This is a genomic window from Carnobacterium sp. 17-4 (genome assembly GCF_000195575.1).
GTDB lineage: Bacteria > Bacillota > Bacilli > Lactobacillales > Carnobacteriaceae > Carnobacterium_B.
Genome location: NC_015391.1, coordinates 2,457,986 through 2,515,656, shown reverse-complemented (window position 1 = coordinate 2,515,656; position 57,671 = coordinate 2,457,986). Strand labels below are relative to the sequence as shown.

The 57,671-nt window shown below is 37.3% G+C and carries 51 protein-coding genes and 1 pseudogene (2 of these 52 running past the window's edge); 38 read left to right on the top strand and 14 right to left on the bottom strand.

Annotated features, from left to right (window positions below; translation table 11 throughout):
• The 4 genes and pseudogenes from rhuM to CAR_RS11900 form a co-directional block, all read left to right on the top strand.
• Nucleotides 1-75 (top strand): annotated as a pseudogene (rhuM, locus tag CAR_RS13480) (RhuM family protein); it begins 580 nt to the left of the window's first position.
• A gap of 683 nt (nucleotides 76-758) precedes the next feature.
• The gene (locus tag CAR_RS11910) at nucleotides 759-1,943 is read left to right on the top strand and encodes a glycosyltransferase (RefSeq protein WP_013711987.1); all 1,185 of its coding nucleotides are present in this window, start codon (nucleotides 759-761) and stop codon (nucleotides 1,941-1,943) included.
• A gap of 36 nt (nucleotides 1,944-1,979) precedes the next feature.
• Entirely contained in the window at nucleotides 1,980-2,633 is a 654-nt protein-coding gene (locus tag CAR_RS11905; RefSeq protein ID WP_238526700.1) for a TVP38/TMEM64 family protein, read from the top strand.
• Between the two features lie 14 nt (nucleotides 2,634-2,647).
• Nucleotides 2,648-3,661 (top strand): glycosyltransferase family 4 protein, encoded by a 1,014-nt coding sequence (locus CAR_RS11900; protein ID WP_013711985.1) that lies wholly within the window; start codon nucleotides 2,648-2,650, stop codon nucleotides 3,659-3,661.
• A gap of 496 nt (nucleotides 3,662-4,157) precedes the next feature.
• Here CAR_RS11900 and CAR_RS11895 read toward each other — a convergent pair whose 3' ends face one another.
• The 4 genes from CAR_RS11895 to CAR_RS11885 form a co-directional block, all read right to left on the bottom strand.
• Nucleotides 4,158-4,748, bottom strand: coding sequence for a TMEM175 family protein (locus tag CAR_RS11895; RefSeq protein ID WP_013711984.1), 591 nt, complete (start codon nucleotides 4,746-4,748; stop codon nucleotides 4,158-4,160).
• Nucleotides 4,749-4,921: 173 nt separating this feature from the next.
• On the bottom strand, nucleotides 4,922-5,077 hold the full coding sequence (locus tag CAR_RS13060) for a hypothetical protein (RefSeq protein WP_193352079.1): 156 nt from the start codon (nucleotides 5,075-5,077) through the stop codon (nucleotides 4,922-4,924).
• A 173-nt stretch (nucleotides 5,078-5,250) separates the two neighbouring features.
• Nucleotides 5,251-6,726, bottom strand: a complete 1,476-nt coding sequence (locus tag CAR_RS11890; RefSeq protein ID WP_013711983.1) for a flotillin family protein — start codon at nucleotides 6,724-6,726, stop codon at nucleotides 5,251-5,253.
• A 42-nt stretch (nucleotides 6,727-6,768) separates the two neighbouring features.
• Complete coding sequence (locus tag CAR_RS11885) at nucleotides 6,769-7,347, bottom strand: membrane integrity integral inner membrane protein (protein WP_013711982.1); 579 nt, start codon at nucleotides 7,345-7,347, stop codon at nucleotides 6,769-6,771.
• Between the two features lie 567 nt (nucleotides 7,348-7,914).
• Here CAR_RS11885 and purE point away from each other — a divergent pair.
• The 11 genes from purE (at nucleotide 7,915) to purD (ending at nucleotide 19,667) form a co-directional block, all read left to right on the top strand.
• Entirely contained in the window at nucleotides 7,915-8,403 is a 489-nt protein-coding gene (gene purE, locus CAR_RS11880; RefSeq protein ID WP_013711981.1) for a 5-(carboxyamino)imidazole ribonucleotide mutase, read from the top strand.
• Nucleotides 8,396-9,532: a 5-(carboxyamino)imidazole ribonucleotide synthase gene (purK, locus tag CAR_RS11875; RefSeq protein ID WP_013711980.1), complete on the top strand. Its 1,137-nt coding sequence runs from the start codon at nucleotides 8,396-8,398 to the stop codon at nucleotides 9,530-9,532. The genes purE and purK overlap by 8 nt, the downstream gene beginning before the upstream one ends.
• A gap of 191 nt (nucleotides 9,533-9,723) precedes the next feature.
• The gene (purC, locus tag CAR_RS11870) at nucleotides 9,724-10,470 is read left to right on the top strand and encodes a phosphoribosylaminoimidazolesuccinocarboxamide synthase (RefSeq protein ID WP_013711979.1); all 747 of its coding nucleotides are present in this window, start codon (nucleotides 9,724-9,726) and stop codon (nucleotides 10,468-10,470) included.
• A gap of 50 nt (nucleotides 10,471-10,520) precedes the next feature.
• Complete coding sequence (gene purS / locus CAR_RS11865) at nucleotides 10,521-10,772, top strand: phosphoribosylformylglycinamidine synthase subunit PurS (RefSeq protein WP_013711978.1); 252 nt, start codon at nucleotides 10,521-10,523, stop codon at nucleotides 10,770-10,772.
• Entirely contained in the window at nucleotides 10,772-11,452 is a 681-nt protein-coding gene (purQ, locus tag CAR_RS11860; protein ID WP_013711977.1) for a phosphoribosylformylglycinamidine synthase subunit PurQ, read from the top strand. The genes purS and purQ overlap by 1 nt, the downstream gene beginning before the upstream one ends.
• Nucleotides 11,452-13,680 (top strand): phosphoribosylformylglycinamidine synthase subunit PurL, encoded by a 2,229-nt coding sequence (gene purL / locus CAR_RS11855; RefSeq protein WP_013711976.1) that lies wholly within the window; start codon nucleotides 11,452-11,454, stop codon nucleotides 13,678-13,680. Before purQ ends, purL begins: the two co-directional genes overlap by 1 nt.
• Nucleotides 13,656-15,110 (top strand): amidophosphoribosyltransferase, encoded by a 1,455-nt coding sequence (gene purF, locus CAR_RS11850; protein WP_013711975.1) that lies wholly within the window; start codon nucleotides 13,656-13,658, stop codon nucleotides 15,108-15,110. Before purL ends, purF begins: the two co-directional genes overlap by 25 nt.
• 2 nt (nucleotides 15,111-15,112) lie before the next feature.
• Complete coding sequence (gene purM / locus CAR_RS11845) at nucleotides 15,113-16,162, top strand: phosphoribosylformylglycinamidine cyclo-ligase (protein ID WP_041556697.1); 1,050 nt, start codon at nucleotides 15,113-15,115, stop codon at nucleotides 16,160-16,162.
• Nucleotides 16,159-16,743 (top strand): phosphoribosylglycinamide formyltransferase, encoded by a 585-nt coding sequence (gene purN / locus CAR_RS11840; protein ID WP_013711973.1) that lies wholly within the window; start codon nucleotides 16,159-16,161, stop codon nucleotides 16,741-16,743. The genes purM and purN overlap by 4 nt, the downstream gene beginning before the upstream one ends.
• Before the next feature lie 20 nt (nucleotides 16,744-16,763).
• Nucleotides 16,764-18,305, top strand: a complete 1,542-nt coding sequence (gene purH / locus CAR_RS11835) for a bifunctional phosphoribosylaminoimidazolecarboxamide formyltransferase/IMP cyclohydrolase (protein WP_013711972.1) — start codon at nucleotides 16,764-16,766, stop codon at nucleotides 18,303-18,305.
• 90 nt (nucleotides 18,306-18,395) lie between these two features.
• Complete coding sequence (purD, locus tag CAR_RS11830; protein WP_013711971.1) at nucleotides 18,396-19,667, top strand: phosphoribosylamine--glycine ligase; 1,272 nt, start codon at nucleotides 18,396-18,398, stop codon at nucleotides 19,665-19,667.
• Nucleotides 19,668-19,853: 186 nt separating this feature from the next.
• Here purD and CAR_RS11825 read toward each other — a convergent pair whose 3' ends face one another.
• Nucleotides 19,854-20,759 (bottom strand): FAD:protein FMN transferase, encoded by a 906-nt coding sequence (locus CAR_RS11825; RefSeq protein ID WP_041557017.1) that lies wholly within the window; start codon nucleotides 20,757-20,759, stop codon nucleotides 19,854-19,856.
• A 225-nt stretch (nucleotides 20,760-20,984) separates the two neighbouring features.
• Here CAR_RS11825 and CAR_RS11820 point away from each other — a divergent pair, with 225 nt between their 5' ends.
• From CAR_RS11820 to CAR_RS11800, 5 genes are all read left to right on the top strand, one after another.
• Nucleotides 20,985-22,070: an FMN-binding protein gene (locus CAR_RS11820; RefSeq protein WP_013711969.1), complete on the top strand. Its 1,086-nt coding sequence runs from the start codon at nucleotides 20,985-20,987 to the stop codon at nucleotides 22,068-22,070.
• Between the two features lie 54 nt (nucleotides 22,071-22,124).
• A complete protein-coding gene (locus CAR_RS11815; protein ID WP_041556695.1) occupies nucleotides 22,125-22,529 on the top strand; it encodes a YbaN family protein in 405 nt (134 codons plus the stop codon).
• A gap of 22 nt (nucleotides 22,530-22,551) precedes the next feature.
• Complete coding sequence (locus CAR_RS11810) at nucleotides 22,552-24,045, top strand: oxidoreductase (protein ID WP_013711968.1); 1,494 nt, start codon at nucleotides 22,552-22,554, stop codon at nucleotides 24,043-24,045.
• Between the two features lie 644 nt (nucleotides 24,046-24,689).
• Complete coding sequence (locus CAR_RS11805; protein ID WP_041556693.1) at nucleotides 24,690-26,225, top strand: flavocytochrome c; 1,536 nt, start codon at nucleotides 24,690-24,692, stop codon at nucleotides 26,223-26,225.
• Between the two features lie 433 nt (nucleotides 26,226-26,658).
• The gene (locus tag CAR_RS11800) at nucleotides 26,659-27,207 is read left to right on the top strand and encodes a YtxH domain-containing protein (protein WP_148229430.1); all 549 of its coding nucleotides are present in this window, start codon (nucleotides 26,659-26,661) and stop codon (nucleotides 27,205-27,207) included.
• A gap of 197 nt (nucleotides 27,208-27,404) precedes the next feature.
• Here the strand turns inward: CAR_RS11800 and CAR_RS11795 are convergent, their stop codons facing one another.
• Entirely contained in the window at nucleotides 27,405-27,743 is a 339-nt protein-coding gene (locus tag CAR_RS11795) for a winged helix-turn-helix transcriptional regulator (protein ID WP_013711965.1), read from the bottom strand.
• Nucleotides 27,744-27,866: 123 nt separating this feature from the next.
• Here CAR_RS11795 and CAR_RS11790 point away from each other — a divergent pair, with 123 nt between their 5' ends.
• From CAR_RS11790 to gfa, 3 genes are all read left to right on the top strand, one after another.
• Nucleotides 27,867-28,976: an S-(hydroxymethyl)glutathione dehydrogenase/class III alcohol dehydrogenase gene (locus CAR_RS11790; protein WP_013711964.1), complete on the top strand. Its 1,110-nt coding sequence runs from the start codon at nucleotides 27,867-27,869 to the stop codon at nucleotides 28,974-28,976.
• Nucleotides 28,977-29,039: 63 nt separating this feature from the next.
• Nucleotides 29,040-29,888 carry an S-formylglutathione hydrolase gene (gene fghA / locus CAR_RS11785; RefSeq protein WP_041557015.1) on the top strand — a complete coding sequence of 283 codons (849 nt, stop codon included), beginning with the start codon at nucleotides 29,040-29,042 and terminating at the stop codon, nucleotides 29,886-29,888.
• 5 nt (nucleotides 29,889-29,893) lie between these two features.
• Nucleotides 29,894-30,475 carry an S-(hydroxymethyl)glutathione synthase gene (gene gfa / locus CAR_RS11780; protein ID WP_013711962.1) on the top strand — a complete coding sequence of 194 codons (582 nt, stop codon included), beginning with the start codon at nucleotides 29,894-29,896 and terminating at the stop codon, nucleotides 30,473-30,475.
• Nucleotides 30,476-31,198: 723 nt separating this feature from the next.
• Here the strand turns inward: gfa and CAR_RS11770 are convergent.
• The 3 genes from CAR_RS11770 to CAR_RS11760 all read right to left on the bottom strand — a co-directional run bounded on the left by CAR_RS11770 (nucleotide 31,199) and on the right by CAR_RS11760 (nucleotide 34,333).
• A complete protein-coding gene (locus CAR_RS11770; RefSeq protein ID WP_041556689.1) occupies nucleotides 31,199-32,140 on the bottom strand; it encodes a 2-keto-3-deoxygluconate permease in 942 nt (313 codons plus the stop codon).
• 660 nt (nucleotides 32,141-32,800) lie between these two features.
• A complete protein-coding gene (locus tag CAR_RS11765) occupies nucleotides 32,801-33,118 on the bottom strand; it encodes an oxidoreductase (RefSeq protein ID WP_013711960.1) in 318 nt (105 codons plus the stop codon).
• Between the two features lie 228 nt (nucleotides 33,119-33,346).
• Nucleotides 33,347-34,333 (bottom strand): AraC family transcriptional regulator, encoded by a 987-nt coding sequence (locus CAR_RS11760; RefSeq protein ID WP_148229429.1) that lies wholly within the window; start codon nucleotides 34,331-34,333, stop codon nucleotides 33,347-33,349.
• A gap of 463 nt (nucleotides 34,334-34,796) precedes the next feature.
• Between CAR_RS11760 and rhaB the strand changes: the two genes are divergently transcribed.
• From rhaB to CAR_RS11725, 7 genes are all read left to right on the top strand, one after another.
• Nucleotides 34,797-36,260, top strand: a complete 1,464-nt coding sequence (gene rhaB / locus CAR_RS11755) for a rhamnulokinase (protein ID WP_013711958.1) — start codon at nucleotides 34,797-34,799, stop codon at nucleotides 36,258-36,260.
• A 12-nt stretch (nucleotides 36,261-36,272) separates the two neighbouring features.
• Complete coding sequence (gene rhaA / locus CAR_RS11750; RefSeq protein ID WP_238526699.1) at nucleotides 36,273-37,532, top strand: L-rhamnose isomerase; 1,260 nt, start codon at nucleotides 36,273-36,275, stop codon at nucleotides 37,530-37,532.
• Nucleotides 37,533-37,590: 58 nt separating this feature from the next.
• Nucleotides 37,591-38,430, top strand: a complete 840-nt coding sequence (gene rhaD / locus CAR_RS11745; protein ID WP_013711956.1) for a rhamnulose-1-phosphate aldolase — start codon at nucleotides 37,591-37,593, stop codon at nucleotides 38,428-38,430.
• A gap of 118 nt (nucleotides 38,431-38,548) precedes the next feature.
• Nucleotides 38,549-40,273: a cytosine permease gene (locus tag CAR_RS11740; protein ID WP_013711955.1), complete on the top strand. Its 1,725-nt coding sequence runs from the start codon at nucleotides 38,549-38,551 to the stop codon at nucleotides 40,271-40,273.
• 94 nt (nucleotides 40,274-40,367) lie between these two features.
• The gene (rhaM, locus tag CAR_RS11735) at nucleotides 40,368-40,679 is read left to right on the top strand and encodes an L-rhamnose mutarotase (protein ID WP_013711954.1); all 312 of its coding nucleotides are present in this window, start codon (nucleotides 40,368-40,370) and stop codon (nucleotides 40,677-40,679) included.
• Nucleotides 40,680-40,745: 66 nt separating this feature from the next.
• A complete protein-coding gene (gene fucO / locus CAR_RS11730) occupies nucleotides 40,746-41,900 on the top strand; it encodes a lactaldehyde reductase (protein WP_013711953.1) in 1,155 nt (384 codons plus the stop codon).
• A gap of 313 nt (nucleotides 41,901-42,213) precedes the next feature.
• Nucleotides 42,214-42,966 carry an IclR family transcriptional regulator gene (locus CAR_RS11725; RefSeq protein WP_013711952.1) on the top strand — a complete coding sequence of 251 codons (753 nt, stop codon included), beginning with the start codon at nucleotides 42,214-42,216 and terminating at the stop codon, nucleotides 42,964-42,966.
• Nucleotides 42,967-43,128: 162 nt separating this feature from the next.
• On the opposite strand, the gene CAR_RS11720 is transcribed toward CAR_RS11725, so the two are convergent.
• The 4 genes from CAR_RS11720 to CAR_RS11705 form a co-directional block, all read right to left on the bottom strand.
• Nucleotides 43,129-44,127 carry a sugar kinase gene (locus tag CAR_RS11720; protein WP_013711951.1) on the bottom strand — a complete coding sequence of 333 codons (999 nt, stop codon included), beginning with the start codon at nucleotides 44,125-44,127 and terminating at the stop codon, nucleotides 43,129-43,131.
• Nucleotides 44,127-44,774, bottom strand: a complete 648-nt coding sequence (locus tag CAR_RS11715) for a bifunctional 2-keto-4-hydroxyglutarate aldolase/2-keto-3-deoxy-6-phosphogluconate aldolase (RefSeq protein ID WP_013711950.1) — start codon at nucleotides 44,772-44,774, stop codon at nucleotides 44,127-44,129. Before CAR_RS11715 ends, CAR_RS11720 begins: the two co-directional genes overlap by 1 nt.
• Nucleotides 44,749-46,137 (bottom strand): PTS galactitol transporter subunit IIC, encoded by a 1,389-nt coding sequence (locus CAR_RS11710; RefSeq protein WP_013711949.1) that lies wholly within the window; start codon nucleotides 46,135-46,137, stop codon nucleotides 44,749-44,751. Before CAR_RS11710 ends, CAR_RS11715 begins: the two co-directional genes overlap by 26 nt.
• A 312-nt stretch (nucleotides 46,138-46,449) precedes the next feature.
• Nucleotides 46,450-47,253, bottom strand: a complete 804-nt coding sequence (locus tag CAR_RS11705) for a gluconate 5-dehydrogenase (protein ID WP_202944998.1) — start codon at nucleotides 47,251-47,253, stop codon at nucleotides 46,450-46,452.
• A gap of 557 nt (nucleotides 47,254-47,810) precedes the next feature.
• Between CAR_RS11705 and CAR_RS11700 the strand changes: the two genes are divergently transcribed.
• Both CAR_RS11700 and CAR_RS11695 read left to right on the top strand, forming a co-directional pair.
• Nucleotides 47,811-48,020, top strand: coding sequence for a hypothetical protein (locus CAR_RS11700; RefSeq protein WP_041556688.1), 210 nt, complete (start codon nucleotides 47,811-47,813; stop codon nucleotides 48,018-48,020).
• A gap of 239 nt (nucleotides 48,021-48,259) precedes the next feature.
• Complete coding sequence (locus CAR_RS11695; protein ID WP_013711946.1) at nucleotides 48,260-49,303, top strand: alpha/beta hydrolase; 1,044 nt, start codon at nucleotides 48,260-48,262, stop codon at nucleotides 49,301-49,303.
• A 163-nt stretch (nucleotides 49,304-49,466) separates the two neighbouring features.
• On the opposite strand, the gene CAR_RS11690 is transcribed toward CAR_RS11695, so the two are convergent.
• Nucleotides 49,467-50,036 (bottom strand): YdeI/OmpD-associated family protein, encoded by a 570-nt coding sequence (locus CAR_RS11690; protein ID WP_041557008.1) that lies wholly within the window; start codon nucleotides 50,034-50,036, stop codon nucleotides 49,467-49,469.
• Between the two features lie 731 nt (nucleotides 50,037-50,767).
• Between CAR_RS11690 and CAR_RS11685 the strand changes: the two genes are divergently transcribed.
• The 6 genes in view from CAR_RS11685 to CAR_RS11660 are tightly spaced (at most 28 nt apart) and all read left to right on the top strand, a layout consistent with a single transcriptional unit that may run on beyond the window.
• Nucleotides 50,768-51,724, top strand: a complete 957-nt coding sequence (locus CAR_RS11685) for an ABC transporter permease (protein WP_041556687.1) — start codon at nucleotides 50,768-50,770, stop codon at nucleotides 51,722-51,724.
• Nucleotides 51,725-51,738: 14 nt separating this feature from the next.
• Nucleotides 51,739-52,668, top strand: coding sequence for an oligopeptide ABC transporter permease (gene opp4C / locus CAR_RS11680; protein ID WP_013711943.1), 930 nt, complete (start codon nucleotides 51,739-51,741; stop codon nucleotides 52,666-52,668).
• Nucleotides 52,669-52,686: 18 nt separating this feature from the next.
• Entirely contained in the window at nucleotides 52,687-54,297 is a 1,611-nt protein-coding gene (locus tag CAR_RS11675; RefSeq protein WP_041556685.1) for an ABC transporter substrate-binding protein, read from the top strand.
• Between the two features lie 28 nt (nucleotides 54,298-54,325).
• The gene (locus CAR_RS11670) at nucleotides 54,326-55,708 is read left to right on the top strand and encodes a M20/M25/M40 family metallo-hydrolase (RefSeq protein WP_013711941.1); all 1,383 of its coding nucleotides are present in this window, start codon (nucleotides 54,326-54,328) and stop codon (nucleotides 55,706-55,708) included.
• 23 nt (nucleotides 55,709-55,731) lie between these two features.
• On the top strand, nucleotides 55,732-56,787 hold the full coding sequence (locus tag CAR_RS11665; RefSeq protein ID WP_013711940.1) for an ABC transporter ATP-binding protein: 1,056 nt from the start codon (nucleotides 55,732-55,734) through the stop codon (nucleotides 56,785-56,787).
• A protein-coding gene (locus CAR_RS11660; protein ID WP_013711939.1) for an ABC transporter ATP-binding protein crosses the window boundary here: on the top strand, nucleotides 56,784-57,671 show its 5' portion. 84 nt of this gene lie beyond the right edge of the window; only the first 888 of its 972 coding nucleotides appear in the window; its start codon is at nucleotides 56,784-56,786; its stop codon lies off the right edge, out of view. The genes CAR_RS11665 and CAR_RS11660 overlap by 4 nt, the downstream gene beginning before the upstream one ends.

Here is a 57,671-nt window from a genome sequence, read left to right as displayed (position 1 = left end):
GAATTCAATAAAGATCAGAGAATCATTTCAGACTTTGATAAAGAAATCGAAAAAGTCCAACGGAAACCAGACTGAGGTTCAATTTTATTGAAGAAGCATACAAGGATAGAGTATCTAACAACTATCAAAAATAAGTATAGACCTGAATGATACAGTATTAAGAAAAGAGCTTAACTTTTATAGACGTCATTGCTATACTTAGAGCGTTAAGAAATCTATCAAATTCAAAAATGATTCTGACGTAACTTGGGTACCAGGAGAGCATGGTATCTTTACTTTGCTAAGTAAAAAAAACGAAGGCAGAAAATACCGTTTGTTTTCAATAGCTTCTATACCAGATACCGGATTCTCTTTAAGAGGATCCGGTATCTTTTTGATGGAAATTTGCGCTGTTTATTAATAGTTATCTGCTATAGTTTAGTTTATATTGTAATTAACAACTTAACATAAAATTCATTTTCACTAACGAATATTGACTTTCTTTCTATATTTTTTGAGTAAAGTGTTTTAATGATATGATACAAATTTTGGCAATTTTGAAAATACACCTTCATAAGCGAGACTTTAGTAGGATGACAATAATAAGACTTATGTTTATTATGATTGTAATAGAAGATAGCCTTTGTTCTATTTTATTAATTACATAGTGTTTCCATACACAGTCTTTACCTATTTTTAAAGAAACTAAAGCAGAACATAAGGTATAATTACATAGACTAAGATGACTAGATTAAATACACGTAGAAAGGAGTATGAAGATGAGAATTCTACTTGCAACGGATTTGTACACTCCAGCGATTAACGGAGTTGTTACGTCAACCGTTTCATTGAAAAATTCCTTAGAGCAAATTGGACACGATGTACGTGTATTAACACTTTCTGAAGACGAGTATATTGATATCGAAGAAGATATCTATAGCGTTTCTTCCTTTAACATCAATAAAATTTATCCAGGTGCTCGCATTAAATTTTTTAAAGATCGAGCTGTTTTAAGAGGAATTATAGACTGGAGTCCGGAAATTATTCACACACAAAGTGAATTTAGTACGTTTCGCATGGCAAAATATATTGCCCAATATCTTTCGATTCCGATTGTACATACATATCACACAATATACGAAGACTACACACACTATTTTTCTCCCAACAAAACAACGGGTCGAAAAGTAGTCTCGCTTTTATCTAAAAAGTTGCTAAGCGATGTTGAATACGTAATTGCGCCAACAAACAAAGTTAAACGCATGCTGGATGGCTATGCAGTTAGGCAACCGATTAAAGTTATTCCCACTGGGATTCAGTTAGATCGATTTACCAAAAGATTAGAGTCAAAAAAAAGGAGCCAAATGCGAGAGCATCTAAATATTCCAGAAGATGCCTTCTTACTCATTTCATTAGGTCGTTTAGGAAAAGAAAAAAATGTAGAAGAATTACTTCTCTTCTTCTCGTTATTGAAAATTGATGCCCATTTATTAATTGTTGGTGACGGGCCAAACCGATATCGGTTGAAGGAATATGCAAAAGAATTAGAAGTGGATCATAAAGTTACCTTTACCGGGATGATAGATCCACTTGAAGTACCGCTATATTATCAGACTGCAGATTTGTTTGTTAGCGCGTCAACAAGTGAAACACAAGGTCTGACATATATTGAAGCATTCGCGAGTGGAATCCCAGCTTTATGTCGTGCAGATGAATCCATTGAGAATGTTATTATTGATGGAAAAATGGGTTATCAATATCACTCGTTTAAAGAATTTGAATCTTGTCTGTACGTTTTAATTCATAGTAAAGAACTGTATCATACAATGGTGGGTGAAGCAGAAGAATTCGCTTTTAAACATTATTCTTCTGAATCTTTCGGAGAGCACGTGAATGAAATTTATAAAAAAGCGATCAACTCCTACCAGTTAAAACATGTCATTCGTTACAAGCATTCAAAGTAAATGTCGAACAAAATAACCATTGAGGAGGTACAATCAATGAAAAAAGAGCATTTTGATGGTTCTCTGAAATCAATGGTTAACTCATTCTTAATTAAATATAAAAAAAAATTTCGGTTTGGGTTGCACATTTTAAACATTGTGGGTATTCTTGGAACGATTTATGGATTTTATTGGTGCTACCAACAGCAAATTTTCACTTCTGAAATCGCTCTACGAAATCTTTTGAATTCTATGGGTCCGATGGCTCCGTATGGATTTATGGGGATTCAAATTATTCAGACCGTTGTCCCTGTTGTGCCCGGTGCTTTGACCATTCCCATGGGGACGATGATTTTTGGTGTAGGTTATGGATTCTTTTTAAATTTCGTAAGCATTATGATCGGGTCAGTACTTAATTTTGCGATTGCTCGAAAAATTGGTCGTCCATTCGTGGAGTTGTTGGCTGGAGATAAAAAAGTTGATAAATATATCCGTTGGTTAGATGATCCTCATCGATTTGATCGGTTATTTACTTTTGGGATGTTCTTTCCATTATCACCTGCTGACTTCTTATGTTACTTAGCCGGACTTTCGAGTCTATCGTTTCGGAAATATTTCGTTATCTTAGCTCTTGGAAAACCGATTACCTTGCTTATTTATTCGTACGGTATGACCGAAGTGTTAAATGTTGTCTTTCAAGTATTAGGATAGTAAAGGGGAATGAAATGCAGATCTATTTATGCAGTGATTTACAAGAATACATTAAACAAAGTGGTGTTGGTCGTGCGATTGAACACCAACAAATGGCGTTAACTGAGGAGAATATTTCCTATACATTAACAGGTGAAGAGCCCTACGATATTATCCATATCAACACTATTTTTCCACAGTCTTATCTGAAAGCAAAGAAAGCAAAAAGAGCTGGAAAACCTGTTGTTTTTCATGCGCATTCGACTATTGAAGATTTTCGAAATTCCTATTTTTTTGCGAATGCTCTTGCATCACTATTCGGATGGTGGATTAAGAAATGTTATGCATCAGCAGATTTATTGCTAACTCCATCTGCTTACTCAAAATCTTTAATCGAAGGTTACGGGATAGAAGTACCGATTGAAGTCATTTCAAACGGTATTGATCTGTCGTATTGGAGTAGTACCAATGAAGAAATACTCCTTTTTAAAAAGAAGTATGGGGTCGCTCCAGATGAAAAATTAATTCTGTCAGTTGGTTTACAAATCAAGCGCAAAGGAATTTTAGATTTTGTTGAAATGGCAAAACGATTACCTGACTATCAATTCATTTGGTTCGGTCATACGGACAAAAAATTATTGCCCAAAGAAGTTGTTGATGCCATTGAAACAGAGTTGCCCAATCTTCAATTTCCTGGTTATATTGAACGCGATGAACTTCGTGTAGCTTACCAAGCCTGTGATTTATATGTATTCCTGACCCATGAAGAAACAGAGGGAATCGTCTTATTGGAAGCCTTAGCAAGTAAAACAAATACGCTCGTGCGGGATATTCCTGTATTCACCCCCTTTTACACACATGAGGAAACTATTTATAAAGGACGTTCAATTGATCAATTTATTGCGCTTGGTCAAGCAATCATCGAAGGTGAAGTTCCTTCATTAGTGGACGCAGGTTATGGTAAAGTATCTGAAAAAAGTATTCAAAATGTGGGCAAGCAGCTCAAAAATTTCTATCAGCAATTAATGCCTGTAAACTTGCTTCCATAGAGTAGAAGCGTCGCTAGTCTATAGATAAAATAATTTATTAGATCTCTCCTATTGTTGATTTTAAATGATAGAAGAGATTTTTGTATGGATTATAAATGTCTACTAAGTGTGTTTAAAAAAGCGTGAAAAAATGGAAATAGGCTATGTACGTATATCCAATCCACCGACCAAAAATTAATCCACGGATTGAAAAATTAGACAGAGTAGGGGAGCTTCCGGATAAAATACCTGGAAAAGTATGACTCATTTAAGAAGAAATTTTGTGAATTATCAAATATGTATTTTAACATGATAATATTAATTATTACTTTTAAACAAGCATTTATAGTAAGGGCGCAATCCTTTGTTACAATTATATTTGGAAATATAAATAAGGTTACTTACAAAGGGAGGCAAGTAACCTTTATTTAGTATTATTAAAATGGGCATTATATTTTTCTTATTTATTTTTGTTAATACTATTGTATAACTGATTGATAAAAAAGATATCGTGTCACTAATCAAAATTTTTTTTACGATAGCGGATATAAATGCGGCTTGGCAATATTAGAGCAAACGCTGCGATAAGGATGCTGTACATCACAGCTGGAGGAAAAAACAGTGCAGAGATAACCATACCCAAAATTTTAATGCAGATATCGATATATAGAAAGTGAATATACGTTAATAATTCTTTTTTTAGTAACAGATTAGTTCTATCTGCTTGAATAAGTGTATAATAATTCCACGTTACACAAATTGTAACCATAATTGCAATAAAACCATACATCATTTGTGCAAAACTATTATAATGATCAATAGCAACGATACTGGTCGTATACGGAATAAAAGAGGAGAAAAACAATAGAAACATGATCGAAATGACTGTTTGATTGGATATAGTTTTAACATCTTGCCAAGTATTATGGATACCTATCCACATAAAGCTTAACCAGGCAAACGAGAGTGTGTAGGCAAAAAAGTTAGGTGTTAAATCAATTAAACCATGTAAATTAAGTTCTTTTGGTTTTTCTAACTCCAAAACTAAAATAGTTAAAATAATGGCTAGGACTGCATCAAAAAAAGAAGATAATCTTTCTTTATTCATAATATGATTCTCCTAAACTTTAATATTTATTCTATAATTATACCCTAGTATGTTATTTATTGGTAATCTACAAGCCGGTTAGAATAAGAAAAAAGTGCATTAAGTTATTTTAATTCAGTAGTTTCTATTAGGACACTTAAAATTTGTTTTGAATCCCGCTCTTTGATTTTCCTTTATAAATACCATTGAGAGGTACCAGTGATTCTTATAATATCTTTAACCAAATAATGACCTGAATCATGTAAGCGTAAAGCATCTTTCACCTTTGGATTATACATTATCTGCCGACCAAACTTTACTCCACGTGCTTTAGCATAAGCGATCCGCATAATTCGACCTCTTAAAAAATATTTTCTATTCTATATTGATTACAGTTCAATCGTTTAACAAAAAAATTCAACGGGGTTACTTTTGGTAATCTCTTGATTTGAATATAATACACGTGGTGGAATCGAACCACCATAAGGCTCCTAGCCGTGCATTGATGCAGGTGTTTAAATGATTATTCTGAATCGTCTGTGATGATTGGTTCTTCAGCTACGATTGTTGTTTGAGCGAAGGTTTCGTTCAAATTACTGATTTGACGACCCACATTCTTTGTTCCAGCAAATGAGCTGATTAAATTATTGATGTCTAAGCCTGTTGCGTCTTTAAATGCTTCTTGTGAAGCTGCTAGTGTGTTTAAAGCTGTTTTGGTAATAGCTGATGCGCCATTTCCATTTCCGCTGTCTACAACGGTGATTTTGTCAATATTACCTAGTGGTTCAGCAGCAGCACGAACAATTGCAGGATAAGCTTCAATCAGTAAGGTTGCAATAGCTTCATCGCCGTATTGTTTCAAGGCTTCAGCCCAAGCGGTCTTGCTGTCTGCTTCAGCTTGACCGATTAAACGAATACTTTCGGCTTGAGCCATACCATTTAATTCGATTTCTTTGGCTCTCGCTTCAGATTCAGCAATGGCTTTGTTTTTATCGGCTTCGGCACGTTGCTCAACAGAGTAACGTTCAGCATCAGCTTTCTTACGAACAGTTGCGTCGTATTCGCGTTCTTGCTTGATGGTTTCTTTTTCTTGTAATTCGATTTGTTTTTCACGTTCAATAATTTGAGCGTTACCTTCTTCGATGATAACTTTTTTCTTTAATTCAGCTTTCTTTAAGTCATATGCACTTTCAGCTTCAGCTTTTGCGATGTTTTGTTCTCTTCCGTATTCAGATATGCGAAGACTTTTTACTTTTTCAGCTTCGGCAATCTCTGTTTGTCTTTGCAATTCAGCTTCTTGAGACAGTTGTTCAGCTAGTGCTCGTTGAATACGTGTTTCTTTATCCGCATTTGCTGTTTTGATATCTGCATCTCGTTTGACTTCGGCAATACGTCCTTGACCTAATGAATCTAGGTAACCATTTTTGTCCGTTACTTCTTTTACTGTAAAAGATAAAATAACCAATCCCATTTTAGCTAAATCGCCAGATGCTTCATCTTGGACATTTTGGTTGAATTTATCACGGTTTTGATAAATGTCTTCAACAGTCATGCGTCCCAAAATTGAACGCAAATGTCCTTCTAGAACTTCTTTTGCTTCGCTTTCTAGTTGTTCGGTTGATTTACCAAGGTATTGTTCAGCGGCAGTTGCGATATCTTCTGATGTAGATCCAATTTTGATAATAACGGTCCCGTCAACTGCGACCGGAACACCTTCTTCGGTATATACTTCAGGTGTGCGAACGTCTAATTTAGACGACAGTAATGACAATTTATGAACGGATTGGATGATTGGCCAAACGAATGTCCCGCCTCCGCTAACAATTTTCATTTTATTGCCTGTATTGGGATCAATATAAACATTTTTATCGCCCAATGCTGTACCACTAATAATTAATGCTTCTGCTGGAGAGGCTGTACGATAACGACTAACCAATGCGACTAGTAAAACGACTGCGATGACGACTGCGCCAACGGTTGCAAATAATGTTGAGTTCATGTATATATTCCTACTTTCTCGTATCTGTTTTTGATGGTGGAGTTATTTTTTTTGTTTCTTATTCCATGTCGGCGTTGGTTTTCCAATGGCTTTAATACTGTTTGTATAAGGAAGGACATAAAGAATGTTGTCGTTGACATCCATGATTAATACATTTTCATTTTTTGGAATATCGGTTATGTTATCAGTATTGTCATAGATTTTAGCCATTTTATTAACTCGTGTAAAACCAGTAGAGACGATAACTTCGCCTGTTCCATTGAGTGTGATTGGAATGGATACTTTTGCTTCTTTGCCTTCTAAATCATGAATTGACGTAATATTTGAATTTTCTGCACGACTCTTAAAGGGCAGGATAACGAGAATGTTCATGAGCATAATGACAACCACAATAACAAAAAAGATACTCAAAAACAACCAAATGGTTACGGTTGCACGATTGGTCACTAGAACCCCATATGTAATGAAAAAAGCAATCATCCCTGTGACAAAGAAATCACTGATGTCGTAAAAACCGACACTGATAATATCTTTTAGTGGTAATGTCAAAATGGCTAATGCTATGCAGCCTGCAAAAGCGAATTGTAAGTACAGTGGGTCTTCTAAGATAGTGGTTAGCACTTCATTTTCACCTCCTTTCAGTGATGAGTTATCGTATTACAGCTATCGAAGAAAACCCAAAATTAGAGATCGATAGTTGCTTTTAACGTCTATCATGGTCACACCTATTTGTTTAATGCAGATCGAGAGTATAGTAGATTTTCATAGGAAGAACCTTTCAATCTCAACCCTTTTATTGCACTAATATAGATGATTCCATAATACTCTACTTAGAGGAATAAAAAAAGAGTGTAATATAAAAAACAACGGCTTCTAACAGTTAGATGGGGCTAACTTTCTGTACCCTTGGTGTTATAAGTAAACGAACGAGAATCTTCATATAGCTGCATTTGGTAAACCGACCGGAAGCAGATAGAGTTTTTCTAACGGCAGAAAAATCATTTTCCATCATCAAAGAATCAAAAGTGCTATTTTTACAGATAGCTATCGAAATTGACCGGATAAATTGATTTGATAGAATTAAAAGGTTTAATGACGAATGATAATTCATGAATATAATTAAACGTTTGTAAAAGTTTGATGGGTTGTGCTATATTGAACGTGAGAAATTAGAGTGGAGGGAAATGAATGGACGCCATTGTTTCTGTTGTTATGGGAAGCACTTCTGATTGGGACACGATGAAAGACTGCTGCGCGATTTTGGATGAATTTGATGTAGCGTATGAAAAAAAGGTGGTATCAGCTCATCGGACGCCAGATTTGATGTTTAGCTTTGCTGAACGAGCAAGGGGATTGGGAATAAAAGTAGTCATTGCAGGGGCTGGAGGTGCGGCTCATTTACCGGGCATGATCGCAGCAAAAACCACATTGCCAGTCATAGGCGTACCAATACAATCTCGAGCGCTTAATGGAATGGATTCGTTATTGTCTATTGTACAAATGCCAGCGGGTATACCTGTTGCTACTGTGGCGATTGGGAAAGCAGGAGCTGCGAATGCAGGACTTCTTGCGATTCAGATTCTTTCTATTGAAGATGAAAAGTTAGCAAAAAAATTGGAAGCAAGACGTAATCAGCTTAAAAAAAGTGTAATGGAAAGTAGTGAAGAGCTTGTATAAAACACTCAAACCAGGAGATGCTATTGGAATTATTGGAGGCGGACAATTAGGGAAGATGATGGCTCAATCAGCAAAAAAGATGGGGTTTACTGTTGGTATCTTGGATCCTAATGAAAATTGTCCAGCAGCTCAAGTGTCTGATTGGAACATCCGTGCCGATTATGCAGACAAAGAAGCCTTGCGTGAGTTTGCAAGAAGAGCAGCTGTTCTAACGTTTGAATTTGAAAATATTGATGCAGAAGCATTGCAAGAGATGGGAAAGTTGTCAGCTATCCCGCAAGGTAGTGAGGTAATAGCCATTACGCAAGACCGAATCAAAGAAAAACGATTTTTAAAGTCTAGTGGGGTTTCGATTGGAGCCTTTGAAATTGTGGAAACAACAGACCAACTGAATATTGCCGTTAAAAAAATTGGCTATCCCTGCGTCTTGAAAACAACACGTTTTGGATACGATGGTAAAGGGCAGGTTGTTTTGAAATCAGAAGCGGATAAACAAGAGACAGAAGCGCTGATTGCTGATAATAGCTGTATTCTTGAAGCGTGGGTACCTTTTTCGAAAGAATTATCGGTCATGATTGTTCGCAATCAAAAAGGAGAAACGACCATTTTTCCTGTTTCTGAGAATATCCACGTCAACAATATTTTGCATGAAAGCATTGTACCTGCTCGGATTTCTCCAGTAGTAAGCGAAAAAGCAGTGCAGGCGGCTCAACAGATTGCTGATGCGTTGGAATTGGTTGGAACATTAGGAATCGAATTGTTTTTGACAAAAGACGATGTCATCTTTGTCAATGAACTGGCACCTCGTCCGCACAATTCAGGGCATTACACGATTGAAGCAATGTCTCTTTCGCAATTTGATGCACATATCCGAGCTGTAGCTGGGCTGACGATGCCAAAAGCACGCTTACTTTCGGATGTCGTTATGGTCAATATTCTAGGACAACATATGGAAGATAGTTTAGCATTCCGCGATAAAAAAGCGGACTGGTCGTTTCATTACTATGGTAAAGAAGAATTACATACAAATAGAAAAGTCGGGCACGTCACGATCTTGACAAATGATGTAGAAAAAACCTTGATAGAAATAGAGGATACCGGGATTTGGAATGAACCGCGAAGAAATTAGGACTGAATTAACCCAGGTAGACCGGAGCTATTGTTCCGGTCTTTTTTTGATGAAGTAAGATAGGTTTTGTTCATTTATCATTTGAAAAAATAATGGATATTCCATTGACAATCAAAAGTTGAGTGCTACAATTAAAGCGAATGATTTAACCGTTTAATAAATTAATGTTCGTAAATAGAAAGGAAGAGATAATGGAAAGGAAAGAATTGCTCTATACCGGGAAAGCTAAAAAGATCTATGCGACAAATCAAGAGACAGTTCTTTTAGCAGAGTATTTAAACCAAGTAACTTCGTTAAATGGCGCTAAAAAAGAAAATGTTGAAGGGAAAGGAGAATTGAACAACCAAATCACGGGTCTGATATTCAAGTATTTAGCTGAAAAAGGGTTTGTTAGTCACTATATCCAAGAAGTGTCTAAAACCGAACAATTGATTAGAGAAGTTGAAATGATTCCTTTAGAAGTCGTTGTCCGTAACACGTCGGCCGGCAGTTTTACAAAAAGGTTTGGTATGGAGGAAGGAATCGATTTGCCTTTTACTATTATTGAGTTTTATTACAAAAATGATAAGCTGGATGATCCATTTATCAATGACGCACACATTAAGATGCTAAACGTTGCGAAAGACGAAGAGGTGATTGAAATTAAAAAGCAAGCATTAGAGATCAATGTTGCCTTAGTGGAGATGTTCAATAAAATTGATATTCGCTTAATTGACTTTAAAATTGAATTTGGAAAAACGATTGATGAGAAAATCATTCTCGCTGACGAAATATCCCCTGATACTTGCCGTTTATGGGATATAAATACGAAAGAACATTTGGACAAAGATCTTTATCGCCGTGATCTAGGAGATATCATTCCTGTTTATACAGAAGTTTTGGAACGGCTAAACAATTTGCGAATAAATGAATCATCCATTCATGCAGATACAGACTAATGAAAATTCAACCACTATAAATCAAAAGAGAAAAGTGAGGCGTTTCAATCGTGTATAAGGTAACCGTTTATGTCACTTATAAAGACTCCGTTCTAGATCCGCAAGGGGAAGCAGTCAAAGGTGCGGTTCATCGCATGGGATATGAATCAATTGAAAATATTCGTATTGGAAAATATTTTGAAATCCAAGTTTCTGAAGATGAAAAGGATATCGAGCACGTAATTGAAGAAATCTGTGACAAACTTCTAGCAAATGTAGTAATGGAAACATACCGGTATGATATTCAGGAGGTTGGAATGTAATGAAATTTGCCATCATTGTTTTTCCTGGATCCAATTGCGACTTAGACATGTATACAGCTGTAAAAGATAGTCTTGGGGTTGACGCGGAATATGTTCAACACTATGAGAGCAGCTTGCAAGGGTTCGATGCAGTATTACTCCCAGGAGGATTCTCTTACGGCGATTACTTGCGTACAGGATCTATTGCCCGATTTTCCACTATTATGGCTGAAGTGATTCGATTTGCTGAAGAGGGAAAGCCTGTTTTTGGAGCATGTAATGGATTTCAAATTTTGACAGAAGCGGGTTTATTACCGGGAGCGTTACGGCGCAATGAATCGCTGAAATTCATCTCTAAGCAACAAAATCTAAAAGTAGAAAATGGACATACATCATTTACATCAGGCTACGGACGAGGAGAAATCATTACTGTACCTATCGCACACGGTGAGGGGAATTACTATTGTGATAAAGAAACGTTACAGCAATTGAAGGACAACAATCAAATTGTTTTTACGTATGCGAATGATAACCCAAATGGAAGCATCGAAAATATAGCGGGCATTATCAATGAGCAAGGAAACGTATTGGGTATGATGCCTCATCCTGAACGAGCTGTTGAAGCGTTATTGGGTTCAAGTGATGGATTGAAATTATTCCAGTCTATGTATAAAAATTATCAGAAGGAGCTGTGTCAATGATGGTTTTTTTGGAACCAACACCCGAACAAGTAAAAGAGTTAGAAGTCTATCGTGAATGGGGATTAACTGACGAAGAGTACACCATTATCAGTGAGGATATTTTGCACCGTTTACCGAACTACACCGAGACGGGATTGTTTTCTGTTATGTGGAGTGAACATTGCTCTTATAAAAACTCAAAATCGATTTTGCGGAAATTTCCTACTTCAGGAACACAAGTGTTGCAAGGACCTGGTGAAGGTGCGGGGATTGTTGACATTGGTGATGGGCAAGCGGTGGTCTTTAAGGTAGAAAGCCATAATCACCCATCTGCGGTTGAGCCATACGAAGGAGCTGCGACTGGTGTTGGAGGTATTATTCGCGATATTTTTAGTATGGGAGCTCGTCCAATCGCGATTCTTGACTCTTTGCGTTTCGGTGAGTTAGACAACGAACATACAAAATATATTTTCGAAGAAGTTGTAGCTGGAGTGAGTGGTTACGGTAATTGTATCGGTATTCCAACGGTGGGTGGAGAAACTGTTTTTGATCCTTGTTACAAAGGCAATCCTTTGGTGAATGTAATGTGTGTAGGCTTGATCGACCAAAAAGATATCCAAAAAGGGCAAGCTAAAGGGACTGGGAACACAATTATGTATGTGGGCGCAAAAACGGGACGTGATGGTATTCATGGAGCGACGTTTGCATCTGTTGAATTCAAAGAGGAAGAAGAAGCGCAACGTTCTGCTGTCCAAGTGGGAGATCCATTTATGGAAAAACTATTGATGGAAGCTTGTCTAGAATGCATTTATGATTATTCTGATGCATTAATCGGAATCCAGGATATGGGAGCTGCAGGGCTTGTTTCATCAAGTGCTGAAATGGCTTCAAAAGCGGGTAGTGGATTGATTTTAAATTTGGATGATGTCCCACAACGCGAAACACATATGACCCCTTATGAAATCATGCTTTCTGAATCGCAAGAGCGGATGTTGTTGTGTGTCAAGAAAGGCGAAGAACAACGGATTATTGAGTTGTTTGAAAAATATGAATTAGCAGCTGTTACTATCGGGGAAGTCACAAATGATGGGTTGTATCGTCTATTTCATGATGGAAAAGAAGTAGCTAATGTACCAGTTGATGCTTTAGCAGAGGATGCACCAGAATACCTTAAACCGATGCAAGAGCCTGAGCGCATTGCGTTATTTGCTGCAATGGCTGACTATCAGCCAACCTTTACGTCTGCTGCAGAAACACTGGTTAAGTTGTTGCAACAACCAACGCTTGCTTCAAAGAAAAACATTTACCAAACCTATGATTCGATGGTCCGTACGAGCACAGTTGTGGGACCAGGAAGTGATGCCGCCGTTATGCGCATACGAGGAACTGAAAAAGCAATCGCGATGACGACTGATTGTAATAGTCGTTACATCTATTTAAATCCTGAAATTGGTGGACAGATGGCAGTATCAGAGGCCGCGCGTAATATTGTGGCTAGTGGAGGAAGACCGTTGGCTATCACAGATTGTCTGAACTACGGAAATCCTGACAAACCTGAAATTTTCTGGGAATTAAGCACTTCTGCAGATGGCATATCAGAAGCCTGTCATTTATTGGGTACCCCAGTGATTTCGGGTAATGTATCGCTCTACAATGAAACGGATGGCGAAGCTATTTATCCGACACCATTGATCGGCATGGTCGGTTTGATAGAAGATTGCGAGCATATCACGACCCAAGCATTCAAAAATGCTGATGACCGAATTTTCATCATTGGCGATACAAAAGCAGATTTTAATGGTTCCGAATTACAAAAATTAGAATTGGGAAAAATCGAAGGGAAACTAATGGACTTCGACTTGACGACCGAAAAAGGGAACCAAGACACTGTTTTGAAAGCCATCCAGGCTGGATTGATTGAAAGTGCACACGATTTATCAGAAGGTGGATTGGCTGTCGGTTTGATGGAGAGCGTCTTTGATACGGCATTGGGGTTCGAGGTAACAGTTGAGATGGATAAAAAATGGTTGTTCAGCGAAACTCAATCGCGTTTTATTTTAACAGTCAAACCTGAAAATGTCCTTGCATTTAAAGCGCTAGTCAAATCGACTGCAACAGAAATCGGGACAGTGAAAAATAATGGACTGGCAAAAATAGCTACTGAAAACGAAACAATTACGTTGTCCATAAAAGAGGTAGAAATGAAATGGCAGGAGGCTATCCCGTGTTTGCTGAAACAAAAAGTTTAAATGAAGAGTGTGGGGTGTTTGGTATTTGGGGAGATCCAAGTGCTAGCCAACTGACTTATTTTGGATTGCATAGTTTACAGCACCGCGGACAAGAAGGAGCTGGAATTGTTTCTTGTGATAATGGGAAACTATTGGTCCATCGCAATCTTGGGTTGATTAGTGAAGTCTTCAAAAATGGAGACGATCTTAAACGGCTGTCAGGAGATCGTGCTATCGGACACGTGCGCTATTCCACATCTGGACAGAATAGCATCGAAAACGTACAGCCTTTCTTGTATCATTTTTTCGATTTAGATATCGCGATCTGTCACAATGGAAACTTGGTGAATGCCAAGAGCTTGCGACGTAATCTGGAAGAAGATGGAGCAATTTTTCATTCGACATCAGATACGGAAGTGTTGATCCATCTCATTAGACGTAGCCAGAAAGACACGTTGATCAATAAAATAAAGGAAAGCCTGAACCTTGTAAAAGGTGGTTTCACTTATGTGCTTATGACGGATGAAAAAATGTTCGGTGCTGTTGATGCGAACTCTTTACGCCCACTTGTGATTGGACGATTGCCAAATGGTGCCTATGTGATGGCAAGTGAAACGTGTGCAATAGATACAATTGGTGCAGAGTTTGTCCGTAATGTTAATGCCGGTGAGTTAGCAATTATTGATCGCAATGGCTTAACGATTGATAAATACACAGAGGATACCAGTATTTCCATTGCGGCAATGGAATATATTTATTTTGCTCGACCAGATTCAAACATAGCGGGTGTGAATGTACATACGGCTCGCAAAAGAATGGGAAAGCGGTTGGCGCTAGAATCCCCTATGGTGAATGCAGATATCGTTATTGGCGTTCCTAACTCGTCATTATCCGCAGCTAGCGGTTATGCTGAAGAGAGCGGTATACCTTATGAGATGGGGCTTATTAAGAATCAATATGTAGGGCGCACTTTTATCCAACCGACACAAGAACTGCGCGAATTGGGTGCGAAAATGAAGTTATCCGCCGTCAAAGGAGTCGTGCAAGGGAAAATTGTTGTCATGGTAGATGACTCGATCGTCCGAGGTACAACAAGTAAACGAATCGTCACGTTATTGAAAGAAGCCGGAGCAAAAGAAGTCCATGTTCGCATCGCTTCTCCCCCTTTGATGTATCCAAGTTTTTACGGAATCGACATTAGCAAGTCAGCTGAATTGATTGCTGCAAGAATGACAGTTCCTGAAATGTGTGAGTCTATCGGAGCAGACAGTTTGTCATTTCTCAGCCAAGAAGGCCTAATTAATTCCATTGGATTGAAATTTGATAGTCCTTACTCAGGTTTATGCATGGACAGTTTCAATGGGGATTATCCAGCAGGACTGTACGACTATGAAGAAGACTACCTAAAGAATATGACCGAAATTCAAAAAGAAAATCTTAGGGGAGGGTAATGATGGGAAATGCCTATGCGAAAGCGGGTGTAGATGTCACAGCGGGTTATGAAACAGTCAAACGCATCAAAAAACATGTCAACCGTACGAAACGATCGGGTGTTTTTGGTGAAATCGGTGGATTCGGCGGTCATTTTGATCTTGGTGAGCTCAACTATAAAAAACCCGTTCTTATATCTGGGACAGACGGCGTTGGTACAAAATTAATGTTGGCCATTGAATCTGGCAAATGGGACACGATTGGAATCGATTGTGTCGCGATGTGTGTCAATGATGTTGTGGCACAGGGTGCAGAACCTCTTTATTTCTTAGATTATATTGCGGTCGGGAAAAACCATCCTGAAAAAATCGAGCAAATTGTAGCTGGTGTAGCAGAAGGGTGTGTCCAATCGGGAGCAGCTTTAATTGGTGGTGAAACAGCTGAAATGCCGGATATGTATGATCCAGAAGATTTTGATTTGGCTGGATTTACAGTTGGTATTGCTGAAAAAGATGCTTTATTGTCCGCTGCATTAGTCAAAGAAGGAGATACTTTGATTGGGCTACCTTCAACGGGAATCCATTCAAATGGTTATTCGTTAGTACGAAAAATTTTCTTTAAAGATCATGCGTATAGATTAACGGATAAAGTGCCTGGATTGGGTAATCAAGAGTTGGGCGATATTTTATTGACGCCAACAAAAATTTACGTTAATGCTTTACTGCCATTGATAAAAAAGCACTTGCTTCATAGTGTTGCACATATCACAGGGGGCGGATTCGTTGAGAATATTCCGCGGATGCTTCCTGAAAACATGCAAGCTCAAATTCAGTTAGGGAGCTGGCCAGTGTTGCCAATCTTTCAAACGATGCAAACAATCGGTAAAATTCCAGAAGTTGACATGTATGAAATATTCAACATGGGAATTGGCATGGTTTTATCTGTTGCTCCTGAAAAAGTACCTGAAGTATTAGCCATTCTTGCAGAGAACAACGAAAAAGGCTATGTGATCGGTTCGGTACTTTCAAAGGAATCAGAGGAAAAGGTCATTTTGAAAGAGAAGCAACTATGAGAATAGCTGTATTTGCTTCAGGAAATGGTTCTAATTTCCAAGCGATAGCAGAGGCGATCGCCTCCAAACAAGTCGATGCAACCATTTGCTTCCTGTTTTGCGACAATCCGAAAGCCTATGTCATAGAACGCGCAAAAGAAATGGGTATCCCTTTTAAGGTCTTCAGTCCGAAAAACTACGAGAATCGAGCAGTCTATGAGTCTGAACTATTGAAACAACTTGAACTAAATGCGGTTGATTTGATTGTATTGGCAGGATACATGAGAATTATTGGACCGACATTGCTAATGGCTTATGCAAATCGTATCTTGAATATCCATCCTTCATTATTGCCACATTATCCTGGTAAAAGCAGCATTCAAGACGTATTTGAAGCAAACGAAAAGGAAACTGGTGTGACGGTACACTTTGTTGATGAAGGGGTGGACACTGGACCGATTATCGCACAAGAGAAGGTGGCTATTTTACCTGAAGATACACTAGACTCTCTGGAGATCAGAATACATCAGGTAGAACACCGTCTTTTTCCGCAGGTCATTCAAAAAGTGATTGAAAATAAAACCATTAAAAAGAGTGAATAAAAATTGAGGAGTGGCGTAGAGTGACAAGAGCATTAATCAGCGTTTCAGACAAAGCAGGTATTGTACCATTTGCACAAGCATTAGTGGCAAAAGGCATCGAAATTGTTTCAACTGGTGGAACCAAGAAGGTATTAGAAGATGCCGGTGTCCCGACCGTTTCTGTTGAAGACGTGACTGGATTTCCAGAAATGATGGGTGGTCGTGTCAAAACCTTGCATCCACTTATCCATGGTGGTTTATTGGGGAGACGTGATCTACCTGAACACATGTCGGCAATGGAAAAACACAAGATCATACCGATTGATTTTGTGGTGGTAAACCTGTACCCATTTAAAGAAACGATCAGCAAAAAGGATGTTTCTTTAGAAGAGGCCATTGAAAATATTGATATTGGCGGCCCAAGTATGCTGCGCAGTGCAGCTAAAAACTATGCGAGTGTGACTGTTTTAACGGATCCAGCTGATTATAGTAATGTCATCAGTGAGTTGGAAGAAAAAGGAGCAACAACGATTGAAACACGTCAAGCTTTAGCTGCAAAAGTCTTCCGCCACACCGCGAGCTATGATGCATTGATTGCGCAATATTTGACCACTAGTGTTGGTGAAAAAGAACCTGAAAAATTAACGTTGACCTATGATTTGAAACAAAAACTACGCTATGGTGAAAATGGACATCAAGTCGCTACGTTCTACCAAGAGTCGCTTACTGTACCATTCTCGATTGCAAATGCTCGTCAATTACATGGAAAAGAATTATCGTACAATAACATTAAAGACGCAGACGCTGCTATTCGTATCATACGCGAATTTGATGAACCGGCAGTGGTTGCTGTCAAGCATATGAACCCCTGTGGAGTGGGTATTGCTGAAACGATTGAAGAGGCTTTTGATCGCTGTTACGCAGCTGATCCAGTCTCAATCTTCGGAGGAATCGTAGTTGCCAATCGTCAATTGGATCATGTGACAGCAGAAAAGCTGAATAGTATGTTTTTGGAAATCGTTCTTGCGCCAAGTTATACAAAAGAAGCGTTAGCTATTTTATCAAAGAAAAAAAATGTTCGGATTATGACCTTGGATTTCTCAACTGCAAAAGTAGGCGGCAAAGAAGTTGTTTCTGTGTTGGGCGGTATATTGGAACAAACACAAGATATCAGTACCGAAGATACAGCGGCTAACTGGGAAGTACTGACGAACCGTAAACCAACCGAAGAGGAAATGAAAGCTATGGATTTTGCCTGGAAAATAGTTAAGCACGTAAAGAGCAATGCTATCGTTCTGGCAAATAGCAAACAGACCGTTGGAATTGGGGCTGGTCAAATGAATCGAATCGGAGCCGTTAAGATTGCCATCGAGCAGGCTGAAGCGAGTAACGCTATAGAAGGTGCTGTACTGGCTAGTGATGCTTTCTTTCCTATGAATGATAGTGTGGAATACGCAGCACAACATGGCATCAAGGCAATTATTCAACCAGGTGGAAGCATCAAAGATAAAGAGTCTATTGAAATGGCGAATAGATATGGAATGACCATGCTAAAAACAAGTGTACGTCACTTCAGACATTAAAAAATAGATTAGAATGCAACGCATTACTGAACAAATCCGAACTACAGCAGAAAATGATTGATCTAATAAAAAAGTTGGAGGATTTCGTAGATGAAACTTCTTGTTATTGGTAGTGGCGGCCGTGAGCATGCCATCGCAAAAAAATTCAAAGAAAGCTCATTAGTGGAAACTGTTTATTGTGCTAAAGGAAATATTGGGATGGAAAATGATGGCATCCAATTGGTTAACATTGCAGAAAATGATCATCAAGCGTTGATTCATTTTGCGAAATCAGAAAAAATTACTTGGACGTTTGTTGGACCGGAAATAGCTTTGTTTGAAGGATTAGTAGATGCATTTGATAGAGCTGGATTAAAAGTCTTTGGACCAAGCAAAAAAGCAGCAGACTTAGAATGCTCAAAACAATTTGCAAAAGAATTGATGAAAAAATATGCTATTCCAACCGCAACGTATGAAATATTTGAAGACCATGATGTGGCTTTAGCTTATGTGGAAAAAAACGGTGTACCAATTGTCATCAAAGCAGATGGGTTAGCAGCCGGAAAAGGTGTAGTCGTTGCGATGACTATGAGGGAAGCTACAGATGCTTTAAGTGAGATGTTAGTGAAAGGGAAGTACGCAGCGGGGAAACCAAAAGTGGTTATTGAAGAATACCTCGAGGGTGAAGAATTTTCTTTATTTGCGCTTGTAAATGGAACGAACTATTATTATGCCGGTGTTGCCCAAGATCATAAACGGGCCTATGATGGAGATAAAGGACCGAATACGGGTGGTATGGGTGCTTATTCTCCAGTACCGCAAGTTTCTGAATCCTTGATTCAAGAAGTTTTGGAGACGGTCATAAAACCAACTGTGAATGCAATGGTTGCTGAATCATGTCCGTTCAAAGGGGTTATCTACGCTGGATTGATGATGACAAAAAAGGGTCTGAAGGTTATCGAGTTTAATGCCCGGTTTGGTGATCCTGAAACCCAAGTCATTTTGAACCAGCTGGATTCTGATTTGGCACAAGTGATTGATGATATCTTAAATGAAAAAGATCCAGTTATCAAAATGCACACGGACCGCTACACGCTGGGTGTTGTTGTTGCAGCTGAAGGTTATCCTGAAAATACGATAAAAGATATTCCGTTACCGCAAATGACTACAGCAGGTTCAGGTTGTACTATTTATACTGCGGGTATGAAGAAAGAGGAAAGCAGTCTTGTTTCTGATGGAGGGCGTATTTTATTTGTTGCAGCACAAGGTTCAACGCTACAAGAAGCCAAAGACAAGGCATACCACTACTTAACGAATAATCCAATAGCGCTTACGTTCTATCGTTTCGACATCGGGGAAAAAGCCATCCAGTTTACAAAATAAGATCACTGCAGAAAAACAATCCAGTTACTAAAGCATTTTACTATTTTGAATCTTTTAGTAGATTGTAAAAATAAGCTAGATAACTCAAAAGCCAAGAATTCAAATATCTTGGCTTTTTATTCTTGCTGAAATTATTAAGTCTGTATTAGAATCTATTTTACAAAATTCTTTTATATCAATAAGTTCTTAAAATAAAACAACATACGGTGCGATACCGTGTGTCATTTTCACATCGTGGTCTTTTGTGATAATAAGAGCTTCGATGCCAGGAATGTTGTCGATATAATGGATAGCCTCAGTGGGACTGAGCATAAACAACTGGGTGGTCCATAATTCTCCGTCAATAGATTTATCCGAAACTATGGTTACACTGGCTAGTTCATTTTCAACCGGGTAACCTGTTGTTGAATCAAAAATGTGGTGGTATTTTTTTCCGTTTACCTTAAGGGAGCGTTCATAAACGCCAGAGGTAACCACTGATTTGTCTTTTACTAATATGGCTCCCACTAAATCCCCACGTACCGGTGAAGGCTTTTGAATACCTACACGCCAATAGCCATCTTCATATTTTGGATTTTCCCCAATAGTCAGCACATTTCCGCCCAAATCCACTAAACCACTTTGTACGCCTTCATTTTGAAAAAAACTTTTGAGTTTATCGGCAAAATACCCCTTTGCTAAGGCACCGAGATCTATTTCCATTCCTTTTTTTGTTAAGTATACGGTTTTTTTATCCACATCCAATTCAATGTCAGTTGGATCAAGTAGCTTTAACCGTTCTTCGATTTCTTTTTGTTCTGGTACACGCGCGCCTGTAAAGCCAATTTTCCATAGTTTAACGAGTGGTCCGATTGTGATGTTTAGCGCAAGGTTAGAAGACAAACTATAGTCCTTACCGATTTGAATTAACTCATATAAATCTAAATCAACAGGAACTGGCTGTACTCCTGCTTGTTGGTTCACTGTCATTAAATCACTTTTAAGATTGTTCGCGCTGAATCGTGCTTCGTAGTCTGTCAGCAGGTGGCTAGCTTTCTCCAATAGTTTTTCTGCCTCCGGATGCACGATGGAAAGGCTAATTCGCGTCCCCATTCGGTTGATAATTTTCTGTTTAATTTGTTTCACCCGCCTATCTATAAATTTGAAAAGCCCATATGGTGTAGATGTTTGCATTTTAACATACTCTAAAAATTATTTAAGATTTTTTCTATAAATCTTAAATAATTGATTTAGATCAATTTTTTTAAATGTTTTTCTACTTATACTAAGAATGTAAAAATGAATTGTGAAATTAATAACAATATTAAGGAGGCTAACATGAATAATCTTAAACCGGGAACGTACAAAGGAAGAGCAACTGGGTACCATGATTATATTAATGTGGATGTAAAAGTAGACGAGGAAAAAATTTTAAAAATTGATTATTCTGAAAATGAGACACCTAATAAAGGTGGGGTAGCCGTTGCGAAAATGGTAGAAGAAATTATTAAACGACAATCAATAGAAATTGATACAGTTTCTGGCGCGACATACGCTTCAGAAGGTACTTTGCGGGCCGTAGATTATGCGTTAGGAGTGGCGCGGGGTGAACGAGCACCTATTGACGGTGAATTTAATGAAGTCACAGGGACGATTGATCATCATTTCACATCCGGAACATATAGCGGAAACGGAGATGGGTATAAAGGTGAAATTAATCTGAATGTAACAGTAAGTGAAAATAAGATTGAAAAAATTGAGTACCAAGGAAAAGAAACTCCTGATATCGGTGGTAAAGCGATGGATGAGATTATTACTAGTATTTTACGAAGTCAATCTTCTCAAATTGACACGATTTCAGGTGCAACCTTTTCTTCACGCGGAGCACAAGAAGCGTTGGATTACGCTTTAGGTATAGCTAGAGGTGAGATTGATCCGGAAGCTGAACCAAAGTTGGAAGACTTAGAACCGCGTATCCAATTTAGAGGAGGATCCCTGACAATTGAACAAATTGAAGCTGTTTTGAATGCGCTACCAGTTGAGATTACATTTGTCGGACCGGATTTGCGCTTTCAATATTTCAACGAAGATCATCATGAGTTTCATCGCTCTCAAGCGAGTTTAGGAAGCCACTTTATTGATTGTCATCCGCCTCATGTGCGTGAATTTGTTGGCAAATTAGCTGGAGAACTGGCAGATGGGACACGCAAGAGCGAAACGCATTGGTTCACACGAAAAGATGGAGATCGCAAAATTTTTGTTTCCTATGTTCCTGTTTTCAATCGTAGAGGTGAAAGTATCGGGTTCATGGAATACGTCCAAAACGGAACGCCCTTTATTGATACGATAAATGAACCGAACCGTCGTGGTGAATTAAGTAATCCAGCTGAACCGAATCCGTTTGCCCGCGAAAAATGGAATTGAAATGACCGGGATAAGAATTCATTACAGTTTAGTTGAAGAAAAGGAATGATGCAGATGAAACGCCATTTTTTGATTAGTGTTGGAATCCTTTCTTTTCTTTTAGGTTCAGCAGGTGTAATTCTACCAGTGCTGCCAACCACACCATTTCTTTTGTTATCTGGCTATTGTTTTGCACACAGTTCCAACAAGTTTAACGATTGGCTAAAAAAGACTAAATTATATCAAATATACGTATCAGATTACGCTGAAACGAAAACCATTCCTAAAAATAAGAAATGGAAAATACTGGTGAATATTTATATTCTGATGAGCATATCAATTTTTCTTGCCCCGGTTCAACTAGTTAAAGTAATGTTGGCGTTGCTGACACTTGGTTTAACTGTTGTAGTATTATTCGTTATCCCAAATCGTAAGGATCATCTTGACACGGAAGAAGAAAAAAACACAGAGATACATTAAATCGCTGGAAAGGACTACACACATGTCAAACAAACTATTCGAAGAAATAGAACTGAAATCAGGAGCAACACTGAAAAACCGCATTATGATGGCTCCAATGACCATTCAAGCCGCCTATTTCGATGGTACAGTCACACAAGAGATGATTGATTATTATGCCCATCGTTCTGGAGAAGCAGGCGCAATTATTGTGGAGAGTTCATTTGTGGAAGACAAAGGACGAGGATTTGCGGGGGCTTTAGGCAACACTAAAGACTCTCAAGTGAAAGAATTGCGAAAATTAGCTAGCGCGATCAATGAAAAAGGTTCCAAAGCTATTTTACAAATTTATCATGCTGGGCGGATGGCGGCTCCAGAACTCAATGGCGGAGCTGCGCCCATCTCAGCTAGTCCTGTGGCAGCATTGCGACCAGATGCTGTCACACCCCGTCAAATGATGCCAGTGGACATTGATAATATGATTCAATGTTTTACAGACGCAACTCGGCGCGCGATTGAAGCTGGATTTGACGGAGTTGAGATCCACGGAGCCAATACGTACTTGATTCAGCAATTTTTCTCTCCTCATTCGAACCGTCGCGAAGATAAATGGGGCGGCAACCTGGAAGCACGCGCTAAATTTCCGGAAGCAGTGATGAAAGCCGTACAAGAGGAAGCAAAGAAACTGCAAGCAGAGCACTTTATTGTGGGTTACCGATTCTCTCCAGAAGAAATTGAAGAGCCAGGTATCCGTTTTGAAGATACGATGTACTTATTGAACCGCTTAGCTAAATTGAAGCCGGATTACTTCCATATTTCAATGGGTAAATGGAACCGAACATCGATCAGAGACAAAGAAGACAGCCAGCTGCTGCTCAAGAAGTATGCCGAACAACAGTCGGAAGAGTTAGCTCAGATTGCTCTCATCGGTGTAGGGGGAATTGGTCAGCGCAGCAATGCAGAAGCTGCACTTGAAGCAGGATATGATTTAGTTGCCGTTGGGAAAGCGTTTTTGGTCGAACCAAATTGGGTTGGAAAAGCAGAGGCAGGCAAAGAAATCAAAAACTTTGCAGATATCAATGAACAAAATCGGTTGCATGTCCCCGAACCATTGTGGGACGTGATGGATTTCATGATTAAAGATGTGCAAGCTGAAGAACAAAAATATGAACATTTGAAAGAATTGCAAAATGTAAAAATTACTTTCAATCCTGGAACCTATGTTGCTTCTGTTGAAGGTCATGATGGAAATGGTATCTTAATGAAAGTAACATTCTCAGATACCAAAATTTTAGCAATAGAATTGGACGGCCAAGAACAGCCAGATGCCGTTGCAACTTCCGTTTTTAAACGGTTACCGGAGGAAATAATTAGCGGGCAAACGTTGCAAGTGGATGTTATCTCAGGAGCAACGGTAACCTCAAAAAGCCTTATTGATGGAGTGGCGGATGCAGTGGAAAAAGCAGATGGAAATTCCGAAGCCCTACGTGTACGTTCAAAAGCTACTGTTCAGTGGAATAGTACGGAAGAAAAATAAGCTTTTCTATAGAGTTACTAAAACAAGTCAAGGAATGCTGTGAGCAGACCTGGCTTGTTTCTTTGTATATTGATATGACTGAGAATGTGTACGCCAAAAGATGTAAGGAGAGGTTTTTTCTGTTTTATGGATTAGAAAAAAATGAAACACTAGTAGTTGAACTTGAGATGTTGTTTTTTAAAAAGTATCTGCTTAGCCTTTTCAATCATCAACATAACAAACAGGGCTACAATTGAGGACATAGAATGATAGCCATCGAGAAATTTTACTTTTTTAGTGATAAATTATTTTAAATGATAGTTAAAAATCGGATATTTTAATTCTGTCAAGGAATCATAGTGGAGTCAACGCAAAGATATGTAGATTAGAGAAAACAAATTAAATCTACTGAGTATTTTTTTCACTTTCCGAAAGGTAGGGAAATCTTAATATTTGAAAATGGTTATTTGTTAATTTGTTCAATTAATAACAAATTATTTATTTGGAAAAAAAGACTAATACACCTGTTTTTAGTCTCTTTCATTATGTTTTATTCATAGTATATTATTGTTTTGGGGTAAGATTGATTGTTTGTTCACAAATGCTGTGTTAAAATAGAAAAGTTGTTAAGGGTAGTTTGTTTTATAGATTTTAAGGAGGAAATTATGAAAAAGAATTCTTTTTGGTATGTTGTACTTATGTTTTGTGTTGGTATTTTTTTGGTATCCTGCGGAGTATCTGAAGCAGATGAGCAATCAAAAGATAGTGAAGCTGAAGAAAGCTCTGCTAAAGAAACCGAAGTCGAATCAGGGGCTTCAGAACAGGTTTATACGGATATTAGTGAATTAGAAGATAATTATGACATCGTTATTGTTGGTGGAGGTGGTGCTGGGATGACTGCAGCCATTGAAGCAAAAGATGCTGGTTTGAATCCAGTTATCTTAGAAAAAATGCCGGTTGCTGGAGGGAATACTTCGAAATCATCAAGTGGTATGAATGCTTCAACTACCAAAGTTCAAGAAGCGGAAGGCATTGAGGATAGCAATGATGCTTTTTACGAAGAAACGTTAGAGGGCGGACAGGGGACTAATGATAAAGAGTTATTACGTTACTTTGTGGATAACTCTTCTGCAGCAATTGATTGGCTAGATGAGAACGGGATCATATTAGATAACTTAACAATAACTGGTGGGATGAGTCAAAAAAGAACCCATCGTCCATCAGATGGTTCGGCAATTGGTGGTTATTTAGTTGAAGGATTATTAAAAAATGTTTATGAACGAGAAATTCCAATATTTGTAAATGCAGATGTGACGGACATCAAGGAAAACGACGGCAAAATTAATGAAGTAACAGTTGAAATCAATGGAGAAGAACCTAAAACTCTAACAGGTAAAGCGATTATCGTTACCACCGGAGGGTTTGGAGCAAGTGAAGCAATGATTGAAGAATTTAGACCAGACTTATCAGATTATGTAACAACTAATCAAAAGGGTAGTACTGGTGATGGCATTACAATGATTGGAAATATAGGCGGACAAACGATCGATATGAAACAAATACAAATCCATCCCACAGTTCAACAAGACAAAGGGATCTTAATAGGCGAAGTAGTTCGTGGCGAAGGAGCTATCCTCGTAAACCAAGAAGGAAAGCGATTTGTTAATGAGTTAAATACGCGGGATAAAGTTTCTGCAGCAATTACTGATTTGCCGGAAGAATCGGCTTACTTGGTTTTTGATCAAGGAGTACGTGACCGAGCAAAAGCAATCGATTTTTATGAAAAACAAGGGTATGTTGTGAGTGGTAAAAATATAGAAGAGTTAGCGGAGCAGATTGATGTACCTGCTAGTCAATTACAGAACACTATTGATACATGGAATCAAAGTGTTGCTAGTAAGACAGATGAAGAATTTGAACGCACTACTGCAATGGAAAATGCCTTAGCTAAACCAAGTTATTATGCGATACAAATTGCTCCAGGAATTCACTACACAATGGGTGGCGTAAAAATAAATACTCAAACCGAAGTGTTGAATAAAGATAGCCAACCAATTGAAGGCTTATACGCTGCTGGTGAATTAGTTGGAGGATTACATGGGAATAATCGGATTGGTGGAAACTCTGTTGCAGAAATTATTATTTTTGGACGCCAAGCTGGTCAGCAAGCTGCTGAATATGTGAAAAGTCAACAGCAATAAATTAATTCGGCAATGTACTATTTTAAATGGGAAAATATAACTCTTCACCGAAATGAAGTTTGAATAGCAAAGCCGTATAGGCTAGGTATGAGGTCAACTGCTAACAAGGTGGTTGGCCTTATTTCTTATAAAAAAAATCTTTACAGAGGAAATGTCTAACCTGCCTTTGAGCTGTCTGTTGGGATGAAGTACCGCATTTTTTGTATCTTATTCTGAAAAACTATCCGGTGAAATTACCCTATTGAAGAAGGAGTGGTTTCATGACACTAAAAAAGATGACTCTGTATAAACAGTGGAATGCAGATTTTTCTTTTATTCTTAATGCCTTTTGTTTTGGACATTACCTTTTGTGTTATATGATGTTTATAGAGATATTTATGCAACAGGTAGATGGCAAAATGGAGAAACAAAAATTGAAAGGAGCACGAATAAAATGAAAACATCAAAATTAATCAATATGGGTAAGGATTATGGACATGACGCATTTGATATGGCCAAAGACTATCTTCCATCAACACATCAGCTAGCTAAATCAAAGATGAAGACAGATAAGATACTTGCTAAGGGAGTCACTAAAGCAATGCCCAAAAAAGTAAAACGAATGGGATTAGCAAAATTAATTATTTTACCTCTAGTAGGAGCGGTAGCTGGGTTATTGTTTGCACCCAAATCTGGGAAAGAATTACGGACAGAGATAAAAGATAAGTTCATTGATGCAAAAGATACTGGCATCGAAAAAGGGGAAGAGTGGAAAGAAAAGGGAGTAGAAAAAGCTCAAGACTTAAAAGAAAACTACATGGACAAAACGGGTACAGAACATAAGAATGCTGATTCCGATGAATCAGGATCAGCACATGGAAATGTTCATGGTACACCGGCGGAACCAACCGAAGATCAAACCATTCCAGCTGATAAATTGGCTGAAACATTAGATGATCTAGGCTATGATTCTGAAGAAGAATTAGCAGAAGAAGAAAAATAATTAAATGAAAATAGGCCACCCTTTTTTGTCATCTTTACATGACAGAAAAGAGTGGCTTTTTTTTTGAAAATCGATATATAAGTCTAATATTTACCTAATCATGATTTTCCTAGTTCACTCTGTTATTTGGTCAACTAAAATACCATTTATACCTTTTTATATTGACTGTTTATGAACGGAATGCGTTGATAGCGACTTTATTTTGAATCTAGAAACTGATGGAAGGTTTCTCCCCAATCACAAATCGCTGTTACAATAGGCTCTAAGCTTAAGCCAATATCAGTTAATTTGTAATCAACCTTTGGGGGTACGACCGGATAAACAGTTCGTTGGATAATTTTGTCTTCTTCTAATTCTCTTAATTGACGGATCAGCATTCTTTGATTGACATCTGGTAATAATCTTTGAAGTTCACTTAGACGAAGTGGAGTTTCTTGCAACAGGGCCCAGACGATAGCGACTTTCCAACGGCCACCAATCACAGACAGCGCCAGGTCTTTATCCGTATAAAATTCCTTTCCTTTATGAATAATCATCTTAATCATATCCTCTCATATTTAAAATGAATTATTTGTTAAATTCATTAGTGACAAAAATGTCAGTATTAACATTTCTAACAGTATACAATACAATAGGATTATAAGAAAGAGGGTATAGATATGAAAAGTAGAGCAGCAGTAGCGTTTGGTCCAAATGAACCACTTAAAATTGTTGAGATCGATGTAGAAGAACCAAAAGATAATGAGGTATTAATTAAAATATTGTATACATCTGTTTGTCATACAGATGCATTTACATTGTCTGGAAATGATCCAGAAGGAGTTTTTCCAGCAATTTTAGGCCATGAAGGTGGAGGAGTAGTTGAATCTATAGGTAAAAATGTCACTTCTGTAAAACCAGGAGATCATGTTATACCACTTTATACAGCAGAATGTGGAAAGTGTGAATTTTGTCTTTCTGGCAAAACAAATTTATGCAGTGCAGTCCGTGAGACGCAGGGTAAAGGGTTAATGCCTGATGGAACGACTCGTTTTTCATATAAAGGAGAGCCGATTTATCATTATATGGGGACCAGCACTTTTAGTGAGTACACAGTAGTAAATGATATCAACTTAGTGAAAGTTGACGAAAATGCTCCTTTGGACAAAATTGCTTTACTTGGTTGTGGAGTTACTACAGGTCTGGGAGCGGTTAAAAATACTGCAAAAGTTGAAGAGGGCGCTGTAGCAGCTGTATTCGGTCTTGGTGCAATTGGTTTAGCCGCTATTCAAGGATTGAAGAAAGCAAATGCCAAACGCATCATTGCAATAGATATAAATCCTAGCAAATGGGAATTAGCTAGAAAGATGGGCGCAACTGACTTTGTTAATTCAAAAGAATATGATCGCCCAATCCAAGAAGTTATTGTAGAAATGACAAATGGTGGTGTAGATTACAGCTTTGAATGTATTGGTAACGTTGATGTAATGAGATCCGCACTTGAATCTTGCCATAAAGGATGGGGTGAAAGTATTATTCTTGGTGTAGCAGGTGCTGGCAAAGAAATCCAAACACGTCCATTCCAATTAGTTACTGGTCGTGTATGGCGTGGGTCAGCATTTGGTGGAGTAAAAGGAAGAACTGAATTACCAGGAATGGTTTTAGATTTCATGAATGGTGAAATTGATTTAGATTCATTTATTACGCACAACTTAGATTTTAAAGATATCAATGAAGCATTCGACCTGTTACACAAAGGTGAATCAATCCGTACTATTCTATCTTATTAAGAACTAAATTCCTTGATAAGTGGATTTCAACAGAAGAAATGAGGAGGAAGTGACATGTCAGAAATGGAACTTCTCGAAGAACATCGTATTTTTGACGGGGTACAGTATAAGTATCGTCATAATTCTAAATTATTGGATTGTCCGATGACATTCAGCTTGTTTTTACCAAATAAAGACAAATATCCTGAACCGCCTTTGCTATGGTGGCTGTCAGGGTTAACGTGCAATGATGATAATTTTACTCACAAAGCTGGAGCTCAAAGAGCAGCAGCACGTCTGGGAATAGCAATGATTATGCCGGATACTAGTCCGAGGGGTGAAGATATAGCTGACTCAGAAGACTATGATTTAGGGCAAGGAGCAGGCTTTTATATCAATGCTACTAAAGAACCGTGGGCTTCTCACTATAAAATGTATGACTATATAATGCATGAATTAACTTTTTTAGTACGGGATAAGTTTCATTTGAATGGATATGAGTTTATTTCAGGTCATTCTATGGGTGGTCACGGAGCATTGGTTTTAGGATTACGAAATCCAGAGCGATTCCAATCGATTACAGCATTTGCACCAATTGTTAATCCTAGCCAAGTACCATGGGGGATAAAAGCTTTTGAAAACTATCTCGGAAAGAATAAAGAAACTTGGGCTGAATGGGATGCATTGGAATTAATGAAGCACTATTCAGGTGAAAAAATACCAATCTTGATTGATCAAGGCGATGCAGACCCGTTCTATAAAAGAGAATTAGAGCCTTATAGGCTAGTCGAAGCTGCGAAAGAAAGTAATTACCCGTTAAATATTCGAATACAAAACGGACATGACCATAGTTATTATACAATTTCAACATTTATAGAAGAGCATCTCGAGTTTCATATGAATGAATTGAAAAATAATAAAACCAAGGAGTGAAGTATATGACAAACATTAAATTACACCCAAGATTAGATAATGGAATTCAAGATTATCCAGTAATAGAAGGATTCGTTGGGGGAACATTAACGTGTCTATGTGAGTCAAATAAAGTAGAAGTTAAAGTAGCTTCACAAACATTACACAATCATGCATGTGGCTGTTCTCAGTGTTGGAAACCAGAAAATGCTAGATTTTCTTTAGTGGCTGTAGTCTCTCGTGATACAGTTGAAGTTGTTAGCAATGAAGATAAGTTAGGAATAGTTGATGAAACAGCTGCAATTCAAAGACATTATTGTAAAGATTGTGGTGCTCATATGTATGGCCGTATAGAAAATACGGATCATGCATTTTACGGCTTAGACTTTGTTCATACAGAATTATCAGAAGAAAAAGGATGGTCTGCACCAAAATTTGCAGCATTCGTTTCATCTGTAATCGAAACAGGGACACCAGCTTCTAGCATGGCGGATATCCGTAAAGAATTAAATAATATGGGACTACCTACTTACGATGCCTTGTCTCCTGAGCTAATGGATTTAATCGCATCTAAAACTGCAGAACTAAAGGGAACCCTACAAGAATAAAAAATCCCTTTTCAAATACTAAGAGATAAGTTTTATTTAATTGAATCATTCATAGGTTTTTTTTGTTAAGAAGCTCTCAACACTCGAATAAGGAGTGTTTAAAGAGCTTCTTTTAATTTTAGAACGAAAAAATGTCATCCTATAACCCACCACTTCTTTAGTTATTTTGTCGATGAATGTGAGTTCTAATTTTAAACTAACCGCAATTTTTGTAATGGTCTTTATCCGTATATGTGTAAATTGGCACTTGGTGTCCATCAGCGATTTTTTGCGTGAACTCGTACTCTCTAAGTTCATTTGCTTGTTTCGGAGTAAACCTAATCGGGCTTAAATGACTGAGTAAAGGTATACGACTGGATTTTATTGTCTTTTCCATATCTGGTTCAACTCCTTTTGTACGGGTTGTAATTCAGCTGAGTGTCCTCAAAAATCTCTCGTTCACTCAACGTTCCACTCACTGTTTTTCTTCTCTGTCGTTCAGAAATTCATCTTACCACTAGAATGCTTTCGGTTTCCAGTAGCAAGATGGGTTTAAGGGCTTTGGACAAGCTATCGGTTTCGCCTTTAGGGCCAATAATTTCAAGAAATATAGAAAAATAAAGATCAGTTAATCTAAAGAACTTACTTAATTACTTAGAATAGACAAAAAACGGTAATTGCATTTTTGCAATTACCGTTTTTCAGCTACTGGGAGGTTTTGTCCCAGCCTCTTCATAGTAATATTTATTTAGAAACGACAGAGTGTTCTTTGTTGTATACCTTACGAACAAGCACAGGTGTCAGCAAGGCTGTAATGATTGTTGCCGTAACAATTTGTGCTGTGGCTCCTGCCACAAAAGGAGATAGAGCAGGATTCGCTTGAGCAATGATTGCTGGGAAGGACGCTGAAACTCCTGCCACAGACGTCATGGATAATCCTACTACTCCATCTTTCTTTAATAAATTCTTATCGGTTAGATATAACGGACTCATGAAGAAATAGAATACAAAAACAAGAAGCAATCCATAAACTCCGGATTGCACTCCTTCAATCAAGTTCATCCCTTGACCAATGTTCCAGCCAAGTATCGGAAGCAGTACACCAATTGCAGGACCAAACAACTTCGGAAAGTCTTTGTCTAAATTACCTAAAATAATCCCTAAAATAAGTGGCAAGATTGTTGAAATAATTGGCATCCAATCGATGGCACCTTGACCAGAAATCGCATAAATAAACATTGGAGCTGCCGGGATTCCGAATAATCCTATTAATCCAAATGCAGCTACGTCGATTTCGTCTCCAAAATCCTTTGTCAGTGAAATGTAAAGAGCTGGATTAATACTACAAAGGGCTACAATAAAAGCCAATGCACTAATGCCAAAAATACCCGATTGTCCAAAGAATGTAACATATAACAAGCCTAATACTACACATAAAATGAACTTCACGAGCAATAACACTCCATGATGTTTAAGGAGTTTCCCAATCGTTTTGAAATTAATGCCCATTCCCGAAACAAAACTCAGCATTCCTATTATAAAAGCTGTTCCGCTCCCACCAAGGAAAGCATCTGTCACTCCACCAAGGTTACTAAATAAGTTTGGCCATATCGTATATACGAGGGCGCTTAATATCATCGGGACCAAAAATGTTCCGGCCGGGATTCTACTCATAAACTTTACCATCTTTTGTCCTCCTTTTAATTTTTATATCCTATTTTTGTGGTTCCTGATCAGTACTTACCAAGTATACCGCCTTTAAAAAATAAAAATAGGGCGTTTATTACGAAAAACGTCCGTGTTTTTGCTGTCATCCAATAAAATTAAACCTGAAAGCAAATAACAAGGGGACATTTTCGTCCTAAAACCCTTTCATCGCTTTATAACTACCAGATATTCTGTATAGAGGCACAAAAGATGTCCACCGTTCAACTTTTGAACGGTGGATGTCTTTTGCATCATTTAATGTGGTTTTTAACAGGGCTGGCAAAATAACGAAATGAAATAGCTCTTTTCCTTTCCTTTCTAAACGATTGTGATTGCTCTGCGAAATTCGATTAGTTGGATGGCATTGCTTGTCAATGAAGCAAAGAAGCCCCAAGTAAGAATCCAAAAAAGCAAAAAAGATAGCACTTGAAAAAAACATTTACGTAAACTAAGAGATGACCTTTTATCGTGCAAGAAGAAATATAGAGATCACGATCAAGTATTTAATTCAATAAATGAAATCATGTATTGATCAAAAAAAGGGCTCTACTGATTAAACAGCGGCAGAGTCCTTTTTTATCTGGATTGTAAATGGAATCCAAATAAAGAAGCGCTCTACAAAAATGTAGAACGCTTCTATTACTTACAATTAATTAAAAAGTCCAAAGCCACCATTCCAGCTAATTTTTCAGAACCATCTAGAGTCAATTGTAGGAATCCTAAAGCTTCCAATTCGCATGCTCTCTTCAAAGAATCAGCATCAAGAGTTGCTAAACCACTACCATCTAGAGCATCAAAAATTTGATTCTTAGCGTCAGCGTCGTCATCTGCAACTAAAACAGTTGTTTGGTAATCCTCACCAATAGTTTTGCTTGTTAAAGTTCCAGCAAAAGTTGTATTGAAAGCTTTCAATACTTTAGAGTTTGGAAGTACTTTTTGAACTTCAGCTGCTATCAAGGTATTTGAAAGCTGAGGAGTGAAACAGGTTTATGGGTTTCCAGCTGGATTGTTGAACTCGTAAATTGATGCTTTAAAGATGACGATTATGCTAAAATCGATAAAACGCAAGGAGTAGTCGGATTCACGGTCACTAAAATCATAGAATAATTCATCTAGTTTAGAAAGTTATAAACAAACCCGAAAAGCTTTATTTTTAAATTGACTAGGAAATACTATTATAAGGGATTATCTTAAATTTCTTACCTTATTTGGAGTGGTTTCAAAATATTCTCGATATTTTTTGTAAAACTGTGTTTTATTAAAATATCCTACATATTCTGCAATTGACTCGATATTTGCATTTGTTGAAAGAATTAATCTATGAGCTTCTTTCAAACGTTGTTCAGTGACCAATTCTTTAAAATTTTTACCTGTTTTTTCTTTGATTGTATTCGATAAATAATTTTTATTATATCCCAATTCAGCTGCTAGACTTGATAAAGTGATGTCTCGATAGTTGTTCTCAATTTTTTGAAGAACTCTCAGAGGTAAATCAACATTAGTAATACCCTCATAAATTTTAGACAGTTGTGAATGATAAACTCGAGAAAGTTGTAAAAATAGAACTTGAGAGTATGAGTTTAGCAATTCTTTTGTTAAATTATGTTGAGAAAAGAATTCAACAATCATTTGTTCAAAAGTTATTTGTATTTCTAAGTGATTATTAATATCTAAGATCAAAAAATTATCTTGATAACCTGAGCCTAAAATAGCGCTCATCAAAAAATTATAAGTAAGACTGGAATTTTGGTTATCAATATTTTTAAGCATATCAATATTCATATCACTTGTACGGAATAAAAAGTTGATTAATAAGTCTTTTTCACCTAATGGCAGTAACTCATGTTTGCTATTAGTATCTAAAAGAAGAACTTGTTTCTCTTTTAAAATAATTTTTTCCCCGTTGACTATTTGCTTAGATTGACCAGAAAGCATGTAATTGAATTCCAAAAATTGATGAGAATGTAATGGATAAGAAGCAAATCTACGGTGTTTTCTAATAATAATACTTTGTGAATCATAAAACAATTTTTCGCGAATAACTAAATGTAACTGTTTTTCTATCTCGTATTCTTCTGTAAATTCTTCAATGAATTTTCCTGTTCTTTTCTGCTTGGTCTCTAGTAGATCCAAAGGTGAAAAAAAGTCTTCAATGTTATCTTTCAATATCATCATCCCCTGTAAAAGTGATACTTATAGTATGACTTTTTGATATTGTTTGCCTGATGTAAGCGTTCTATACTGTAAGTGTATCAAAGAGATAACATGAATGCAAGAGAACAACTGTCTCCTTATCAATGTTGGCAGGATATTTAAGAGAGTTCCTCAGTTGTCCGTATATATATTTTTCATATGATAATGTCTGTAAAAACGTTACTTTTTTTTACAACTAGTCATATAGGAATATCTTCTCCTGCAATACATTATTATTTTTCATGTAGGTTACAACCATGCACACAGGTTTCTTATTCTGTCTAATCTTTAAGAAATTAAAGTTAACTACTTTACCAGGTTTGTTTTTTTTCAGATGATAATACTAGTGATTATCATCACAATACTAGCTATTAAAAAGAGGAGCGGATACTAGTGGCTTAAATATGAGTTTTAACTAAAATAATTCTAGGAGGAAATAGTAGTGGATTACATTGCAATTGATATTGGTGCTTCTAGTGGTCGATTGATTCACGCGAACTTTCAAAATTTAGGTGGATTTAAACTAGAAGAGATTCATCGTTTTAAAAATGAGTTTCAAGATAAGGACGGAACTGACTACTGGAACTTTAACAATCTTGTTTCTGAAATCTTGAATGGTTTAGTAGAAGTAAAGAGAAAAGGCATTAATGAATGTTATGTAGGCATTGATACTTGGGGTGTTGATTATGCCTTAGTTGGTGAAAATAATAGCTTTTTAAGTGATCCTGTCAGCTATCGAGATAGCCGTACTAAAAGTGTTTTACAAGATTTTACTTCAAAAATGTCATTAGAAAATTTATACAAAAAAACTGGTATTCAATTGCAACCCTTCAACACAGTATTTCAACTCTTCGTAGAAGATAAAGAAAAATTGGGAAGAGCAGATAAATTATTATTGATACCTGATCTTTTGGGTTACATCTTTACAGGTAAAGCAGTAACAGAAAAGACAAATGCTTCAACTATGCAACTGCTGAATTTGAAATCTCGTAAATTGGACAGTGATGTGTTAGATGTCTTAGGAATAGATGAAGAAATTTTCCCACCCCTGACAGAGCCAGGACAAATATTAGGTGAGATTCAATATGATAAATTTCCTAACTATGATTTACCAAAAGTTACTTTCATTAATGTTGCTTCTCATGATACAGCTTCTGCTGTAGTGGGAACACCAGGTGAAGGAGAAGAATGGGCCTATATTAGTTCAGGTACTTGGTCATTGATGGGTGTAGAAATTCCTGAAGGGATAGCGACCAAAGAAGCCTTTGATTCCAATTTTACAAATGAGTGGGGAGTTCAAGGAACCATACGCTTTCTTAAAAACATTATGGGAATGTGGTTGATTCAAGAAGTAGCGAGGATGCAAGATTATAAATACAGTTATGCAGAATTAGCAAAAATGGCCAGTCAAGAAGCAGCATTCCAACAATTTATCAATGTGAATGACAGTCGCTTCTTAAATCCAAAAAATATGATTGAAGAGCTACAAACATATTGTCGCGAAACGGGTCAAAAAATTCCTGAAACACCAGGAGAGTTGGCTCGTTGTATTTATGATAACTTGGCATTGTGTTATGCGGTGGAACTGGAAAATCTAGAAAAGATCACTGGACGTAACCTTTCTAAGCTTCATATAGTAGGTGGGGGTTCAAACAATAAATTTTTGAACCAATTAACAGCTGACATATGTAATATCGAAGTGGAAGCAGGTCCAGTGGAAGCAACTGCAATTGGTAATTTAATAGTGCAAATGATTGCTACGCAAGGATACGGCACTTTAGAACAAGCACGAGAAGATATCCGAAACTCGGTAGATTTAGAACGTTATTTTCCGAAGAATCCTTTAGAAATTAAGGAAGCAATTAAAGGTTATAAAAATTTTATTGATAAAAAACAATTAGTTTAAAGGAGAATGAAAATGGAAAACAAGGTAGAACAACGTTATGAAGATGCAAAAGCAAGATATACAGAAATAGGTGTGGATACTGATAAAGCGTTAGAAAAATTACAAAACATTAAAATTTCAATGCATTGCTGGCAAGGTGATGATGTAACAGGTTTTTTAAACCCAGAGGGAGAACTGACTGGAGGAATTATGTCAACTGGAAATTATCCTGGTGCAGCGCATACCCCAATACAATTACGACAAGATTTAGAAAAGGCATATTCACTTATTCCGGGAAAACATAAATTGAATCTACATGCTATGTATCTAGATACAGACGAAAAAGTTGACTTAAACGAAATTGAACCAAAACACTTTAAAAAATGGGTAGATTGGGCAAAAGAACAAGGTGTAGGACTTGATTTCAATCCAACATTCTTTTCACATCCAATGATGAAGGATGGTTACACGTTGGCACATCCGGACAAAGAAGTTCGTAACTTTTGGATTGAACATGGTAAACGTTGCCGGAAAATTGCTGAATATTTTGGCAAAGAATTAGGTCAAGTAAGTATCGATAACTTCTGGGTACCAGATGGTATGAAAGATAATCCTATTGATCGTTATAGTCCGAGAAAGCGCTTGATGGAATCATTAGATGAAATTTTTAGTGAAGAAATAGATGAACGCTTTACACAAGATGCTGTTGAAAGTAAAGTATTTGGTTTAGGTGCTGAAGCTTATACGGTAGGTTCTCATGAATTTTACATGGGTTATGGGTTGACTCGCGATAAGCTAATTTGTTTGGATGCAGGGCACTTCCATCCAACAGAAGTAATCTCTAACAAGTTAACTTCAGTTGCTTTATTTAGTAAAGGGATTATGTTACATGTTAGTCGACCAGTTCGTTGGGATTCTGATCATGTGGTAATTATGGATGATGAATTACAAGAGATTGGTAAAGAATTAGTTCGCAATAACCTTTTAGAAAAAACAAATATCGGTCTTGATTTCTTTGATGCTTCGATTAACCGAATCGCAGCGTGGGTAGTCGGAACTCGTAATACACAAAAAGCTTTACTTAAAGCGATGCTCGAACCTACTCAAGAATTAAAAGATATGGAATTAAAATTTGATTATACTTCACGCATGGTTTATACAGAGGAGTTAAAAGACTTTCCCTATGGAGATGTCTGGAATTATTTCTGCTACAAAAATAATGTTCCAGTTGGGATGGATTGGTTAAATGAAGTTCAACAATATGAGGATGGCGTATTGAACAAGCGTGGTTAAGTTTATATAGATAGCTAACCGTAATATTTAGAATATAAAAAATGGAGGCACTACTACTATGAAAGTAAAAGACATTTTAGAATCAGTATTCGTAAAAGAAATGATAGAAGTGACAACAAACTTGTACAACCATGGTTGGGATGAACGAAATGGAGGCAATGTTAGTTATTTATTAAAGGAAGAGGAAGTCACTCCTTATATTGATATAAATAAAGTTATTCGTGAAATTCCAATGCAATTTGACGCAAGTGAGCTAGCCACAAAAATCTTTCTAGTAACAGGATCGGGAAAATATTTCAAAAACGTTGAAAATGCCCCAGTTAAAAATATCGGCTTGATTCGTATTAAAGAAGATGGTAGGTCTCTAGAATTACTTTGGGGGCTTGAAGATGAAGCTGTTCCTACCAGTGAATTGCCAAGTCATTTAATGACTCACATATCTCGTCTTTCTGTTGACCCAAACAATCGAATAGTTATGCATTGTCATGCAAGCCATTTATTAGCAATGACTTATTCGCATGATTTAGATGAAAAATCATTTACTCGTACTTTGTGGAAGATGTGTACTGAATGTTTAGTTGTTTTTCCAGAAGGAGTTTCTATAATTCCTTGGTTAGTACCAGGAACAAATGAAATTGGAGAAGCGACAGCTGAAAAAATGAAAGAAACACGTCTAGTAGTGTGGCCTCATCATGGTATCTACGGTGCCGGTAAAGATATGGATGAAGTTTATGGATTAATTGAAACAGCTGAGAAAGCAGCAGAAGTGTACACTTATGTTCAAGCTCAGGGAGGGATAAAACAGACTATTACAGATGAACAACTGTTAGATTTGGCAGAAGCATTTGGAGTTGTCCCTAGAAAAGAATTTTTAGAAAGTCCAATAGCTATACACTAATAGCCAATTGGGAAGGAAGCCGAATATTGAAGAATAAACTTAGAATCTAATTTTATCTAATTATTCTTCATATCTATCGGTAAGAAATTCAATGAAATAATGGAGAAGAGGTAAAATAATGGAAGAAAAGTATTTAGAGTTAGCACGTTCTGTACCCCGAGAAGACCGTCCAGTATCTAAGAATAAATTATCTGGATTGGGTAATTTCTTTGGTCTTTATGGTGGTGAACATATTGCAGCTACTGAGTTTGTAATCGGTGCGACCATGGTTACTTGGGGAGTGACGACACGAGAAATCATTGTTGGATTACTAATAGGAAACCTGTTAGCTACATTAACTTATGCGTTCCTGTGTGCCCCCATCGCAGTCGATACACGTAAGACACTTTATTCATACTTACGTGAAGTACTTGGTCCTTATATGCAAAAAATCTACAATGTTGTTTGGGGATTAGCTTCTATTGCCATGGCCAGTTCGATGTTAAATGTGTCAGCTTCTGCATTAAGGGTAATATTTGGTATCACCCCTCAATTAGAATGGTATCCGACTAGTTTTAAATTTATTTTGTTGGTACTCCTATTAGGGGTTATCGTAACTATTGTTGCAGCAAATGGTTTTGAAGCGGTAGCTAAATTTTCTGCAATATGTGTTCCTTGGATGATTGCAATATTTTTTGCTGGTGCAATGATTAGCCTACCAGTGTTGGCTGCCCAAACTGGTTACGGAGAGATCAATTCCTTGAAAGATTTTCTAAATATAGCTGATGCTAGTATTTGGACCGGTTCTGCTGTTGGTGGTGGTGAAAGGTTGGGTACTATTCATGTGATTGGGTTTGCATGGATGTGTAATCTTGCATATCATGGCGGATTAAACGATATGTCGTTACTTAGATTCGCTAAGCGTTCTAGTTATGGATTTGTAACCGGTTACGGAATGTACATTGGCCATTTTTTTGCATGGATAAGTGCTGGGGTCATGGGTGCAACTGCTGCTAATGTATTAGGACAATCATTATCAGTCCTTGATTCAGGAGCAGTCATGAGTACTATTTTTGGGTTAACTGGCTTGCTTGCTGTTGTTGTAGCGGGGTGGACCACAGCAAATCCTAATATTTATCGTGCGGCATTGTCATTTGGAACCTTTTTCCCTAAAACAAGTATAAAAAAGGTTAGTTATATTGTTGGTATTGTGACTACTTTAATTGCAATGTTTCCTATAGTTGCCAATATTATGGTAATTGTTAATGTTATTGTACTTGTTGTTCCAACTATAGGGGCTATTGTTCTTGCTGAGCACTGGATTCTTCCTAAACTAGGTGGGACTCGTTATTGGTCCAAGTATAAGGGATGGAAAATAAATTATGCTGGGCTTATTGCTTGGGGAATCTCTCTAATGTTCGTAATTACTGTCAGTGCAACTGGATTGATCCATTCTTACTTATTGTTCCTACCAAACTATTTGTTAGCAATGGGTAGCTACATCTTCCTTGCTCTTAGGATGGGTGCTCGAGAAGATTATGCAGAGCAAGTGGAAGAAGATAAAAAATTGTCAGAAGCGATAGATATAATTAATGATGAAGAAAATCCTGTTAATGATAGTGAAACACAGACTCTTCCAGGATTAATAAAGGGAATAAAATGGATTTCTTATCTATTCTTAATTATTTTGATTGTACTCTCCATATTTACTTTTAATGGTAATTATTCTGTTGAAAGTATGAAAGCTACATCTATATGGCTTACACTCCTTTACTTCATTTTCGGAGGATTCCCAACCATTTATAAGTTCCGTTTAAAAAATAAAAATAAACTAACAGAAAATTTAGAAAGACAAATTGAGTGATTTATAGAATCAGTAAGATCTCTTTCGTTTAATATAAACTATAGACACTTAAGGTTATTACGGCAATATATAAATTCTAATGGAGGAAATATAGATGCTAAAAAAAGGATTCAAAATGAAAATTTATCCAGACAAGCAGAAAGAATATGAAAAAAGGCATGGCCAACTGTGGCCTGAAATGAGACAAATGTTAAAAGAGCACGGTGCCATCAGTTACTCAATATTTATAGATCCCGAAACGGATTATTTATTTGGTTATCTTGAAATAGAAGATGAAAACAAGTGGACAGGCACTGCCGAAACCGAAATTAATCAAAAATGGTGGAACTATATGAAAGATATAATGGAAACCAACCTAGATAACTCACCAGTTACAATTGATTTAAAACAAGTCTTTGAATTATAGGAAAAGTAACATTTATTACTTTTTATTATCAGATTATATGAGCAAACACACAAAGGAGAGAAAAAAATGTCAGTAAACCGTATGGTATTGAACGAAACTTCTTATTTTGGTAAAGGAGCAATCAAAGAAGTAGCAATTGAGGCAAAAAAGAGAGGATTTAAAAAGGCTCTAGTTGTTACGGATAAAGGATTAATGAAATTTGAAGTGGCAACAAAGGTAACAGCAATTTTGGATGAAGCTGGTTTAGACTATAAAATTTATGATGGGATTGTACCGAATCCAACAATTGGTGATGTACAATCGGGAGTAAAGGCTTGTAAAGATGCAAAGGCTGATTATATTGTAGCTATTGGTGGCGGATCGCCAATTGATACAGCAAAGGCAATCGGTATTATAGTTAAGAATCCTGAATTTGAAGATGTCCTTAGTTTAGAGGGTGTAGCAGATACGAAAAAAAAAGCACTTCCAATTTTGGCAATACCAACGACCTCTGGAACAGCTGCGGAAGTAACGATTAACTATGTAATCACTGATGAATCCAACCACCGGAAATTCGTTTGTGTTGACCCTCACGATATTCCTATTGTCGCTTTTGTAGACAGTGACATGATGATGGGAATGCCAAAAGGTCTATGTGCTTCTACTGGTATGGATGCATTAACCCACGCCATTGAAGGATATGTTACTAAAGGCGCATGGGAAATGACTGATATGTTGCACATTAAAGCAATTAAAATTATTAGCCATTCATTACGTGATTCGGTTGCTGGAAAACAAAAAGCACGTGAAGAAATGGCATTAGGACAATATATTGCTGGTATGGGATTTTCTAATGTCGGTCTAGGATTAGTACATGGTATGGCTCACCCATTGAGTGCTTGGTATAACATACCTCATGGGGTTGCATGTGCAACACTGCTACCACTTATTATGGAGTACAATAAAGAATTTACTGACGAAAAATATCGAGACATTGCAGTTAATATGAGTGTTGAAGGAGCAGAAGATATGTTACTATCCGAAGTTCGCGATGCTACTGTTCAAGTGGTAAAACAACTAGGTATTGATGTAGGGATTCCACAAAACCTTTCAGAATTAGGTGTTAAATCAGAAGATATTCTACAAATTGCTGAAGATGCTTTTCGTGATGTTTGCACATCAGGAAATCCACGTGATACTTCTGTAAAGGAAATTATTGAACTTTATAAATCAATGTTTTAATTTTAGCTCGTTAACAATTATTTTTGAAAAACCAACCAGCATAGATAAGATGCTAGTTGGTTTTTTTGTTCTCCATATAGATTTTGGATTGTTCAACTAATTAGAAGACTATAGTCAAAACTACATTGCAGCGAATATCTTTTTATCTAGTTTATTTACTTTTTTTGATGTGTAAAACCTAAGATGGGAAGTAACATGGATAGTTTGCTTCTATTGATATTTTCAAGATAATATTGGTCTATAAAATCTATTTTGGTTCAAATATTGTTAATATGGTAAGATACAGTGTCACCTAAATTAAGGAGGAAAGGCCTTGGAAAAAAAGTTATATGGTACTGTACTTATTAAAGCTGCTAAAATTATTGATGTATTATCAGAGAATGGCGAACAAACCATCCAAATGATATCTCAAAAAACTCAGATAACAGCTTCTACAGTTACTAAAATTTTAGAAACATTAATCTTTATCAGTTATGTAGCTAAAAATGAAGATACAAAAAAGTATCGTTTGGGAACCAAATTTTTACACTATCGATTTAGTAAAATAGCTGAGCAAGAGTTAGTCGATATAACGGAACCTTTTTTAGAAGAACTGCAGTCAAAAGTTGATGAAACCATTCATCTGGCAATTCCTTTAAAAAATGAAGTAGTGTATTTAAATAAATTAGAACCTAAAAATCAAAATATCTATATGTCCTCAAAAATTGGAATGACCAGATCTTTATATAGTTCAGGAATGGGGAAAATTGTTCTCAGTTCTTTTGATGATAAGGATATAAAAGAATATCTCAATAATACTATTTTAGAAGCTAAGACATCGTACACAATCACAGATCCTAAAGATCTTTGGAAAGAAATCGAAAAAATGCGTAGTTTAGGCTATGCAATTGATGATGAAGAACAAGAACTTGATTGTTACTGTATCGCTACTACTTTAAAAAAAGAGGGTAAGGTCATTGGTGCAATGAGTATGAGTGTGCCAAAATTTAGAATGACTTCCGATTATCAATCAAAAATTATACGAAGTCTTATGGAAACAAAAGAGAAAATTGAGGACATACTTTAATGGTTCTACATCAATTGAGTTCCTCCTAGGGGAGTTTTGTCTAGTATCATTTTATAAGAGAACTTATTTATTATACAAACGCGTTCATATAAAAAATCAGCGTCTGATCCTTATTTACTAAGGATCAGACGCTGATTTTTATTCATGGATAGGAAGAGTTAACTAACGCTTGATTTCGCATCCATCTGAATTCATGATTTCTTCGATTTCTTCAACTTTAAATTGGTTACAATCTCCAAAAATTGTGTGTTTTAATGCAGAAGCCGCTGTTGCAAAATCAATTATTTTTTGTTCCGGTAGGTGATTAAGTAGTCCATGCAAAACACCTGCTGCGAAGGCATCTCCACCACCAACACGATCCACAATCTGGGGAATATCGATAGTTTTAGAGTTATACACCTGATTATTGATAAAGAGGTGACCCGTTAGTTGGTTATGTTTTGCATCATAAACTGTTCTAGTTGTTGAATACAAGACCTTGATGTTTGGAAATATTTCGACAATTTTTTTATAATAATCAACCAATTCAAAAGAATATTTTTCTTCGATACCAAAAAAATTAATCGCATCTAAAGAACCAGCAGAACAATAGTCAATATATTTTGCCACTTTACCAATGTATTCAGCGCAATCTGATACTGACCATAACTTACTTCTGTAATTAATGTCAAAGCTTACCAGAATATTACGCTTTTTAGCTTCTTTTACTATATCAAGTATCATATCTTGCCAATGTGATGAAAGTGCTGGAGTAATTCCTGAAATATGAATTAATTCAACATCTAAGAATAATTCATCCATAGCCCACTCGATTTCTGTCATCATAGAAAAGCTAGAAAAGCAGCGATCGTAAATCACTTGAGAACTCCTTAAACTGATACCTTGTTCTAAATAATAAGTACCTAAACGTTGTCCGCCAATTAGTAAATTGCTACAACCTACTTCATATTTTTGAAGGTGTTTTATCGCTGCTGCACCCAAAAAATTATCGGGTAGTTTGCTTGCAAAATTGACCTCATGTCCAAAATTTGCAAGGGATATCGCAACATTTGCTTCTCCACCTCCATAGCAAGTAGCAAATGCTTTGCTTTCAACGATCCTTGTATTGTCTATGTTAGATAAGCGCAACATAATTTCGCCTAATGTTAAAACTTTAGCCATTACATTTCTTCCCTAATTCTGTTTAATTCTGTCATATATTCTTTAGCTGCTTTTTCTACACCTTTGTAATCGCCTTTTTCAGCAGGTTTCAAAAGATTACCGCCAACACCTACTGTAACGACACCTGCTTTAAACCAGTCAGCCATATTCTCAAGACTAACACCACCAGTTGGCATGATATTGACTTGTGGAAGAGGTGCTTTAAAGGCTGATACAATTGAAGGACCATAGGCTGATCCAGGAAATAGTTTTACAATATCCACTCCAACTTTCATTGCATTCTTAATTTCAGTAATTGTCATACATCCTGGTAGATAAGGAATTTGATAAAGATTACATAATTCAGCGGTTGATTGATCAAAAGTAGGACTGACAATAAATTCAGCGCCAGCCATAATAGCTAGACGTGCTGTAGTAACGTCTAAAACAGTACCTGCACCAATGACAACAGTAGAATCGGTATTTTCAGCAATTAGCTCAGCAATAACTTCGTCTGCTTTTGGTAAAGTAAAAGTCACTTCTAAACCTTTCACACCACCTTTTATTAGAGCCTCACAAGATTTCTTACCTTGATCCTTTGATTCGCCTCTAATTACTGCTATTACTCCAGCTGTTTCTAATTTATTTAGTAGTTGTACTCGCTTCATTTAAATTAACTCCTTTTTTTCCTAATACTTGTTTTGTAATTTTTGAACGATTAAATACTGCAAATAGAATAGTCGCTATGCCAAGAATGGCAGCCCCAATGATTCCAAGATTAGTAATCAATTGATAGATGATCCATGAAAATGGACTTGCTGCAAAATCGATTGAAGCAACAGCAGTTGTTCCTTGAGGAATTAAACTAGCATCCACAATATTAACAGCTGCAGTAAAGATTTTTGATAGGGAAGTCGCAAATAAAATACCAGTAACTAATGTCAAAATACCGGTAATCATTGAACGTAACACATTCCCTTTTGTATAGGGCAATACTAGTGGGAAAATATAGATCAACCCTGATAATGATGCTAATGGTAAAAATTTATTTCCAGGTATAAGAATAGATAAAAACAAAATAATTGGTACTAACAACAATGAACAAACTAAAGTAACGGGGTGTCCAATGACTAAAGCAGGAGTCATTCCGATATTTAGTTGACGTCCCCCTTTTAATTTTGAACCAATCAATACTTGAGATCTTTTAGAAATAGGATTCAATCCTTCTATAAATTGTCCTGTAATCTTAGGGATTAGGACCATTACTGCGGACATTGTAATCCCTAGACTTAGAGATTGAGCAATTGAATATTGGGCAATAAATCCTAAACCAACTCCTACAATAATCCCTAAAAATAAGGGTTCCCCAATGATCCCAAATTTTTCTTGCATTTTTTTAGCATCTAAATCTACTTTTCTCAGCCCAGGAATACGTTCAATAATCCAGTCTGTAGCGATTGCAAATGGGATAAAGCCTACACAGAAAGCTTGCGGAATGGAAATTCCTTTCATTTCTTCACCATAAAACTCTTCAAACTTACCTTGAGATAAATCAGCTGAAACTAATGTGATAGCAACTGTCACAACTACTGCAAATAGTCCCCACACAAAGCTGTTTGTTGCAATTGAAACGATTGAACCAATAAAAGCAAAGTGCCAATAATTCCACAAATCAATATTGACTGTATTCGTTGTTCGAGTTAATAACATAATGATGTTTACTAACAAGCCCAATGGAATCACAATAGCACCAACTTGTGTTCCATAAGCAACAGCAGCAGCTGCTGGCCATCCGATATCTAATACTTTTAAATTTAGACCATATATCTCAACCATTTGATTTACAGCAGGCCCTAAATTATCAGCTAATAATTTTGTGATAACACTCAAACCAACAAAACCAATTCCTACTGAAATCCCAGCACGTAAAGATTTAGAAACTCCTAAACCTAAAACAATGCCGAAAATCGTGAATAGAATAGGCATCATAACACTTGCACCTAAACTCATGATGTAGTCAATTACTACCATATAGTTCACTCCAATTTTTTTATATTTTATTCACAAAGTTTTTTAAAAAAAGAGATTACGTTACCTGGGATAGATTTTTTGGATAATAAATTGCTATTTAAATGGATAATAAAAATCTAGCATATCTCTATCGTTTTATAATTTTTTCACAAATGAATTTAAAAAAAGAGATTGGATTCCCTTGATAGAGTACCTTTTCGGATAATAACTTACTATTCAGACTTATATAATAAAGGGTTATAATACAAGTCGAATATACCACTTAAGTTAAAGCTAGAAGGCTGTATCTCAATCTCTCAAAACTTTAATAGGTTACGGTTGTTTACCAATGTAGGCTAGAATACCACCATCAACATACAATACATGACCGTTTACGAAATCGGATGCTTCTGAAGATAAGAAAACTGCTGATCCTTGCAAATCTTCTGCAGTACCCCAACGTGCTGCGGGTGTTTTAGAAATAATAAATTGATCAAATGGATGACGAGAACCATCTGGTTGTATTTCTCGTAATGCTGCTGTTTGTGGGGTTGCAATATACCCAGGTCCAATTCCATTACATTGAATGTTCGCTTCACCAAACTCAGAACAGATATTACGTGTCAACATTTTTAAGCCACCTTTAGCAGCCGCATAAGCAGATACTGTTTCTCGACCTAATTCACTCATCATTGAACAGATGTTGATAATTTTACCGTGTCCTTTTTCAATCATATTTGGTAAAACTGCTTTAGCCACAATAAATGGACCCGTTAGATCAATATCAATTACTTGACGAAAGTCTTCAGTAGACATTTCTAACATAGGAATTCGCTTGATGATTCCAGCATTATTAACTAAAATATCAATTATGCCAACGTCATCTTTTACTTTTGCAACTAATTCTTGAACGGCTGATTCATTGGTTACATCGCATACGTAACCATAAGCTTTAATTCCTGCTTCTTCAAAATTTGCTAAACCTTTATTAACTAATTCCTGATTAATATCATTAAATACAACTGTTGCTCCAGCCTCTGCAAATGCAGAAGCAATTGAAAATCCAATTCCATAACTAGCTCCTGTAACTAAAGCCACTTTTTCATTTAAACTAAATTTTTCCATTGTAAAAGTCATGCTTACCACCTCTTTCATTTTATGTGATTTCCATATAGGAAATTGGTATTTCTTAATAGGAAACTACATACGCATTATAACTATATTATTAATGTAAAAGCAAGCGTTTTTATTAGTTAAAGCTCAAATGTTCACAATTAATTTTAAATTAATGTAAGTTAATTGTTTTAAGTGTTGGTTTAATAACTTTTTCAAAAAAAGAATTGAAAGTCTAAATATTAATGTATAGATTTGAATGTGGTAATAGAACCAAAAAAATCCAAGCATCAAAAATTAGATGAATGATTTTCGTAAATAGAAATAATATTTAAAAAAAATTGGATTCAACTAGCTTTTATTTACTTTATATTAAGTAAGTTTGAACAATTAATCACAAATAGGAAATTTTAATATAGAAAAATAATACACTAAATTACAAGGGTCGTTCAGCTTATAGCAACTGCTAGATATCAGAAGCCACTCATGCTATAATGAGTGGCTTAAGAAAATGTCGACTTTACTTAAAACGGATGCCAAGAAAGCCTCCGCTTATCGCTAAACTATGGAGGTGTAAGAAAATGAATAAACAATGGACGATCGATTCAATTAAAGAATTTGTTGAAAAAAATTCAGATAGCAAATTGCTAACGACAGAATACCGCGGTTTTTCTCAGAAGCTACAATTTGAGTGCGCATGTGGCAATAAATTTGAAAAATCCTTTACAAAATTTAAAAATAAAAATCAACGCAAGTGTGAAGTTTGCCAACCGCTAAAAGAGGCATTCTAAACAATAACGAAAAAAAGCATACCAACTTTTCTTTAAGAAAAGTTGGTATGCTTTTATTTTTGCAAATATTCTTGCACGGTACTCTAATAACTTTTAATTTGATCATTTTGTTTCAAATAATATAATGATTTACTGCTAAATTTAATCATTATAAATAGTTTATGATAGTGTGAGAAATATAGATTTTATGATACGCTATATTAAGAAATGTTCAAAATAATGAGGAGGTTAAATTAAAAATGAAACCAGGCAAATTGATAGTTAAAAGCTTGACAGATTTTGCGTTAGATGTGGTTATGACACTTCAAATATCGCCTAAACCAGGAGCTAAACTGTTCAATAAATTATTTGATCGTCCTGAAACAATCACGGAACCAGCTGCATATAACTTGGCTAAAGAGAAAGTGACCGTTGAATTGGACCTTACTTATGAGTCTGTTTTTAAAAATAATACATACGACTTTTATTTTCCCAATAAAACTGAAGCGCTGTTACCTGTTTTATTTTGGGTTCATGGTGGTGGATATGTAGGTGGGGATAAGATTGATGTCCGAGAATTTGCTACACGTTTGGTCGCAGATACTGCTATTGCTATAGTTTCAATAAATTATGGATTAGCACCAGATTCAAAATATCCTAACCAATTACTTCAATTGAATGAAATGGTATGCCATATACAAAACAACACGCAAGCTTATAAAATGCTAGATATGACGCAAGTGTTTTTGGGCGGCGATAGTGCTGGTGCACAGATTGCATTACAATATGCAGCTCTTCAAACAAATAACGACTATGCTCGACAAATGAGTGTTGAACAAGTTATTCCTAAAGAGAACTTGAAAGGGTCTTTATCTTATTGTGGTCCAGTAGATTTAAAGCAGCAAATAAACCAAACGTTTGACAATCGCTTTATGAATTTTTTTATCCGGACAGTAGCATGGTCCTTGATTGGGACAAAAAAATGGCATAATAGTAAAGAACTGCAGGAAGCCAGTGTAGCAAGCTATCTTACAAAAGACTTTCCACCTACCTATGTTACAGATGGCAATGCCTTTACCTTCTCAGAACAAGGAATTACTTTAGTAGAAAGATTAATAGAACTAAAAATTCCGGTTCAAAGTCTATTCCATACTGAGAATACCAAACAAATCCCTCATGAATACCAATTTAATTTTTCGACAGATGAAGCCAAGCAATCTTATCAAAAGACTGTTGAGTTTATAGGTACACATATACCATTATCTACCTCGGTTAATGGTTGTGACTACTCGACATTAAAGTAAATATTATAGCTTCTTCGGGTGTTAAAGAAGAAGTTTTTCAAGGTAATCTTGGTCATACCATTGTATAAGTTTGTTGATATCCGTTACAGCATACCAATTGGCTTTTTCAATCAAAGTATTACGATTTAATTAGGTAGAAAAAGCCAATTATTTTTTCCATGCGTCAATAATTGAGCAAGCGACTATTGTCATTCCACTGACCGTAAAGTTTGTTTGCTCTGGTATTTTCAATAAATTTAGTTAATCGTCTATTAAAAAGGTCTTGGTCACTTTTATAGCTTTGTATATTGTCTATTCTGATTCTTCTATAGAGTTCAGGGAAGCTAAGGAAATTCTGATAAACTTGGTCATCCTCTTTTAAACGAGTTTCGATCTCCTGATCGATTATGAATGATTCAGGACGCATATCTGGAAGAACTTTCAAGCCATCTTCTGTCATTAAACTCAATTTCTTTAATCTTCTGACCCGTTCTTTATTTAACTCCGTCCAACTGCTTCTTTTTCTTCTTGGAGAAAGTCTTTGAGCTGATTCAGTCTCAGAGATTTTTTTCTTGATGCCATCAATCCAACCAAAACATAAAGCTTCTTCAACGATGTCTAGATACTGAACAACTTCTGAGGTTTCAGTCTTATTGATGACTACCCAACAAAAGTTTTCTGTAGACGAGTGTATCTCAAGCCAATTCCTTAAGTCTTGTCTGTTCGTAATAGTAAGCTCATTTTCGATTTCCATTTTTGAGTAGATCCTTTCTAGGTCAGTATGTATAGTGATTATAACGTAAATATTTTTTTGTTCACTCATTTTATTTTCAGCTGATACGTTGTCAAGAAACAAAGCGAAAGCGTAACCCCTTAGTTATTTCTTAGAACAAGAAGGACTTCAAGCAAACATGCACCAACGAAATTAATACCTAACATATTGACGAATAGCCCATAAAAACTAGCACTGAGTAAGTGCTTGTTTTTATGTTTCTCAGTATAGATTGGTATAACTTGTAGTTTTAATCGGTATTTTATCCAGATGGATGAATGATAAATTTCTTTAAAAAATTATTTATACAAAATAGCTACAGAACAGCAAATGAATCCGCTAACTATTAAAACTTGGCTAGTATTATGATAATTAGATTAAGGTTTGTGTTTGACTATCTCATTTCTTTTCAGTAAGATGATGACACGTTAAATTAAAAAGACAAGGAGTGTTACTCATGATGAATCAAAAATTGTATACCGAACATAATCAGAGCAACACTCAAGCTGCAATTATTTTATTAATTAAGCCCTAGGATTTGACTATTAAATTAGTTAAGTCCTCGTTTACGTACCACGGGGGCTTAACATATGGAGCCCCTCATAGCGAGGGGCTCTTTTTATTTTCTGAAATGGCTTTGTCATAGAAAGGGTTGATTAGATCAAGATGCATAAGGAATCGTGTAATTAAAATTTAGCCACGGGGGTGTCAGCATGAAAAAATTTCTAATAAAACGTTTAATGATTGGAATCATCGTTCTCTTTTGCATTACTTTTCTTTCTTTTCTGATCATTAATCTAGCACCGGGAGATCCAGCTACTTTATACGTCAGCGCGGATGCTACAGAAGACCAAATCAACCAAACGCGTGAAAATCTTGGTTTAAATAAACCGTTACTCGTTCGGTACGTCTATTGGCTGAATGATCTACTCCATGGAGATTTAGGTATTTCATTCGCCACTAGACAACCGGTAGCGACTATGCTCGTAGAAAGAGTCGGACCGACACTTTTATTGATGGGCATCTCATTGATAGTAGCTTATCTTATCGCCATACCTTTGGGAATCTATAGTGCGGTGAACCAAAAATCTTGGGTCGACTATTTTATTACGGGAACGTCTTTCCTAGGTGTTTCGATTCCTAATTTCTTTTTAGGACTCTTCTTCATCTACATATTTGCGGTTAAACTAAAATGGTTTCCGACTGGGGGCATGCAAGTGCTTGGCTCTGACGGTGGATTTGTAGAACGTATCCGGCATTTAATACTACCGGTTTCAGTGATTGCTACTACTATCTCGGCAAACATGATCCGGTATGTCCGTTCTAGTATGATTGATGTTTTCGGTGAGAATTATTTGCGCACAGCGAGGGCAAAAGGTCTGAAGCCGGGCCAAATCATTTTCAAGCACGGTGTAAGAAATGCATTAATACCCATCATCACGATTATTGGTACAGACATTCCCCTATTGATTGGCGGTGCCATTGTGACAGAACAGATTTTTCAATGGCCAGGTTTGGGTGCATTGACCATTTCCTCCATTCAGTCTAGGGACTATAACGTATTAATGGCTATTACGCTTCTATCGGCGATTGTCGTATTAATAGCCAATATATTGACAGATATCTTCTACGCAACAGCGGACCCACGCATCCAGTTCAGTGAAAATTAAAGAGGAGGAATAAGATGGCTTCAACAAGTACAGATTTTAAACTCGTCTATCAGAATGGCGAACCCTTCCGAGAAGAAAAGCAGTTTTTGGAAAACAGCCAGAGAGAAAGCGATAGCAAGATTATTTTCAGACGTTTCTTGAAACACAAGCCTGCAGTCATTGGTTCGGTTGTCTTTCTAGTAATGATTCTAATAGCAGTATTTGCTCCTCTTATTGCTAAGATCGATCCGACGCTGATTACGTCGGATTTTGAAGCTGAACCAAGCGCGATTTACTGGTTGGGAACGGATGAAGTTGGCCGGGACGTTTTTAGTCGGCTGATTTATGGCTCGCGGATCTCCTTGTTTGTAGGGATTTGTTCGGTCGCAATTTATGTCACGATTGGAACCACATTAGGGCTGATCGCCGGCTATTTTGGAGGTTGGATTGACAGCCTCATCATGCGGACTACTGAAGTTTTCCAATCTTTCCCATCGTTTATGGTCATCTTAGTTTTGGTCAGCATTCTCGGTCCAGGTGTATGGACGATTACTTTAGTAATGGGCTGCTTGAACTGGACAGGGATTTGCCGCATCGTCCGTGGGAATGTCCTCTCAATCAAGAATAGTGAGTATATCCAGGCGGCGATTTCAATAGGTTATTCCACTCCGTACATCCTTTTTAAAGAAATTTTACCAAATGTGTTATCCAGCATATTTGTAAATGCAACTTTCGGTGTAGCCAGCGCTATATTGACTGAATCTTCACTCAGCTTTCTAGGAATGGGTATCCAACCTCCTACATCAAGTTGGGGAAACATTTTATCGCAAGCTCAATCATTGACGGTCCTATCCAGTCAGCCTTGGTTATGGATTCCAGCAGGTGTCATGATATTATTGGCGGTTCTTTCAATCAACTTTATTGGTGACGGATTGCGAGACGCTTTTGACGGTACGACAAATTAGCATTTTGGAGGAATGGATATGAAAAAATATGGTAAAAAACTAATCAGCTTTTTGGCAGTTGCGAGTCTGGTGACTCTAGCTGCTTGTAGCGATACGGATGCTGAGACGACTAAATCAGCTGCGAGTAGTTCTAAAGATACACTATACGTGGGAGTAACCAATCCGATGGGCAATATCAGCCCTCTCAATGCGGCAGGTGTATCCACCAGATGGGTGCAGCGTTTGTATTTTGACACATTGCTAGAAATGACTAGTCCACTGGGATTTCAAGCCAAGCTAGCAGATTCCTTTGAGACAACGGACAACCAAAATTACACAATCAAATTAAATCAAGATGCTGTATGGACAGATGGCACATCCATTACAGCGGACGATGTGGTCTTCACAATGAATTTATTTGCTAATCCAGAAGTTGAAACGACAGGATTATACCTAACGTCACTAGAAGGAGTGGATGAATCGGGGAAGCTTGAAAGTGGTACAGAAATTCCAAACCTAGTAGCTGTTGATGATAAGACGGTCACCTTCAAGACCAAAAGTCCGATGGATCCCAATTATGTGAAAGAAATGATTGGTACGAATATCTTTGTCCAACCAAAACATGTAGTTGAAAGCATCGCTATCGGTGAACTGGCAGGATCCGATGCCTTTAACAAGCCTACCGTCACAAGTGGTCCTTATAAATTTATAGACTATGTGCAAGATTCTTATCTGGAGCTTGCGGCGAATGATACATATTACCGAGGCGAACCTGAGATCCCAGCCGTCTTTATCCGAGTGATGTCTGCGACAAACTTGGCAACCGAGCTGCAAACGGGTGGCGTAACAATGAATGCGAGTGGTGGAATCGGTGAAATATCCATCTCTGATATCGAAATGGTACAAAATGTCGAAGGGTTAGATGTAACTGTTCAACCTGCATGGACCAATCAGTTTATGTACTACAATACTGAACGATTCGACGAAAATATCCGACTGGCCATGTCTCATGCGGTTAACCGCGATACTATCGTGGATAATTTGCTGCAAGGCAATGCTGAAGTCACAAATGGACCGTATACTTCTGCCAGCCCTTATATGAATGAAGAGTTAGAGCCTCTTGCCTATGATCCTGAAATAGCTAAAGACTATATTGCCAAGTCTGATTACGACATGGCAGATCCAATTGAATTGATGGTACCGACTGGAAATAAAGTCCGTGAGCAATCGGCTAATCTGATTGAGCAAGACTTGGAGGCAGTTGGATTCACAGTTGAACAAGTAACTTATGATTTCCCAACTACACTGGAGAAAGCCAAATTAGGGGATTATGACCTCTATTTAGGTGGTATTTCTGTTCCGGTCGACCCAGATCTGACGAGCTACTTTGGTTCAGCGGGGAGTTCAAATTATACACAACTTAAAAGTCCAGAGATCGATGCTTTACTGGAACAAGGAAAATCAGAAACGGACAGCACTAAACGAATAGCAATCTATAATGAATTCCAAGAATTGATGCAAGAGCAAGCACCGATGTTGCCACTTTATTCCCAAAATGACATCGTAATCAAGAATGATTCCTTAAACGGCGGGATCAATGAGTACTGGGCCGGATCTCTATACAATCTACAAGATTGGACTTTGGAATAAGCTTCATAAACTGAGAGGAGAATGAAAAATGACAGTAGTGCAGAGCGCAACAACAATAGAACAAGCTAAAAAAATGGCTGAGAATCGCCAGGAGGAATTTTACGATTACCTAAGAATAGAGTCAGTTTCTACCGAACACAGACAGATACCAGAAACCGTAGCCTATGTTAAAGGACTAATTGAACAAACGGGTGGTGAGGTTAAGGTATTGGACGATATGGGAGGGCATCCGGTCATTTACGGATACTTCCCCGCTTCGCCGGCCGGAAATAGTAATCGGACATTATTATTCTACAACCATTACGATGTACAACCATCAGATCCTTTGGATGAATGGCATACAGAACCGTTCGAACCTACTGTGCAAGACGATACATTATATGCCCGTGGTGTTTCCGATAATAAAGCGAACTTTATGGCCCGATTAAATGCGTTATCCATTCTGAAAGAGTCGGGCGGTCTCCCTTGTAATGTGAAATTTTTATTGGAAGGAGAAGAAGAGATCGGTAGCCCAAATTTGGGACCGTATATTGAGAAATATGCAGGACTTTTCAAAGCAGACGCCTGTATTTGGGAAGCCGGTTCGAAAGACAAATATGAGAACTATGTTGTTAGTGCAGGGATGAAAGGAATTGCTTATTTTGACCTTGAAGTGACAACGGCAACGATCGATATCCATTCATCCATGGCTGCCATCGTTGACAATCCAGCATGGCGCTTGATTCACGCTTTGGATTCTATGAAGAACAAGCAAAATGAAATTAAGGTGAAAGGTTTCTATGACGGTGTTCAACCGTTGTCAGAGAAGGATACGGAGTCGGCTGCTAGTCAGCCATTTAAAGCAGAAGAAGTGAAAGAACAATATGGCTTAACGGAAGATTTCATCACGGATGGAACCGATGTGACGCCTACAGAAGCACTAGCTTTCTATCCGACTATGACAGTCTGTGGATTTACCAGTGGATATACCGGTACTGGTGTAAAGACTGTGCTTCCGAAAACAGGTAAAGCAAAAGTGGATTGTAGATTAGTACCTGGCCAAGATCCAGAACATATCCGTGACTGCATTCGCCAACATTTGGATGATAATGGCTATCAGGATATTTCTCTGACGATGGTTGCTGCAGAAGGAGCACAGCGTACTTCTGTAGAAGATCCTTTTATCGAAGTCGTGGTCAACTCAGCCAAAAAAATATATGGCGAAGAAAATCCAGTAGTAGTCTCTCCGAGCATGGCTGGAACGGGTCCAAGTGAATTGTTTGAAAAGTATTTGCAGGTACCAATTGCAGGGGTAGGTGCCGGATGGGCCAATTCAGGAGCGCATGCGCCAAATGAAAACGTACGATTGAATGATTTTTACCAAAATATTGCTCATATGGTAGAGCTGATGAAAGATTTCGGAGCTAAATAAAATCAAGGAGAAGGGGTGAAACCATGCAGGAAAAAATATTGGAAGTTAAAGACTTAGAAATTTCTTTCCAGACTTATGCGGGTGAAGTTCAAGCGGTTAGAGGTGTAAACTTTGAGTTGTATGAAGGCGAAACGTTAGCGATCGTAGGCGAATCGGGTTCCGGTAAATCGGTATCTACTCAAGCTATTATGGGATTGCTGGGCGATAAAAACACACTCATCAAAAGCGGTGAGATTCTCTATAAAGGTCAAGACTTACTGAAGTTAAGCGAAACGAACATGCAGGAAGTTCGCGGTAAAGAGATTGCTACTATCTTTCAAGACCCCATGACCTCTTTGAATCCGATGATGTCTGTTGGCAAGCAAATTGCGGAATCCATTGTTCGGCATCAAGCAGTTAACCTAGCCGAAGCGTTGAAGCAAGCCAAGGAGTTGCTAAAGATGGTCGGTGTGAAAGATGCAGAAAAGCGCATTGATCACTACCCTCATCAATTTTCTGGAGGCATGCGCCAAAGAGTAATGATCGCTATTGCCCTTGCTTGCAAGCCTAAAATTCTGATTGCCGATGAGCCCACGACAGCTTTGGATGTGACGATCCAAGCCCAGATTTTGGAGCTGATGAACGAACTGAAAGAAAAAATCAACACCTCAATTATCTTTATTACGCATGACTTGGGTGTGGTGGCCAACATGGCCGACCGAGTTGCTGTGATGTATGCTGGTAAAATTGTCGAGTGGGGAACCGTGGATGAGATTTTTTACAACCCACGACATCCGTACACATGGGGATTGCTGGCGTCCATGCCGACACTAGAAAATGTGGGTCGTGATCTCTATGCGATTCCAGGATCGCCGCCTAATTTATTGCATCCGCCAACCGGAGACGCTTTTGCTCCGCGTAATGTTTACGCACTAGAAATTGATTTCAAAAAAGAGCCTGAGGTATTTTCTTTAACTGGAACTCACTTTGCAGCTACGTGGCTCTTGCATTCAGATGCACCCGAAGTAACTCCACCCGCTGAAATCGTAAGGCGTTGGGAGATATTCAACACAAAATCTGTTAGGAGGGCATATGGATGAACCCACAACCGAGAAAAAAACTACTGGAGGTTAACCATCTGAATCAAGTTTTTAATGAAGGAAAGCCAGCTGAAGTACGGGCTGTCAATGACCTGTCGTTTTATATTTATGAAGGAGAAACATTCGGTCTGGTTGGAGAATCAGGTTCTGGAAAGTCTACAACTGGAAAATTAGTGGCAAAACTTCAAGGGGCCTCCTCTGGCGATATTCATTTTGCTGATAAAGAGATTGGCAGCTTTAAGAAGCGAAAAGAAGTGCTGAGCTTTCGAAAATTTGTCCAGATGGTATTTCAAGATCCTTATGCATCTTTGAACCCACGAAAAACGGTGATGGAAATTATTGGAGGAGGATTGGATGTTCATGGTCTGGTAAAGAATAAAGAAGGAAAACAGGCCAAAGTATACGAACTTTTGAATTTGGTAGGACTTAGCCCTGAATATGCCACCCGCTATCCACGGGAATTCTCAGGTGGACAGTGCCAACGTGTGGGAATCGCCCGTGCCTTAGCTGTAAACCCAGATTTTATTGTTGCGGATGAAGCAATCTCTGCTTTGGATGTGTCTATTCAAGCACAAATCGTCAATCTCTTGAAAAAGCTAAAGGAAGAACGTAATTTAACGTATTTATTCATTGCCCACGATTTATCTATGGTCAAATACATCAGTGACCGTATTGGAGTGATGAATGAGGGACGCTTATTGGAAGTGGCGCCTTCAGAAGAGTTGTACAATTTCCCGTTGCATCCGTACACAGAATCATTATTATCTGCCGTTCCGGTGCCTGATCCAGAGATAGAACGCACGCGTTCACGCATTGGCTATGATCCAAGCTTTCACCACTATGAGGATGAAACAGATGTAGGGCTTTATGAAATTGTCCCTGAA

What these genes read in the sequence shown, in the direction of transcription:
- CAR_RS11910 (WP_013711987.1), top strand. Translation starts at nt 759, where the DNA reads ATGAGAATTCTACTTGCAACGGATTTGTACACTCCAGCGATTAACGGA.
- CAR_RS11905 (WP_238526700.1), top strand. Translation starts at nt 1,980, where the DNA reads ATGAAAAAAGAGCATTTTGATGGTTCTCTGAAATCAATGGTTAACTCA.
- CAR_RS11900 (WP_013711985.1), top strand. Translation starts at nt 2,648, where the DNA reads ATGCAGATCTATTTATGCAGTGATTTACAAGAATACATTAAACAAAGT.
- CAR_RS11895 (WP_013711984.1), bottom strand. Translation starts at nt 4,748, where the DNA reads ATGAATAAAGAAAGATTATCTTCTTTTTTTGATGCAGTCCTAGCCATT.
- CAR_RS13060 (WP_193352079.1), bottom strand. Translation starts at nt 5,077, where the DNA reads ATGCGGATCGCTTATGCTAAAGCACGTGGAGTAAAGTTTGGTCGGCAG.
- CAR_RS11890 (WP_013711983.1), bottom strand. Translation starts at nt 6,726, where the DNA reads ATGAACTCAACATTATTTGCAACCGTTGGCGCAGTCGTCATCGCAGTC.
- purE (WP_013711981.1), top strand. Translation starts at nt 7,915, where the DNA reads ATGGACGCCATTGTTTCTGTTGTTATGGGAAGCACTTCTGATTGGGAC.
- purC (WP_013711979.1), top strand. Translation starts at nt 9,724, where the DNA reads ATGGAAAGGAAAGAATTGCTCTATACCGGGAAAGCTAAAAAGATCTAT.
- purQ (WP_013711977.1), top strand. Translation starts at nt 10,772, where the DNA reads ATGAAATTTGCCATCATTGTTTTTCCTGGATCCAATTGCGACTTAGAC.
- purL (WP_013711976.1), top strand. Translation starts at nt 11,452, where the DNA reads ATGGTTTTTTTGGAACCAACACCCGAACAAGTAAAAGAGTTAGAAGTC.
- purM (WP_041556697.1), top strand. Translation starts at nt 15,113, where the DNA reads ATGGGAAATGCCTATGCGAAAGCGGGTGTAGATGTCACAGCGGGTTAT.
- purN (WP_013711973.1), top strand. Translation starts at nt 16,159, where the DNA reads ATGAGAATAGCTGTATTTGCTTCAGGAAATGGTTCTAATTTCCAAGCG.
- purD (WP_013711971.1), top strand. Translation starts at nt 18,396, where the DNA reads ATGAAACTTCTTGTTATTGGTAGTGGCGGCCGTGAGCATGCCATCGCA.
- CAR_RS11825 (WP_041557017.1), bottom strand. Translation starts at nt 20,759, where the DNA reads ATGGGGACGCGAATTAGCCTTTCCATCGTGCATCCGGAGGCAGAAAAA.
- CAR_RS11820 (WP_013711969.1), top strand. Translation starts at nt 20,985, where the DNA reads ATGAATAATCTTAAACCGGGAACGTACAAAGGAAGAGCAACTGGGTAC.
- CAR_RS11815 (WP_041556695.1), top strand. Translation starts at nt 22,125, where the DNA reads ATGAAACGCCATTTTTTGATTAGTGTTGGAATCCTTTCTTTTCTTTTA.
- CAR_RS11810 (WP_013711968.1), top strand. Translation starts at nt 22,552, where the DNA reads ATGTCAAACAAACTATTCGAAGAAATAGAACTGAAATCAGGAGCAACA.
- CAR_RS11805 (WP_041556693.1), top strand. Translation starts at nt 24,690, where the DNA reads ATGAAAAAGAATTCTTTTTGGTATGTTGTACTTATGTTTTGTGTTGGT.
- CAR_RS11800 (WP_148229430.1), top strand. Translation starts at nt 26,659, where the DNA reads ATGAAAACATCAAAATTAATCAATATGGGTAAGGATTATGGACATGAC.
- CAR_RS11795 (WP_013711965.1), bottom strand. Translation starts at nt 27,743, where the DNA reads ATGATTATTCATAAAGGAAAGGAATTTTATACGGATAAAGACCTGGCG.
- CAR_RS11790 (WP_013711964.1), top strand. Translation starts at nt 27,867, where the DNA reads ATGAAAAGTAGAGCAGCAGTAGCGTTTGGTCCAAATGAACCACTTAAA.
- fghA (WP_041557015.1), top strand. Translation starts at nt 29,040, where the DNA reads ATGGAACTTCTCGAAGAACATCGTATTTTTGACGGGGTACAGTATAAG.
- gfa (WP_013711962.1), top strand. Translation starts at nt 29,894, where the DNA reads ATGACAAACATTAAATTACACCCAAGATTAGATAATGGAATTCAAGAT.
- CAR_RS11770 (WP_041556689.1), bottom strand. Translation starts at nt 32,140, where the DNA reads ATGGTAAAGTTTATGAGTAGAATCCCGGCCGGAACATTTTTGGTCCCG.
- CAR_RS11760 (WP_148229429.1), bottom strand. Translation starts at nt 34,333, where the DNA reads ATGATATTGAAAGATAACATTGAAGACTTTTTTTCACCTTTGGATCTA.
- rhaA (WP_238526699.1), top strand. Translation starts at nt 36,273, where the DNA reads ATGGAAAACAAGGTAGAACAACGTTATGAAGATGCAAAAGCAAGATAT.
- rhaD (WP_013711956.1), top strand. Translation starts at nt 37,591, where the DNA reads ATGAAAGTAAAAGACATTTTAGAATCAGTATTCGTAAAAGAAATGATA.
- CAR_RS11740 (WP_013711955.1), top strand. Translation starts at nt 38,549, where the DNA reads ATGGAAGAAAAGTATTTAGAGTTAGCACGTTCTGTACCCCGAGAAGAC.
- rhaM (WP_013711954.1), top strand. Translation starts at nt 40,368, where the DNA reads ATGCTAAAAAAAGGATTCAAAATGAAAATTTATCCAGACAAGCAGAAA.
- fucO (WP_013711953.1), top strand. Translation starts at nt 40,746, where the DNA reads ATGTCAGTAAACCGTATGGTATTGAACGAAACTTCTTATTTTGGTAAA.
- CAR_RS11720 (WP_013711951.1), bottom strand. Translation starts at nt 44,127, where the DNA reads ATGGCTAAAGTTTTAACATTAGGCGAAATTATGTTGCGCTTATCTAAC.
- CAR_RS11715 (WP_013711950.1), bottom strand. Translation starts at nt 44,774, where the DNA reads ATGAAGCGAGTACAACTACTAAATAAATTAGAAACAGCTGGAGTAATA.
- CAR_RS11710 (WP_013711949.1), bottom strand. Translation starts at nt 46,137, where the DNA reads ATGGTAGTAATTGACTACATCATGAGTTTAGGTGCAAGTGTTATGATG.
- CAR_RS11705 (WP_202944998.1), bottom strand. Translation starts at nt 47,253, where the DNA reads ATGACTTTTACAATGGAAAAATTTAGTTTAAATGAAAAAGTGGCTTTA.
- CAR_RS11700 (WP_041556688.1), top strand. Translation starts at nt 47,811, where the DNA reads ATGAATAAACAATGGACGATCGATTCAATTAAAGAATTTGTTGAAAAA.
- CAR_RS11695 (WP_013711946.1), top strand. Translation starts at nt 48,260, where the DNA reads ATGAAACCAGGCAAATTGATAGTTAAAAGCTTGACAGATTTTGCGTTA.
- CAR_RS11690 (WP_041557008.1), bottom strand. Translation starts at nt 50,036, where the DNA reads ATGGAAATCGAAAATGAGCTTACTATTACGAACAGACAAGACTTAAGG.
- CAR_RS11685 (WP_041556687.1), top strand. Translation starts at nt 50,768, where the DNA reads ATGAAAAAATTTCTAATAAAACGTTTAATGATTGGAATCATCGTTCTC.
- opp4C (WP_013711943.1), top strand. Translation starts at nt 51,739, where the DNA reads ATGGCTTCAACAAGTACAGATTTTAAACTCGTCTATCAGAATGGCGAA.
- CAR_RS11675 (WP_041556685.1), top strand. Translation starts at nt 52,687, where the DNA reads ATGAAAAAATATGGTAAAAAACTAATCAGCTTTTTGGCAGTTGCGAGT.
- CAR_RS11670 (WP_013711941.1), top strand. Translation starts at nt 54,326, where the DNA reads ATGACAGTAGTGCAGAGCGCAACAACAATAGAACAAGCTAAAAAAATG.
- CAR_RS11665 (WP_013711940.1), top strand. Translation starts at nt 55,732, where the DNA reads ATGCAGGAAAAAATATTGGAAGTTAAAGACTTAGAAATTTCTTTCCAG.